A 57,671-nucleotide genomic window follows, 5' to 3' on the forward strand; every position below is an offset into this window, starting at 1 on the left:
CGGCGCTCGCGCGCAGGGCCCGGGCGGTGGCGCGGCGCTCGGGGCCGTGCGGGCGCAGCGGCGCGGGCGCCATGCACACCAGCCAGGCCAGGACCCAGGCGCCGAGCGTCAGCGCGAGGTGGCCGGGCACCTGGCCGAGGCGCTGCGGCGCGAACAGGCTCGCCGAGCTGACGAAGGTGAGGATCAGATGGCCGGGCGGGCCGACGCGGGTGGCGTCGCAGAGGGCCTTCTGGGCGGCGGCGAGCAGCGCCCCCACCGCGACGAGCACCGCGGCGCCCGGCGCGAGCCGGGTGGCGGTCAGCGCCACGGCCACGCTCGCGGCCATGCCGGCCACGACCCAGGCCAGGGCACGGGCCCGGGCGGCGTACGGGAGCTGGTGGGTGTACAGGGCGCAGAACGAGCCCGCCATCGTGTACATCACCAGGTCGAGCCGGTCGAGCGCGAGCAGCGTCAGATGCGGCACGGCGGTGGCGGCGACGACGCTCAGCGCGGGCTTGAACCAGATGTCCGAGGGCGTGTTCAGACGCAGTACACCGGCGAGCGGCAGCCGGCGCGGGCGCGTGCGGAAGGCGCGGAAGCCTGGGCGGGAGGGGCGCGAGGGGCGGGAGGAACGAGAGGGGCGCGAGGGGCGGGTCGGGGGCGGGGGGCTGCTCATGGGACAGAAGGTTAGCAAGTGTTTTACCCAAAAAATAAATGTCCGCGATCGCGCCTCCGAGAGCAGCACGGCAGCGCCCAGGGGCGTGATGACGCGCCCCGCGCCGGGCGCGAGGCCGGCGGTGAGCCCGCCCCGCTCCCCGTCCGCGCTCCCGCCGTACACCCGTGCGCTCCCGTACGCCGCCCCGGTCCCGGGCATCGACCCGTCAACGGCGACGACCGTCGATCGAGGAGGTGCCCGGTGCACGGACCCGGTTCGGCGAGCTGGCTGCTCGTGGCGCTCTGCGCGGCGAGCGGCGCCTACTGCCTGTTACGCACCCGCAGCTCCGTCGCGGAGCAGCGCCGCGCGGCGGGCAGCGAGGCCCTGATGGGCTTCGGCATGGCGGTGATGGCCGTCCCGGCCGCCGTGCTGTCCCCACCCCGGGGCGCCTGGCTCGGGTACGCGGTGGTGTTCGCCGCCGCCGGGCTGCGCACGGCGTGGACGGCCCGGCGCGACCCGCACCACCTGCACCACCTGCTCGGCGCCGGGGCGATGGTCTACATGTCGGCGGCGATGACCACCGCCCCTGGCGGGGGCCACGGGGGCGGGGGCGTCCCGGCGCTGACCGGTGTCCTGCTGCTGTACTTCACCGCGCACGTCCTGGCCTCGGGCGCCCGGCTCGCGCCGGTGGGTGCGGCGGCGGCCCCGGAGGCGGGCGTCGTGCGCTGGGCGGACCGACCGGAGCTGGCGCTGGTGTGCCGCCTGGCGATGAGCATGGGGATGCTGGCGATGCTGCTGACGCTCTGAGGCGGGGGCTGCGGTGGCGGCACCGGCCCGCCGGGCGCCGGGCAGCGGCCAGCGGACAGCGGACGTCAGACAGCGGACGCCGGACAGCGGCAGCGGGCAGCAGGCGGCAGGCGGCAGGTGGTCCGGCGTGGCATGCGTCACTTAGCGGGGAGGGCCCGTATCCCCGCGCGGGGCGCCCCTCATAGGGTTGACCCATGATGGTCCCCGTCGCGCTGTTGCTGCTGGGCGTACTGACCGCCGTCTTCGCTCCCCGGATGCTCGCGCGGGCGGAGTGGCCGGAGCGCGAACCGGTGGTCGCGCTGTGGGCCTGGCAGTGCGTCGTGGCGGGTGTCCTGCTCTGCTGCGCCCTGTCGATGACGTTCAGCGCGGCGGCCGCCTGGCAGGCCGTGCGCGGCCATCTGTTCGCGCCCGCGCCGCGCGGCGTGGTCGAGGCGTACGCGCTCGGCCCGACGCCCTGGGCGACCGTGACGGCGGTGGCGCTGGCCTGTGGCGGCGCGTGGACGGCCGTGATGCTGACCCGCGAGATCGCGCTGGCCCGGGCGCGGCGCGCCCGGCGCCGGGCCGAACTCGTCGAGCGCGCCCCGCTGTTGCCCGGCGAGGAGCCCGGCGCCGACCGGCTCGTCGTGCTGGAGGGCGAGCGGCCGGATGCCTGGTGGCTGCCCGGCGCCGCGCCCCAACTGGTCATCACCACCGCCGCGTTGCGCCGCCTGAAGGGCCGCCAGCTCGACGCGGTGCTCGCGCACGAGCAGGGCCACGCGCGGGCCCGGCACGACTGGCTGCTGCACTGCTCGGCCGCGCTCGCGGCGGGGTTCCCGCAGGTGCCGGTGTTCGCCGCGTTCCGCGACGAGATGCACCGGCTGGTGGAGCTGGCCGCGGACGACGTGGCCTCGCGCCGCTTCGGCCGGCTGACGATCGCCCTGGCCCTCGTCGAACTGAACGAGGACCGGGGCGTGTTCGGCCCCTGCCCCACCGCCCACGCCCACGTGCCGCAGCGGGTGCACCGGCTGCTGGCCGCCCGGCCCCGGCTGACCGCCGCGCGCCGGTTGCGGCTCACCGCGGCCGCCGCGCTCGTGCCGGTCGTACCGCTCTTGGTGGCGTTCGTCCCGGCGCTCCGCGCGCTCGGTTAGGCACCGCCGCCGTCCGTCGTCCAGGATCGTTCCATGGATTCCGCACCGCCCCCGCCCCCGCCCCGGCCCGCCTCCCGCGCCCCGCGCGCGGCCCTGCTGCTCGCCGTGCCGTCCCTGCTCCTGCTCGTCCTGGTCTCCGCCGAGTGGCAGCCGCTGCTCACGCTGGACGGCGACGTGGCGCGCACCACGCACCGCTGGGCGGTGGAGCACCGGGACGCCACCGACGTCGCCCGCGTCCTGACGGACTGGGTGTGGGACCCGTGGACGATGCGCGCCCTGTGCACGGTCGTCATCCTGTGGCTCGCCGGGCAGCGGGCCTGGTGGCTCGCGCTGTGGCTGGCCGGGACCTGCCTGGTGGGCTCGCTCGTGCAGCAGGGCATGAAGGCGGCGGTGGGCCGGGACCGGCCGTCGTGGCCGGACCCGGTGGACTCCGCGCACTACGCGTCCTTCCCCTCCGGGCACGCGATGACCGCGGCCGTGGTGTGCGGGCTGTTGCTCTGGCTCGCGCGCCTGTACGAGGTGGGTGCGACGGCCCGGCGGGCCGGGCTCGCCGTGGCCGTGGTGTCCGTGGTCGGCGTGGGTCTCACCCGGGTGTGGCTCGGGGTCCACTGGCTCTCGGACGTCGTCGCGGGCTGGCTGCTCGGCGCGCTGACGGTCGCCGTGGCGATCGCCCTGTACGAGCGCTACGCCCCCGCCCCGCGGCGGCCGGTCCTCGACGAGCCCGCCGGGACCCGCGCCTGACCGCGCCGGTCCGCCAGGGCACGGCCCGGGCTCCGGGGGGTGCTTGACCGGGCCCGCGGCCACCACGGAGGATCGCGGCATGGTGATCAGAGGCGTGCTGTTCGACTTCTCCGGGACGCTGTTCCGCATCGAGTCCGCCGCCTCCTCGCTGCGGGCCGCGCTCACCGCGCGGGGGCTCGCCCTGCCGCCGCGGGAGGAGGCCGCCCTCGCGGCGGCGCTGGACCGGGCGGGTGCGCTGCCGGGCGGCTCCCCGGCCCTGGACGTGCCCGCGCACCTCGCCGCCCTCGTCGCCCGGCGCGACGAGAGCGCGGAGCTGCACCGCGCCGCCTACACCGCTCTGGCCAGGACCGTGGCACTGCCGGACCCGGCCCTGTACGAGATGCTGTATGACCGGCACATGGCCCCCGAGGCCTGGCAGCCGTACGCGGACGCGCTCGACGTCGTGCGCGCGCTCGACTCGCGCGGGGTGCGGGTCGGCGTGGTCAGCAACATCGGCTGGGACCCGCGGCCCGTCTTCCGCGCGCACGGCCTGCACCCGTACGTGGACACGTACACCCTGTCCTTCGAGCACGGCGTGCAGAAGCCGGACCCGCGCCTGTTCGCGCACGCCTGCGCGGCGCTGGGCGTCGACCCCGCCGAGGCGCTCATGGTCGGCGACGACCGCCGCGCGGACGGCGGCGCGGCCGCGCTCGGCTGCGCCGTCCACTTCGTGGACCACCTACCGGCCGAGACACGCCCGGACGCCCTGCGCCACGTCCTGACCCTGGCCCTCCCGGACTGACACCGCAGGCGCCGTCGGAGCCGAACCGTCCGCCGTGCGCACACGCACCGGGCCGGTGCCCCGGGCCCGCCACGCAGAGGAGAGCGGCGTCGAGCGGCCCTCCGGCGTCGTGGGACGAGCGCGCAGCGCAGCAGCCCGGTCCGGGTAGGGGCCGCTCAAGGCGTGCGGCACTCGACCGGTTCCCGCCTGTCCCGGCGGCCACCGTGTCATCGACACTGCTACCGACACCCACAACCGCACCCACACCGCCTCGGGAGCACGCTTGGGGAAACGACCGCGCCGTACCCTGGCCGCCACGGCGACGATCATGGGCGTGGCGGGCGCCCTCACCCTCGCCTCCCCCGCTCCCGCGAGCGCCGCGACCACCGCTCACTGCACCAGCGCCTCGGGGTTCCGCGACACCCTCTCGCACCGGGGCAGCCTGCACGCGGCGCTGGCCTCCTGTCCCGACTTCACGGACTCCGGCGCCCCCTACACCTTCTTCGTCGACGCGTACTACTCCGCGGAAGTACACGGGGTGCCGCCCCGTGTCGGCTTCGTCCGCTACGACGACCAACTGGCCGACTGCACCGCCGTCACGTTGGAGGGGACCCGCCTGAAGGCCACCGGCTGCCACGTCACCCATCAACCGCGACCCGGTACCGGCCAGCCCTCACGCTGAACGCGCGGACGAGCCGGTGGTCGCGTCGGGGAAGTCGGCTGCCGGCCAGGCGGCAGCCTTGCGTGCGATGACGAGCGCGCGGCGCGACCAGTCTCGCCGGGGTCCGAGGGGGACGCCGTCGCCTCAGGCCTCGTAGCTCTCGACCCGCGGCGCGGGGCGCAGCCGTACCGGGGCCGGTTCGCCGCCGGACGCCTCCTTGGCCCGGCGCCTGCGCAGCAGTTCCCAGCACTGGTCCAGCTCGCGTTCCAGGTCGCCCAGGCGGGCCCGTTCCGTCGCCTCGTCGATCGCCCCGGTCGCGAGCGACTCCCGCAGGGTCTTCTCGGCGTCGACCATCTCGGCGATCCGCGCCAGAATCTGCTGTTGATCCATGTCCACGCACCTCCTCGGCCCCTTTGGATCACTGTAAGGAGAGGGCGCCGGATCGGCGAGGAGAGCGCGGACGGGGCGTCCTGGGAAACCCCTGTGGGCAGGCAACACTCCCCCGCGGTGTTACCTGCCCCCAGGCAGCACCGGCCCCTGTCGGCCAGGGCCGGTATGCGCTGAGTATATTGGCTGCGAGCCAGTCAACGCAGGAGTTACAGGATGTCCCCCCGTAGCCCATCGGTCAATGAAGAGTTGCGGCGGCGTTCCCGGGAGCGGCTTCTGCAGGCGACGGTGGACCTGGTCGGCGAGCGCGGCTACGAGGCGACGACGCTCGCGGACATCGCCGACCGCGCCGGTTCCGCGCGCGGCCTGGTGTCGTACTACTTCCCGGGCAAGCGGCAGCTCCTGCAGTCGGCGGTCCACCGGCTCATGCACCTCACGCTGCAGGAGGCGCTGGAGCGGGAGCCGCGCACCGAGGACGGGGACGAGCTGCTCGCCCGCGCCATCGACGCGATCCTGGGGCTCGCGCGGGACCGGCCGGTCCTGATGCGGACGCACATGGCGGGCATCCTCCAGGCCGAGGGCTTCGTGCAGTGCCCCGAGCAGCAGCGCCTCGCCTTCCTGCTGCGCGACACGGTGGACAGGCACGGCGCGGCGGACGCCGAGACGGACTACCGGATGCTGCGCGCCCTGCTGATGGGCGCGGTGTTCGCGCTGCTCATCCCGGGGGCGCCGATGCCGTTCGCGCGGCTGCGGGCGGAGCTGTTCCAGCGCTACGGCCTGGACTGGAAGCTCGGCGTCCCGCCGGGCGACGAACCGCCCGACGGGACGTCCCAGGCCGGAGCCGGGCCCGGGGTGCCATGACCCCAGGGCGGCCCGGACCACCGGCTCAGTGGTGGCCGAAGTACTCCGGCTGGGTCTGTACGTTGAGCTCGCGCAGCCGTACCCGCTCGGCCGGGGCGGTGCGCTTGTCGTGGAGCTTCAGCACGTCGAAGCCCTTGACCATGTCGTTCGAGTAGATGTGGCCGTTGTAGTAGTAGGCCGACCACGAGCCGCCGCCGACGAGCGTGTCCGCGGAGATCGGGCCGCGCTCGAAGTAGGCGATCTCCTTGGGCTTGGTGGAGTCGGTGAAGTCCCACACGGAGACGCCGCCCTGGTACCAGGCCTGGACCATGAGGTCCTTGCCCTTGACCGGGATGAGCGAGCCGTTGTGGGCCACGCAGTTCTCGGTGTCCGCCTGGTGGCGCGGGATCTTGAAGTAGCTCTTGAAGACGAGCCTGCTCTTGTCGCCGCGGCCCTTGATGTCGTAGATGCCGTCGGCACCGCGGTTCGGGCCGATCTCGGCGTTGCAGGTGGCGCCGCCGCCACCGCCGAGCTCGTCGGTGAACACGACCTTGTCGGCACGCTGGTTGAAGGTCGCCGAGTGCCAGAACGCGAAGTTCACGTTGTCCTGGACCCGGTCGATGACCTTCGGACGTTCGGGGTCCTTGATGGAGAACAGGATGCCGTCACCCATGCACGCGCCCGCCGCGAGGTCCCTGGAGGGCAGCACGGTGATGTCGTGGCAGCCGGTGGTCTTGGAGACGCCCGGGTTGGTGGGGGCGCCGGGGTTGCCGCCGCCGTCGGGGCCCTCGCCCGGGAAGAGCACGGGGAAGCCGACGAGCGCCGCCTTCTGCGGGGCCTTGCGCGGCACCTTGATGACGGAGATGCCGTCGTGCGGCGGCTGGCAGTCGGGGAACGCCGCGTTCGGCGCGTAGGAGGAGACGTAGACGTAGACGTCGGAACGCTTGGGAACCAGGGTGTGGGTGTGCGAGCCGCAGGCGGTCTCGACGGCGGCGACGTAGCGCGGGTTGCGCTTGTCGCTGATGTCGAAGACCTTCATGCCCTCCCAGGAGGACTTCTCCGTGGCCGGCTGCGTGGTGCTGGCGCACGAGCTGTCGCTGCGCGAGGAGTCGGTCGACAGGAACAGCAGGTTGCCGGAGACCGAGACGTCGTTCTGGGATCCCGGGCAGAGCACCTGGGCGACGGTCCTGGGCTTCTTGGGGTTGCTGATGTCGAAGATGCGGAAGCCGTCGTAGTTTCCGGCGAACGCGTACGTGCCTTGGAAGGCGAGGTCGGAGTTGGTGCCCGGCAGCGCGTCCTTGGGGATGTTGGCGAGGTGCTCGATGTTGTCGGAGTGGACTATCTCGTCGGGCGCGGGGATCTTCCCGTCCCTGATGGCCCGCCTGGTGTCGGCGGCGTCGGACTTCGAGACCTTCTTCGGGGCCGCGGGGGTGTCCCCCGGGTCCGGGGTCGCCGCCGCGGGCACCGCGGTGAGCAGCGCGGCGAGGAGTCCGGCCGCGGCCGTGGCGACTCCCAGACGTCTGCGTCGCGTTCGGGCTTCGTGCAACAAAGTCACTGCGTCCTCCCTTGTGGCCGTTCGAAGGTGAACGGTTCACGGACACCCGCAGTATCGTGCTCCACATGTACAGATCAACAGAGGGCGACAGGGTCGTCATGAACATTCCACACGGGTGATACTCACCCGGCGTGCCCGTACGGACCCCACTGACCCGCCCGCACCAGGAGGTTGCCGTGCACCAGGAGGTTGCCCTGCCCCGCTCCCGTACGTCCTCCGACCCTGAGCCCGTCGCGCGGGCGTCCGGCGGCCGTGGCCGGATCGCGGCCGCGCTGGTGGCAGCCGCCCTGCTCGGGGTCGGCGCCTGCGACTCGGGGTCCGGTTCGGAAGGCGGCTCCGACGCCAGGTCCGGCGCGTCGTCCGGGCCTTCGGTGATCGCCCCGGGGAAGCCCGGCGAGACGGCCGCGACGCTCTCCGCCGAGGAGGCCGCGAAGCAGAGGACCGACGACGACAGCCCGAACTCGGCGGACTTCGACTACGTCGAGAAGATGATCCCGCACCACACCCAGGCCCTGGAGATGACCCGGCTCGTCCCCGAGCGGGCGAGCTCGACGAAGGTGAAGCGGCTCGCGGACCGCATCACCGCCGCCCAGAAGCCCGAGATCGGCGCCATGGAGCGGTGGCTGGAGAGCCACGGCGAGAAGCGCGGGAAGCCGCGGCACGGCGGGCACCACGACCACGCCGGGATGCCCGGCATGGCCACCGCGGCGCAGCTCAGGCAGTTGCGGGCGGCCAAGGGCGAGGCCTTCGACGAACTCTTCCTGAAGCTGATGATCACGCACCACCAGGGCGCGCTCACCATGGCCACGGACGCCCTTTCGGAGGGCAACAACCTCCTCGTCGAGGAGATGGCCAACGACGTCGTGGCGCAGCAGACCAGCGAGATCAACCGGATGCGCGGGATGACGGGCTGAGCCTCGCCGCCCCGGGGTGGCGGCCGCCTCCCGGGGGCGCGGCCGTCCCCGGGGTGCCGCAGCCTTTGAGGGGTGCCGCAGCCCCTGGGGTTCCGTCGGCTCCTCGGGGCGGCGCCCCGCCATCCGGGCGACGCTCCCCCTCCCCGTGCGGGCGCCCCGGTGCGATGCTGGGACCAACCGGCATCCAGCCGTCCCGGGGGCACCTCGCGGAAGGAGCGCCGCCGTGCACGTAGCCGTCGTGGGATCGGGCCCGAGCGGGGTCTACACGGCCCAGAGCCTGGTGCAGCAGGACCGGGTGCCCGGGGTGCGGGTCGACGTGCTCGACCGGCTGCCGTGCCCGTACGGCCTGGTGCGCTACGGCGTGGCGCCCGACCACGAGAAGATCAAGTCCCTCCAGAACAACCTGCGGACGGTCCTCGAGCACGAGCGCGTACGGTTCTTCGGCGGGGTCGAGATCGGCCCCGCCGGAGTGCCCCCGGCCCGGCTGCGGGAGTGCTACCACGCGGTCGTGTACTGCGTGGGCGCCGCCGCGGACCGCAGGCTCGGCGTGCCCGGCGAGGACCTGCCCGGCAGTTGTTCGGCGACGGAGTTCGTGTCCTGGTACAGCGCGCACCCGGACGTGGCGGTGCACGGCTGCGGGCCCCCGGACCGCTTCGTGCGGGGCGTGGACACGGCCGTCGTCATCGGCGTCGGGAACGTCGCCGTGGACGTGGCCCGGATCCTGGCGCGCGGCGCCGCGGAGCTGGCGGCCACCGACATGCCGCACGAGGCGCTCGGCGTGCTCGCGGACAGCCGCGTGCGCGAGGTGCACATGGTGGGGCGGCGCGGGCCCTCGCAGGCGCGCTTCACCACGAAGGAGCTGCGCGAGCTGGGCTCCCTGCCGGACGCCGACGTGGTCGTGGACCCCGAGGAGCTCGCGCTCGACCCGGCGTACGCGGACCCGTCCGGGCTGCCCGCGGCGAGCCGCCGCAACGTGGAGGTGCTGCGCGACTGGGCCGGACGTCCGCCGCGCGGGCGGGCGCGCCGGATCCGGCTGCGGTTCTACCTGCGGCCGGTGGCCGTGACGGAGGCGGCGGGCCGGGTGGGCGGCGTCCGGTTCGAGCGGACGCTGCCGGACGGGCACGGCGGGGTGACGGGCACCGGCACCTACGAGGACATCGCGGCACAGCTCGTGCTGCGCTCCGTGGGCTACCGCGGGGTGCCCATCGACGGGCTGCCCTTCGACCCGGCCGGGGGTACGGTGCCGCACGCGGCGGGGCGGGTGCTGCGGGACGGCGCGGTCTCGGCCGGTGAGTACGTGGCGGGCTGGATCAAGCGCGGGCCCACGGGTGTGATCGGCACGAACCGGCCGTGCGCCAAGGAGACGGCCCTGTCCCTGCTCGACGACGCCCCCGCCCTGGCCCGGCGGGCCGTGCCGGCCGATCCGCTCGCCGCGCTGCGGGCGGCCGGGGCCGAGCCCGTCGAGTGGCCCGGCTGGCTGGCGATCGAGCGGGCCGAGGTGGAGTTGGGGCGGTCCCTGGGGCGGGGGTCGGTGAAGATCCCGGACTGGGCGGGGCTGCGGGCCGCTGCGCGGGGCGCTGCGCTTGGCTGAGCGAGGGTGCTGCGGGCCCTTGTGCAGGGCTGGGCGTGGCTTCGGCTGGGGTTGATCGGCCTTCGGCCTCGTCCTCGAACGCCGGACGGGCTGTCACCCCACTCGGCCGCCGGACGGGCTGTCACCCCTCGCCGATCTCTCCTCCTGGCGGGTCGCCGCCAGGAGGACGCTGTCCAGGAGGCCGGGGAACAGGGTGTCCAGGTCGGGGCGGCGCAGGGCGTTGAGCTTGGCCGTGCCGCGGTAGATCTGCTGGATCACGCCCGCCTCGCGCAGGACGCGGAAGTGGTGCGTCGACGTGGACTTGGTGACCGGCAGCTCGAAGTCCGAACAGGTCAACTCCGCCGCGCGGCGCGCGAGTTCCCGCACGATCAGCAGCCGCTGCGGGTCGGAGAGCGCGTGCAGCACGCCTTCCAGGCGGATGTCGTCGCGCGAAGGGTGGTCGAGCACGCGCGGGCTCGGTGCGGCGGTCGTCATGGCGGCTCCCCTGCGGACGGGCGTGCGGGACGCCCTCATCGTACGAGACCTCTCGTAGTTTGACAGTCCTTTTACTTCGTCGACCGTCGTAGTTTGACAGTCCCCGTACTACGATGCTTATCGTACGAGGGCAGAGGACGTCCGGAGAGGCCTCCCCGGGCCCGCTGCGCCGTACCGCCCACCACCTTCGAAGGAGTCCGCCGTGAGCGCGCTGTTCGAGCCCTACACCCTGCGGAACCTGACCATCCCCAACCGCGTGTGGATGGCGCCGATGTGCCAGTACTCCGCCGAGGCGACCGGGCCCGGCGCGGGGGTCGCCACGGACTGGCACCTGGCCCACTACGCCGCCCGTGCCACGGGCGGCACCGGGCTGATCCTCACCGAGGCCACCGCGGTCAGCCCCGAGGGCCGCATCAGCCCCTACGACCTGGGCATCTGGAGCGACGACCAGATCGCGCCGCTGCGCCGGATCACCGACTTCCTCAAGAGCCAGCACACCGTGCCGGGCATCCAGATCGCCCACGCGGGGCGCAAGGCAGCGACCGACGCCCCCTGGCGCGGCGGCGGCCCGCTCGGGCCGGACGCGGGCGGGTGGCAGCCGGTCGGCCCGAGCCCGGTGGCGTTCGACGAGCGCCACCCCGTACCCACCGAGCTGACGGTGGACGGCATCCGCCGGGTCGTCGGCGAGTTCGCGGACGCGGCCCGGCGCGCCCTGGCCGCGGGCTTCGAGGTCGCCGAGGTGCACGGCGCGCACGGCTATCTGATCGGCGAGTTCCTGTCCGCGCACAGCAACCGGCGGACCGACGCCTACGGCGGCGACTTCGCGGGCCGCACCCGCTTCGCCCTGGAGGTCGTCGACGCCGTGCGCGCGGTGTGGCCCGACGACAAGCCGCTGTTCTTCCGGATCTCGGCCACCGACTGGCTGGAGGACGGCGTCCCCGGCTGGACCGCCGACGACACCGTGCGGTTCGCCCCGCTGCTCAAGGAGCACGGCGTGGACCTCCTCGACGTCTCCACCGGCGGCAACGCCGCGGGCGTGCGCATCCCGACCGGGCCGCACTACCAGGTGCCCTTCGCCGCCCGGGTCAAGGCCGCGACGGACCTGCCCGTCGCCGCCGTGGGGCTGATCACCGAGGCCGCGGAGGCCGAGAAGATCCTCGCCAACGGCGAGGCCGACGCGGTCCTGCTCGGCCGGGAGCTGCTGCGCGACCCGTCCTTCGCCCGCCGGGCCGCCCGCGAGCTGGGCGCGGACGTGCACGTGCCGAACCAGTACCTGCGCTCCGTCTGAGGCGCGCGGACGCGCGAGCGCCGCCGGGAGGAAGCCCTCCCGGCGGCGCTGTGCGTTCTCCGGCGGCCGCGCCGGATTGGACGCGGGCTCGCGCCGCGGCTCAGGTGCCGGGCTTGCGGCCGTAGACGAAGACGTCGTCGCCCTTGCGGAGCATGTTCCAGTACTTCACGGCGTCCTTCTTCGTCATGTTGACGCAGCCGTGGGAGCCCGGCGGGGACCAGACGCTGATGCCGACCGAGTGGAAGGCCTGGCCGCCGTCGAAGAACTGGCTGTACGGCATCGGCACGTGGTACAGGCTGGAGATGTGGTCGATGTCCCGCCAGTAGACCTTCTTCAGGCCCGTGCGGGTCTCGTGGCCGTTGCGGCCGGTGCGCACCGGGACCGGGCCGTACTTCAGCGTCTTGCCGTCCTGGATCCAACTGAGCTGGAGCGTGAGGTCGACGCAGGCGATGCGGCCCTTGTTGGTCGGGCACTTGCCCGCCTTGTTGGGGTTGTCGCCGACCGCCTTCTGCTTGTTCATGAGGTTCATGACGCCCCAGGTGACGCTGCCCGCGTACCCGGCGTTCGGGGTGATCTGGTGCTTGGTCTGGAAGGCCTTGATGGCCTTGCAGTCGGCCGCCGACTGCTTGCCGTCCACCGGGCGGCCGAGGAACTTCTCGACCTGCTTCTGGTACGGCCCGGTCTGCGTCGAGCACGACGCGGCCTGTGCGCTGCCGGTTCCGAGGGCCACCGTGAGCGGGGCCACCAGCACGGTGATCCCCAGGGCAACGGCTCCTCGTCTGCGTATGTCCCCCACTGTTGTCTGCTCCTCATGCGTCGTTCGTCATGTTCACGGGTGATGTCCACCTGCTAGACAGCGGATGCCCGATGTTCGTTGCAGGGTGAATTGACACAGGTGTGTAACAGGGGACGTTTTGTGTGCGGATCGCCTCACACCCCTCAGACCGCCTCGCGCACCCGGTCCGCCTCACACGCCCGGGTCGCAGCAACTGTCCTTGCGCATCAGGCGGCCCGCCTCCAGCCAGTCCGTGCCGTGGGGCGCGCGCCGGGCCGCCGTCGGGAAGGCGCCGACCAGCTCGTCGGTCTCGTACGGCGTGCCCCCGCGCAGGACGCCGACCGTCCGCACCAGCGTGGCGAAGTCCGTGAACGGGTCGCCGTCGACGAGGGTCAGGTCGGCGATCCGGCCGCGCTGGACCGTGCCGAGGTCCTTGTCGACGCCGAAGAGACGGGCGGGCAGGACCGTCGCGGTGCGCAGGGCCTCGGCCGGGGAGAGCCCGCCGCGGTGCAGGGCGCGCAGCGCCATGTGCAGGGACAGCCCGACCGGCACGAGGGGCTGGTCGGTGCCGAGCGCCACGAGGCCGCCCGCGGCGAGGACGCGCCGGTAGACGTCGGTCTCCCGGCGGAGCGTGGCGAGCTGGGCCGCGGTCGGCGGCGCCGCGGCCGTCCTGCGGACGGACTCGACGTCCCAGGGCGGCATGACCGCCGTGACCCGGGGGTCGTCCGCGAGCGCGGGGTCGGCGCCGATGAGCGGCACGGACGTGAACGGCGTGGCGATGAGGGAGAAGGCGGCGCCCCGGGCGGTGTAGATCTCGGTGACGTCGTCGTAGGCGCGGCCCGACGCGGTGGTGGCGTGTCCGAACTCGGCGCGCTGCGTGGCCTGGAGGTGGGTGGTCAGGTCCTGGCCCGTCTGGATGCCGGGCGACAGGAAGTGGCTGCCCGCGCGCACGCCGAGCCGCTCGTGGGCGAAGCGCGCCGCCTCCTCCATGATCCAGGCGGGTGCCCGTACGTACGTCTTGACGACGTCCCAGTCGAGCTGCTCGGCGCGCTCCAGGGAGCGTCTGAGGCCCGCGCGGGTGCGGTGGGCGCGCCCCATGCTGTACGCGACCCGGCCGCCGTCGAGGAGTTCGCCGCAGGTCAGCAGGCGCGGCCCGGCGAGCTGGCCGGTGGCCACCGCCTCGCGCACGCGTGCCTGCTCGTAGGAGAAGCCGCCGAGGGAGACCGCGGTGGTGATGCCGTACGTGAGCTGGCCGACGGTCTGGCGGGCGCCGTAGGTGCTCTGCCAGGGGTGGGTGTGCGTGTCCCACAGGCCGGGGAGCACAGTGCGGTCGGAGGCGTCGATCCGGCGTTCGGCGCGCCGTCCCGCGCGGTGCGGCGCGACCTCGGTGACACGGCCGCGGCGTACCACGATGTCGACGTCGTCCCGGACGCGGTCCCCGGTGCCGTCCCAGAGCCGTCCGGCGTGCACCACGGTGTTGGGCGGCGCGGGTCTGCGCTGGTCCAGAGGGACGCGGACGGTGCGGGCCCGGCCGCCGTCGACGCCGATGAGGCGCAGCCGGGTGCCCGAGAGGTACAGCAGCGTCCTGGAGTCGCCCGACCAGCTCGGGTGGTCGGCGGGTTCGGTGGTGAGGGTACGCAGCTCGCCGCGCGGGGTGCCGTCGGCCGCGACGGGCAGCAGGCACAGGGCGGACTCGACGATCACGGCGAGCCGGCGCCCGTCCGGCGACCAGACGGGCCCGGAGTCGTAGCGGTCGGAGATCGAGGTGTGCGGCGCGACGGCGTGCAGGCGGTCCTCGCCGGTGGCGGCGTCCACGACGCGGACGAGGTTGTACCCCTCGCGGAAGCGGAGGCTGAGGCGGTTGCGGTCGCACAGGGCGAGGTGGCGGCCGTCGGGCGACCAACTGGGCCGTCCGGGCAGTCCGCCGCCGCCCAGGGGTTCGGCCAGGACGCGTTCGGTGCCCGCGTCCAGGTCGCGGACGACGAGCCGGCCGGTGAGGTCGAGGCAGGCGAGGCGTTTGCCGTCGGGTGAGAGCGCGGGGTGTACCCGGCCGCCGGTGGCGAGCGGGGTCTCGGTACCGGTGGCGAGGTCGTGCCGGTACACGCCGAGCAGCCCGTCGCGGTCGTCGGCGTACACCAGCGAGCGGCCGTCGCGGGCCCACGACGGGCCGAGGAGGTAGCGCGTGGGTCCCGCGCGCCGCAGCCGGCGCGGCGCCTTGCCGCCCGTGGTGTCCGCCAGCCACAGCGAGTTGAGGGCGGCGAACGCGACGTGCCGCCCGTCGGGCGAGAGCGCGGGCAGGTGGATGCCGCGCACCGGGCGCACCCGGCCCTCGCCGAGGTCGTACTCCTTGACGCGGTAGCGGGGCCGGTCCACGGACAGGACCCCTTCGAACGGGATCGGGCGCGGCGCCCCGGGCTCCTCGGGGCGTACGAGGGCGAAGCGGCCGTCGACGGTGAGCAGCAGCTCCCCGTCCCGGGTCCAGCGGGGCGGCACGGGCGCGACGTCGCCGGGCACGTCGACGGGCTTGCCGTCGACGACGAGGACGCAGGAGGCCTCGGGCGCCGCCGTGGTGCGCAGATAGGCGAGGCGGCGGCCGTCCGGGGCCGGGGCCGGGGTCATCACCTGGGCGTTCGCGGTCTCGGTGTGCACGGTGACGACCGGGCCCCGGCCGTCGGCGGGCACGGCGGCGACGGTGCGCGCCTGGAGGGACACGCCGGTGGCGGTGGTGACGCCCCGGGCCCGCACGAACACGACGCGGTCGCCGTCCGGGGACCAGGCCGGGTCGAAGTCCTCCCAGGGGCCGTCCTGGTGGGGGCCGTCCTGGCCCGGCAGGCCGGTCAGGCGGGACACCTCGCCGGTGCGCAGGTCGAGGACGTGGACGCGGTAGGCGCTGCCCGCCACCGGGTCGCCGCCGCGCTCGGAGGCGAAGGCGATCCGGGTGCCGTCCGGGGACCAGGCCGGGCCCCGGTCGTCCCAGGGGCCGTCGGTGCGCTGCCGCAGGCCGGTGCCGTCGGCGCGCACGGTCCAGATGTGGAAGCCGCCGTCGCGGTAGGCGCTGAACGCGAGGAGCTTCCCGTCGGGCGCGTGCACCGGGCGGGTGGGTTCGAGTTCGGCCGGGGTGAGCGGCACGGCCTTGCCGCCGTCGGCCGGTGCGGACCACAGCACGTGCTGGACCTCGGCGACCAGCCGGTCCCCGGCGGGCGAGAGGGTCGCGGAGCCGTTGGTGGCGCGCGTGAAGGACAGGGCGACGCGGCCGGTGGCGGCGCGGGCGGCGGCGGGCGCGGGCGCCACGGCCCCGCCGGCGGCGGCGACCCCCACCGCGCCGGTCGCGACGAGCAGTTGACGCCGCGTCAGCGCGGCGGGCCCTGACGGGGCGGTTGCCTCCGGAGCGGTGCGGGGCTCGACGGATGCCTCCGGGAGGGGCTGGGACGGGGCCGGTGCCCCGGGGGCGACGGGCTGGGGCGCGGCGGGTGCCGCCGGAACGGGCTGCGGTCCGGTGGACGCCGCCGGAGTGGGCTGGGGCGGGGTGGACGCGGCCGGGGCGGGCTGGGGTGGGGTGGACGTGGCCCGGGCGGTCTGGGGCGGGGCGGGTGCCGCCGGGGCGGACTGGGACGAGGAAGAGGAAGGAGAGGAGGGCGCTTCGGAGTTCCTGTCAGGGTCCATGGCACAGCACACTCGCGCACCCCAGGGGCCGTGAGCAACACCGCCTGCACGCGCTGTCACGGGCCCGCGCCTCGCACGCACGCGCCCGCCCGCACGCTCGCGCCCTCACCGACCATGCCTGCGCCACACGCCCTCACCCGCGCCGCGCACACCCTCGTCGCAAGCGCCCATGCCGCTCACCCTCGCCGCGCACGCCTACGCCGCACACCCCCGCGCCGCCCGCACCCGCCACCTCCTCGTACGCCCACCTCCCCGTACGCCCACCTCCCCGTACCGCACCGGCAGCCGCGCGGCGGCACGGCGTCTCCGGCCGGTGGGGCGCCGGGCGGGGTGCGCCCGCGGGGTGCGACCGGAGGGGCACCCCGCCGAGGGCCGGCCGGAGGCACCTCCGGGTGCCGGGTGCCCCGGCTGCCCCAGCCGCCCCGGCCGGAACTCCCGTACCACCCTAGGGACTTCCCTAGGTGCCGCACCGACGCGAGGGGGCTTGGGCCGACCCTATTCTGGTCGCCCTTGCCGAGCGTCACGGCTGTCACGCGCCCCGGCTGCCGCCGCCACGGCGGTTGGCATCCGCGCGCGTCGCGGCCCGCGCCCCGCAGTGGCCCAGGAGGCGTTGTGCGCTATGTCATCGAGGTGTACCGCTCGCACGACGGGGTGTGCGGCAACGTCGTGCCCGAGGACTCGGAGTGCCCGCACCCGTTCCACGGCTGGCTGGAGCTGTTGTCGCTGCTCGAACCGCCGCAGCCGGAGGCCCTCGGCCTCGGCGACCCGGCGCCGGAGGAGGCACCCTAGGGTCCCGCCCGTACCGCCGTCCCCCCTCGTCCCCCTTGTCGCGCGGCGCGCGTCCGCGCGGATACCGGCATGTGCCTTGTGCGGAGGGACCGTCGGCCGTCATCGTGGAATTCATGGCCATGTGTCCGGCACAGGTCGCCCGCCCCTCGCGGCCCCCCGCGGCCGTCGCCCCCGCGCGGGGGCGCCGATGACGCCTGAGGACGTCGGTCACGACCGCCGCACCGCCCCCGTGCCCGACGACGCCTTCTGCGGGCGCGCGCGTGAACTCGACGCCCTGTTGGCCGACTTCGCGGACGCCCGCGCGGGCACGCCGCGCGTCGTGCTCCTCGAAGGGCCCGGCGGCATCGGCAAGACGGCCCTGCTGCGCCGCTTCCTCGACACGGTGGACGGCCCGTGCGTGCTGCACGCGAGCGGTGAGGAGAACGAGAGCTCGCTGCCCTGCGGCGTCCTCGCCCAGCTCGTCGGGCAGAGCCCGCTGCCGGTCCCCGAGACCCTGGCCGGGCTCATGCGCGCGCCGCAGTCGCTGCACGCCAACCTGCCGCCGCTCGCCGCCGGTTTCGGCCTGCTCGACCTGATCGGCGAGGTCCAGGGCAAGGGCCCCGTGGTCCTCGTCGTGGACGACGCGCACTGGGCCGACCCCGAGTCCCTGAACGCGCTCACGTTCGCGCTGCGCCGCCTGCGCCACGACCGGGTCCTCGCCGTCGTCGCGCTGCGCGACCCGCACGTGCCCGAGCTGCCCGACGGCCTGCGCCGCCTGCTCACCGCCCCGCCCACGCGCCGCCTGGCCCTGGACGGCCTCAGCCCCGACGAGCTGGCCGCGCTCAGCGACCGCCTCGGCGGTGCGCGCCTGCCCCACTCGGCCTCCGTACGGCTGCGCACCCACACCCACGGCAACCCGCTGCACGCCCGCGCGCTGCTCGACCAGGTGCCGCCCGCCGTGCTGCTCGACGTCACGACGCCGCTGCCCGCGCCGCGGTCGTACGCCATGCTGGTGCTCGCCAACCTCGCCGGGTGCGGGCCGCAGACGCAGCGCCTGGTGCAGGCCGTCAGCGTGCTCGGGATCTCCTGCCGGCTGCGGACCGCGGCGCGGCTCGCCAAGGTCGCGCAGCCGCTGCCCGCCCTGGAGCGCGCCGTCAAGGCGGGGCTGCTGCGCGAGTCGCCCGCCGGGACGTCGGCGCCCGAGGTGTCCTTCCCGCACCCGCTGGTGCACGCGGCGGTCTACCAGGACATCGGGCCCGCCCAGCGCGCCGCCCTGCACGAGCGGGCCGCCGCCCTGGTCGAGGACGAGTACACGAAGCTGCGGCACCGGGTGCTCGCCGCCACCGGCCCCGACGAGCAGCTCGCCGCCGCCCTCGCCGCGTGCGCGCGCCGCGAGGCCGCCACCGGCCAGTGGGCCGTCGCGGGCACCCATCTGCGGCACGCCTCACGCGTCGCGACCAGCGCGACGGAGCGGGACCGGCTCGCCGTGGAGGCCGTCGAGGCGCTGCTCCTGGACGGCCGGGTGCAGGAGGCCGCGGAGCTCGCGGGCGGCCTGCCGGAGTGCGCGGACCCGGCGCTGCGCGGCTATGTCCGCGGCTATGTGGCGCGGGTCCAGGGCCGCACCCAGGCCGCGTGGACGCTGCTCGTGGACGCCTGGGAGAGCTGCGACCGCGGCCGCTACCCGTGCCTGGCGGCGCGCGCCGCCGAGCAGTTGAGCTACGCGGCCGTCATGTGCGGGCAGGCGGCCGTGGCCGCCCAGTGGGCCGAGCGCGCCCAGCGGCTCTCCACCGACCAGGGGCCGAGCCGGATGCTCCGCTTCAACCACCTCGTGGCGCTCGGCCTCAGCGGCCGGGCCAAGGAGGGCATCGCGCTCGCGGGCGAGCTGCCGGACCCGATGATCGTGCCGCTGAAGAGCCTCGACCTGCTGCTGGCGCGCGGCCAGTTGCGCCTGTGGTCGGACGATCTGCGCGGGGCGCGCCAGGACCTGCTGGGCGCCGTCACCAATTGCCGTACGACCACGGTGCCGCTGCGGCTGCTGTCCGCCTCGGCGCTGGCGCAGACGCTGCACCGGCTCGGGGAGTGGGACGAGGCGCTGATCCACGCCGAGTCCTCGGCCTCCATCGCCGACGACGCCGACCAGTCCTGGCTGAAGCCGGTCACGCACGGCGTCGCCGCGCAGATCCTCGCCGCGCGCGGCGCCTTCGACCGCGCGGCGGAGCACCTGCGCACCGCCGCCGAGGTGCCCGGGGGCGCGGAGACCCCCGTGGCGTACGCGTACGGGGTGTGCGCCCAGGGCCACACCGCGGACGCGCGCGGCGAGCCCCGGGCGGTCGTGGCGGCGCTGCGCCCGCTGCTCGCCTTCGCCGAGCAGGACGGCGTCAACGAGCCCGGCGTCGTGGACTGGCAGCCGCTGCTCGTCGACGCCCTCGTCCAGCTCGGCGAACTCGACGAGGCCGAGGCGGTGCTCGCCCCCTTCGAGGAGCGGGCCCGGCCGCGCGGGCGGCACCCGGCGCTCGCCGCCGCCGCGCGGGCCCGGGGCAATCTGCTGGCGGCGCGCCGCGACACCCAGCGCGCCCAGTCCGCGTACGCGCGGGCGCAGGACCACGCGGCGCAGGTCCCGCTGCCGTTCGGGCAGGCCCGGGTGGCCCTGGACCACGGCGCGTTCCTGCGCCGCCTGGGGCGCCGCTCCCTGGCCATCGCCCAGTTGCAGGCGGCGCACACCACGATGACCCGGCTCAAGGCACTGCCCTACCAGGCGCGTTGCGTACGCGAGCTGAACGCCTGCGGCCGCGCGGTGCCCGCGTCGGCGGCCGGCGGGCCCGCGCAGGACGACGCGGGCGACGCCCTCGACGGGGCGCTCACGCCGCAGGAGCTCGCGGTGGCGCGGCTCGCCGCGCAGGGGCAGACCAACCGGCAGATCGCCACCACGCTCGCGCTGAGCGTCAAGACCATCGAGTACCACCTCGGCCACACCTACGCGAAGCTCGGCATCACCTCGCGCATCGGCCTGGTGCGGCGGCTCGGGCAGCAGGAGCGGCCGTCGCCGTCGGCGGGGTGAGCGCCGGGCGCGGCCGGGGGCACCGGGGTAAACCCCGGCACGCTCCCGGAGGCGCGGAGCCGCCCCGGCCCGTACGTTCGTGCCGGACGGCAGGGCGTCGGCGGGACCCCTGGAGGTGGCCCGATGGCTTCGATCACACGCGCGGCGGCCGGAGACGAACGGCCCGCGCTGCGGCTGCGTCTGCTCGGCGGATTCCTCCTCACGCGGGAGGGTCCGGGCGGGCGCCCGGGCCAGGACGCCGACGCGGAGAACGCGGCGAAGGCAGCGAACACAGAGAACGCAGAGAACGCAGAGAACGCAGAGAGCACGGAGAACGCAGCGAACGCGGACAACACGGACTACTACTGCTGCTGCGAGCGGGGCGGGGAGCCGTTGGAGGTGCCCGCGAGCGGGCAGCAGGTGCTGGCCAGGCTCGCGCTCTGCGGGGCGGCCAGCCGCTCCGAGCTCGCGGGCACGCTGTGGCCGGACGCCACCGAGACGCGGGCCCGGGCCCGGCTGCGGACCACCATGTGGCGCCTGAACGGGGCCGGTTCGGCCCTGTCGGACGCGGGCGGGGGGACGCTGGCCCTGAGCTGCCGGGTCCGTGTCGACCTCCAGGACTTCACGGCGGCCGCGCGCCGGGTGCTCACCCGGGCGCCGGTACGGCTGCGGCCCGCCTACCACCTGCTGCTGTGCGGCGGGGAGCTGCTGCCGGGCTGGCAGCAGGAGTGGGTGGCCTTCGAGCGGGAGCGGCTGCACCAGTTGCGGCTGCACGCCCTGGAGGCGCTGTCCGCCCGCCTGGTGACGATGCGCGCGTACGGCGCCGCCCTGGAGGCGGCCCTGGAGTGCACCCGCATCGACCCGCTGCGGGAGAGCGCCCACCGCGCGGTGGTCTCCGTCCACCTCGCGGAGCACAACCTCACCGAGGCGGTACGGCAGTTCGAGCGGTTCCGGGGGCTGCTGCGCGGTGAACTGGGTGTGGAGCCGTCCGGGCAGTTCTCGGCGATGCTGCGGCACGCGACGGTGTGACGCGGCGGTGACGCCCGCCCGCCACGATGGACATGCCTCGTCCAGGTCGCGGGGAGAAGGGGGAACTCCCCTGATGGAGCGCGGCTCGGCCGACCGGCCGCCAGCTCGGCTCGCTCCACCCTGGACGAGGCTTTCCCGTGCCGCCTCCGGACGCCCCGGACGAGGCACGCCTCGGACGAGGCACGCCCCGGACGAGGCACGCCCCGGACGAGGGGCGCTCCAGGTGAGGGACGGCGTACGCGACGGGGCTGAACCACCCCCCGCGTGGCTCAGCCCCGACTCCCCCGGCGCGCGGCCGGCTAACCGGCGCGTCCTCGGGCGGGGCCCGGCCCCCGCAGCCCCTCGATGGCCCGCTCCACCGGCCGGTGGGGCAGTCCCGTCCTGCGGCACAGCTCGTCCCGGGACACGTCGTGCAGGACGTCCTCGACGGCCCGGCCCTCCAGGCCCGCGATCTCCTGGATGTAGGCCTGGACGCGGCCGACCGGGTCCGCCGTCAGCGGGCGGCTGCCGACCGGGCCCCCCGGCGGGGGCCCGCCGCGGACCGCCGCCGGGTCCGGCCGGCGCTCGCGCTCCAGCCAGGTGGTCCACACCCCGCGCCCGACCAGGCCCTCGGCGGCCGCTTCCGCGACCGAGCCGTCCTCGATCACCCCGGGGTCGGCGGCGTCCGCCTCGACGAGCAGGCGGCAGGACGCGGCCAGCATGGGCGGCGAGGAGACGGGCCCGGGCATGCCGCCGCCCCCGTCGAGGAGCGTGCACAGCGCGGCGACGTCCGGGTGCCCGGGCAGGTGCGGGGCGAGCCGCCGCACGACCTCCTCCAGGCGCCGCAGGTCGGGCCTGCGGTCGAGCAGGATGGCGTGCGCGCCCACGACGCCGAGCAGCGGGTCGGCGTGGTCCGACTCCAGCATCGGGAAGAGCTGCTGGTCGGAGATGAGGTCGATGCCCTGCCGCAGTCCGGAGAGCGCCGCCTCCCGGGCGAGGCTCAGCTCCTCGTCCAGGGGGCTCCAGCCGGCGCCGAGCGGCGCCATCTCCACCGACGCGTGCTGCGGCTGCGCGCCGCGCGGCCCGTTGCCGACGAAGACGAGGGTGGTCCAGCCCTCGCTCACCCACAGCGCCTGGGCCAGCGGCAGGCCCTCGCCGGACGGCCTGCGCAGCCGCAGCCGGTAGCCGCCGGGCGGCAGCGGTCCGCTCCACACCGACCAGCCCTCCCGCTCGTCGACGTGCCAGCCTGCCTCGCCGCCGTCCACGGCCTCGCCGCTCTCCCCGCCGATCTCCAGCGCGTACGGGTCGAGCCGCCGGCCGTGGCGCAGGTTGCGCAGCAGCACCATCACCGTGGGCGGGCCGCTCAGGTACGTGGACCGTCGGCTCCAGCGCACGGCGGCGGCCAGGTGGCCGTCGTGCGCGGTGGCGGTCCGCCGCACGGGCGCGGGCGCCGGGATGCGCGGCAGGGGCAGGCACCGCGTGAACGGCTCGGCGCCGACCTCGACGTACTGGGTGGCCACGGCGCCCGCGAAGCGCTGCTCGATGCGGTAGATGCCGGGGGCCACGGTGGTCTCCAGGGTGCCCATGCCGCAGGCCACCTCGCGCAGGGCCTCGTCGGTGACGGTGACGAGCACGGACGGGGTGTCGGGGATGACGACGAACGGCACCTCGGCGCGGGCGCGGTCAGAACTGGACACCGTGGCCTCCTCCGGCGACGACCTCGAAGTACCCGCCGGAGCCGAGGTCCGGCGCGGTCACGCTCTCCGGCACGACCCGGTACAGGCCCGGCCGGAGCGGCAGCACGTGCCCGGCGTCGGAACCGGCGCCGGGGTCGACGTACAGGCGGCGCGGCTCGGTCAGGTCGCGGCCGCGCAGCTCCACCCAGCCGCCGAAGCCCGCGGGGAAGCGCAGGGTCACCGGGTAGCAGCCCACGCCCTGGAGGCCCTCGGCGAAGACGATCGGGGTGCTGGTCTCGCGCAGGAACCGGGCCTCCTGCGGGACGAGCGCCCGGGTGGTGCCGTCCCGCACGTGGCGGCGTACGTAGTCGACGAGGCTGTCGGAGGTGACGGTGCCCTCGGAGGTGACGGTGCCGCCGCCCGCGCCGCGCAGCCCTTCGAGCAGCGCGGTGGTGAAGTGGCCGCGGGCCCGGTCCGGGTCGGGCGTCCGCTCCTCGTAGGCGGGGTCGCCGAGCGAGGTCGCGTAGCCGACGAGGCACTCGACCTTGTCGGGCGCCTCGGTGGTGTCGGTGAACGGCGGGCCGAAGGCGGTCACCCCGCCGTGGCGCGTGCGGCAGCAGTCGGCGAAGAACACCACCTCGTGGAACGGCGACGCCGACTCGTACCAGGACAGGTAGGGGCGGACGGCGATGTGGTTGCCGAGCAGGTCGATCGCGGCGTTGGCCATGAGCAGCGCGGCGTCGCCGCCGAACGGGGCGATGCCGTGGCCCGCGAGGAACACGTACAGGCGCGTGTCGGCCCAGGAGCCGCCCTCCTCGACGGCCTTGCGGACCGCGCGGTGCGTCTCGTACAGGGCGCGGTTGACGCTCTCCCGGGTCGGTACGACGGTCATCACGTCGGCCTCGCGCTCGTCGCGCTCGGTGGCGGTCACGAGCGTGACGTTGCCCTCGGGCACGTTGCCGCCGGCCGGGTCCACGAGCCAGTCGCGGAACCGGCCCGCGTCGCCGCGCGCGCCGCGCAGGTCGCTGATCGCCGGGTAGCGGTTGATCCCGACGACCACGGCGTAGTGCAGGTCGTTCATCGAGCCTTTCCCCCTGTTTCCCCCTGGCGGGGTCTCCCCCTGGTGGGGTTTCCCCTGACGGGGTCCCCTGGTGCGGCGGTCCCCGGTGGTGTCGCGGAGCCGTCCCCGGCTCAGTCGGCGAGCATCCTGGCGAGGCTCGCCAGGACCTCCGGGTCGCTGTCGAAGGCGATGTGGCTGCGGGCGCCGGAGCTGAGGCCGGGGCCGCCGTCCACGGGCGACCACACGGTGCGGCCGGCGTCCGCGCGCAGGAAGGTCCGCAGGTCCCGGGCGTCCGCACCGTCCTGGTCACCCGCCAGGAACCAGCGCTGCATGCCCGCGACGGGCGTCACCGCGGTCTCTTTGTCGGGGCCGCGCTCCAGGACGGCGGAGAGGAAGTACAGCAGTGAGCGCGGATAGAGGAACGGCACCAGATGGTCCGCGCGCTCGGCCTCGTCCGTCAGGGTGAACATCCGCAGGCGGCCGAAGAGTTCGGCCTGGCGCCGGACGACGCCCGCCAGGTGCCCGACCGTGCACGCGGGCGCCAGGAGGGCGACGTCGCGGACGCGGAAGTCCTCCGGCAGCGGGTCGTCGGCCGCGGCACGCCTGCGGGCCAGGTCGGCGAGGAGGTGGCCGATGAACACGGCGCCCGCGCTGTGCCCGACGAGCGTCACCTCGGGCCTGCTGCCGGAGGCGAGCAGGTGGCCGAAGCGGTCCAGGAAGTAGCGTCCCGCGCGGGGCGGGCCCGCGTCGCCCGGGGCCCCGGCCGCGAAGGTCTCCGCGGTCTGCCGCTTCATGGCGTCCCAGACGGCCGCACCGGCGTTCGCGACGTAGAACTCGCGGAGTATCTCCTCCACGACGGTCGGGTACAGGCCGTGGTCGGTGCGGTGCCGGAAGCGGGCGACGACGGCGGAGACCACGCGGACGGTCTTGCGCACCAGGAGCGCGGAGGTGACCACGGCCCGGCGGTTCTCCGCGTCGGCGGTCTCCGCCGCGAGCTCGGCCACGGTGTCCGGGGACATGAGGGTGGCGACCGCCGCGCGCCCCCCGTTGATGTCGCGCGCGGCGGTCGTCCCGGGCGCCGAGCGCAGGACGGTCCCCACGATCTCCCTGTTGCGCTCGGCGAGTTCGGTGTCCGCCGAGAGGTCGGCGGTGATGCGGACGCGCTCCGCCTCGCCCAGTGCGGGCACCTCGGCGGGCGGGGTGAGGCGCGCGTACGGCTCCTGGCCGGTGCGCAGCAGGGCGAGCTCGGCGGCCACGTCCCGGGTGGACGGGACGGTGAAGCCGCCGAGGGCCCGGCTGCCGGGGTCCTGGAAGACCACGCCCGAGGCGAAGCGGATGACACGGTTCAGCAGGGTCTGGAAGACGCCCTCGCTCAGGATCTGCGGCAGGTTGCCCCGCAGCACCTCCAGGAGGCCGCTGCTCCACACGAAGAACACCGGCTCGGCCCCGGCGGCCGTGTACACCGGGGCGAGCCGCTCGGCCGTCGCGAAGCCGAGGGTGTCGTCGACGAGGCCGCCGTGGAAGTGCAGCACCACGCGCGGGCGGTCCTTCAGGCGCGCGACGAGCGCGTCGACGTCGTCGGTGGTGGTCGTGGCGAGCCGTCCGCCCGTCCCGCTGTGGACGCAGTTCCTGCCGGATGGGTGCATGTCGGACCTCCGGGTCCGCCGGGAGCGCACCGCAGCGGTCTGCGGCTCCCCACCGCTCCGGGCGGATGCCCACCGTAGGCCCGCGGCGGGCGCCGCGTCCCCGGGGACGGGCTCAGGGATTACCCCTGGGTTCGCGGCGGGATCGTCCCGGCCGCCGGGGCCGACTCCCGCGCTCCCCCGCGGCCTGCGGGCCACCGGGTCACGTCATCCACCGCGCAGCCACTCCGCCTCGTACGCCGCGTACGTCCCGTCGTGCGTCGCCAGGTGCACGAACTGGTCGACGTACTCCTTGAACGGCTCGTCCCCGCGCGGCAGCGCGTAGGCCTTCTCGGCGAAGGTGAAGGGTTCGTCGGGGTGGATCGCGCACAGCTCGGGGTGCAGCGCGGCCTGGTAGCGGGTCTCGCTCGCGTCGGTCATCATCACGTCCGCGCGGCCCTCGACGATCTCCTGGAAGATCGTGGTGTTGTCCGGGTGGACGGTGATCGTGGCCCGCTTGACGTGCGCACGGGCGAACTGCTCATTGGTACCACCGGGGTTGACGACGACGCGGGTGCCCGGCCGGTCGATCTGCTCCAGCGTCCGGTACGCGTCCTTGTCCGCGCAGCGCGCGATCGGGGTCTTGCCGTCCTCGCGGGTCGGCTCGCTGAAGTACACGGTGCGGGCGCGCGCAAGGGTGACGGAGATGCCGCCGACGGCGATGTCGCAGCGCCGGTCGGCCACGTCGTCGACGATCTCCTTCCACGTCGTGGGGACGAACCGCGGCGCGGCGTCGAGGGACTCCGCCAGGTCGCGTGCCATGTCGATGTCGACGCCGCGGTGACCGCCGTCGGCCTCGCGGTGGGTGAAGGGGCGGTAGTCGCCGGTCGTGCACACACGCAGGACGCCCTTGCGCGGCACGGAGTCCAGGAGCGTGGAGCGGGCCCGGTCACCATGCCCCCGGCCGCCGCCGGGAGCGGCGGGTGCGGCGGCCGTGACGACCAGCAGACAGACCAGGGCGGACAGGGCGGCGGCACGCTTCATGGCGGACGTTCCTCTCGTACGGGGCGGCGTCGGCGGAGTCCCGGGGTGCGGAGAGACCGGGCGTGAGCAGTCGCGGTACGAAAGGTGCCGCGGAGTCCGCCGTCGCTCAAGGGCGCCTGCCGCGCGTGGCTCGCGGAGTCGGCTCGCGGTGTGGGCTCGCGGTGTCTGCCGCGGTTCGGCGACCGTGCTCGCCGACCGCGGGCGAACGGTTGCTCAGCCTATGCGCCGGTCCCGGGCATCGCTGTCGTCGCACGCGCCCCGGTCACGGTCGGCCGCGACGATGACCAGATACCTCGTGGGGCCACCGGGCACGGTCAGCGCGGTCGGCGGTGTCCGTCTGACTGTCCGCAAGGGCGAGACGTACGGTCCGGTCGGCGAGTCCGGGCGCGGCACGACGATGCCCGGCCGGGTCGTCGCGGGCCTGTCGCGCGCGGAACGGCTCGCGCAGCGGACCAAGAGGGGCTACCAAGAGGGGCTGGTCGCGGAACTTCCGGGCGCGGTCGGTCCGCCGCGCGGTGCGCTGCGGTGCGTCGCTGCCCGCTCGCCCAGGGCGTGTGCGACCGTCGAGCCGCCGGTGACCACGCCGAACGGCACGGGGCACTGGGGCACCTGTCACGTCCCGCCTACGGCGCCTCGGCTAGCGTCGGTGGTATGAACGACGCAGTGGGTACGGGGGCGGCGCCCCGGGGCGGCGCGTGGGGCCTGACGGCGGCCCTGGCGCGCGGGCCGCTGGTGCTCGACGGAGGCCTGTCCAACCAGCTCCAGGCCGCCGGTCACGACCTGTCCGACGACCTGTGGTCCGCGCGGCTGCTCGCCGAGCGCCCGGACGCGGTGCGGGACGCGCACCGCGCCTACTACGAGGCGGGCGCGGACGTCGTGATCACGGCCAGCTACCAGGCCACCTTCGAGGGCTTCGCGCGGCACGGCGTGGACGCCGTCAGCACGGCCGAGCTGCTGCGCCTGAGCGTGACCCTGGCCCGCGAGGCCGCGGTCCTCACCGGGGCCGGGCGGCCGCTGTGGGTGGCCGCGTCGGCGGGCCCGTACGGCGCGATGCTCGCCGACGGCTCCGAGTACCGCGGGAACTACGGCCTGGACGCGGCCGCCCTGGAGCGCTTCCACCGGCCGCGCCTGGAGGTCCTGTCCGCGGCGGCGCCCGACGTGCTCGCCCTGGAGACCGTCCCGGACACCGTCGAGGCCCGCGCCCTGCTGCGCGCCGTGCGCGGCCTCGGCGTGCCCGCCTGGCTGTCCTACAGCGTCGCGGGCGGCCGTACGCGCGCGGGCCAGCCCCTCGCGGAGGCCTTCGCCCTCGCGGCGGACGCCGACGAGGTGGTCGCCGTGGGCGTGAACTGCTGCGACCCGCGCGACGCGGAAGCGGCGGTGGAGCTCGCCGCCCGCGTCACCGGCAAGCCGGTGGTGGTGTACCCGAACTCGGGCGAGACCTGGGACGCCGCGGCCCGCGCCTGGCGCGGACCCTCCCGGTTCGAGCCCGGCGCGGTGCGGCGGTGGCGGCAGGCCGGGGCCCGGCTGATCGGCGGGTGCTGCCGGGTCGGCCCCGACGCGATCGCGCGCGTGGCGGCCGAGGTCCACGGCCCGGCCGCGCCCTGAGCGCGGGGCGTCATGCGCTCGGGCGGGCGGGGCGTGCGGCCACCGGACCGTGAACTCCGGGCCGTAGGGCCGCTGAACTGCGGGCCGTAGGGCCGCTGAACTGCGGGCCGTAGGGCCGCTGAGCTGCGGGCCGTAGGGCCGCTGAGCTGCGGGGACGCGGCGTACGGGGGTGAGTGTCAGTGGTCGGGTGCAGACTGATCCCTACCTGAGACAACGCCGTCCTGGAAGGTGTCCGCCATGGCCGAAACCCTGCTCACGATCGGCACCAGGAAAGGGCTCTTCGTCGCCCGCCGCCGCGGCGGCGCGTGGCGGTTCGACGAGGGCCCGTACTTCAACGCGCAGGCGATCTACTCGATCGCGATCGACACCCGCACCTCAACCCCCCGCCTTCTGGTGGGCGGCGACAGCGCCCACTGGGGCCCGTCGGTGTTCCACTCCGACGACCTGGGGCGCACCTGGACCGAGCCGTCGAAACCGGCCGTCAAGTTCCCCAAGGAGACGGGCGCCTCCCTGGAGCGCGTCTGGCAGTTGCACCCCGCCGCTGCGGAGCCGGACGTGGTGTACGCGGGCACGGAGCCCGCCGCGCTGTACCGCTCGGAGGACCGCGGCGAGACCTTCGCCCTCGTCAGGCCGCTGTGGGAGCATCCCACGCGGTCGCAGTGGCAGCCGGGCGGCGGCGGGGAGGGGCTGCACACGATCCTCACGGACGCCCGCGACAAGGACGCGGTGACGGTCGCGGTGTCCGCGGCGGGCGTCTTCCGCACCCGTGACGGCGGCGCGAGCTGGGAGCCGTCGAACGCGGGCGTCTCGGCGGTGTTCCTGCCCGAGCCGCAGCCGGAGTTCGGCCAGTGCGTGCACAAGGTCACCCGGGACGCCGCCGACCCGGACCGGCTGTACCTCCAGAACCACTGGGGGGTGTACCGCAGCGACGACGCGGGCGCCCACTGGACCGACATCGGCGAGGGCCTGCCCTCGGACTTCGGCTTCGCGGCGGTAGCCCACCCGCACCGCGGCGACACGGCGTACGTCTTCCCGATCAACGCGGACGCGGACCGGGTCCCGGCGGACCGCCGCTGTCGCGTCTACCGCACCCAGGACGCGGGCAAGAGCTGGGAGCCGCTCAGCGCGGGGCTGCCCCGGGGCGACCACTACGGCACGGTGCTGCGGGACGCGATGTGCACGGACGGCGCGGACCCGGCGGGGCTGTACTTCGGCAACCGCAACGGGGAGGTGTACGCATCGTCGGACGACGGCGACTCCTGGCGGGAGCTGGCCTCGCACCTGCCGGACGTGCTGTGCGTACGGGCGGCGGTGATCGGCTGAGGTGCGCGCGGCGGCGGTCCCGTGCGGCCCCGGACGGCGGTGGCGAAGTCACGCGACTACGGCAGTAGAGTGACGCTCCGTGGCACCACGACCCTTGCATGAAATCGTCGAAGCCGGCTGGGCCAAGGCCCTGGAGCCGGTGGCCGAACGGATCGCCTCCATGGGGGACTTCCTGCGCGCGGAGATCGCCGCGGGACGCACCTACCTGCCCGCCGGACCGAATGTGCTGCGCGCCTTCCAGCAGCCGTTCGACGAGGTACGGGTCCTGATCGTCGGACAGGACCCGTACCCCACGCCCGGCCACGCGGTGGGCCTGTCGTTCTCGGTGGCGCCCGACGTCAGACCGCTGCCCGGCAGCCTCATCAACATCTACCGGGAGCTGGGCAGCGACCTGGGTCTGCCGCAGCCGTCCAACGGCGACCTGACGCCGTGGAGCCGACAGGGCGTCCTGCTGCTCAACAGGGCCCTGACGACGGCCCCGCGCAAGCCGGCGGCGCACCGCGGCAAGGGCTGGGAGGAGGTCACCGAGCAGGCCATCCGGGCCCTGGTGGCGCGCGGGCGCCCGCTGGTGTCGATCCTGTGGGGCCGGGACGCGCGCAACCTGCGGCCGCTGCTCGGCTCGCTGCCGTCGGTGGAGTCCGCGCACCCCTCGCCGATGTCGGCGGACCGCGGCTTCTTCGGCTCGCGCCCGTTCAGCCGCGCCAACGACCTGCTGGTCCGTCAGGGCGCGCAGCCCGTGGACTGGCGGCTGCCGTGACCGCGCCGCCCGGCACGGGGGTGACGGCGGTCCTGGGCGTGGACTCGGGCGGCTCCGGCCTGCGGGTGGCGCTGCGCCTCCTGGACGGTTCGCGCGGACCCGCGCCGAGGAGCTCCCGGGAGCCGGTGCGGACGGGGGCACGCGGCATCGACGCCGGGCACCTGCTCGAACAACTGGCGCCCATGGCGCGGGAGTTGCTGGCCGAGGCGGGGGACGGGACGCGGCTCGCGGCCGTCGCGGTGGGCGCCGCCGGGATGGCGACGCTCGGCGACGACCTGCGCGGCCGGCTGCCGTCCGCGTTCGCGGCGCTCTTCGGCGTGGACCGGGTGGCGCTGGCCGCCGACGCCGTCACCGCGTACGCGGGGGCGCTCGGCCGGCGCCCCGGCGCGGTCGTCGCGGCGGGCACCGGACTGATCGCGCTCGGCACGGATCTGACGGAGTGGCGGCGCGTCGACGGCTGGGGGCACCTGCTCGGCGACTGCGGCGGCGGGGCGTGGATCGGGCGGGCCGGCCTGGAGGCGGCGATGCGGTCCCACGACGGGCGGCGCGGCGGCTCGGCCGCGCTGCGGGCCCGCGCGGAGGAGAGGTTCGGCCGCCCCCTCGCGGAGCTGCCGGGGCTGCTGTACCCCCGGCCGGGCCGGCCCGCGGCCCTCGCCTCGTTCGCGCCCGAGGTGGTCCGGTGCGCGGCGGACGGCGACCAGGTGGCGGCGGGCATCCTGGGCGAGGCGGCCGCGCACATCGCCGACGCGGCCGCCGCCGCCTGCCCGGCCCCCGGGGCCCCCTCGGGCGGCCCCGGCGCGGATTTCCTCCCAGAGGGCGTGGAAGGCCCGGAAGGCCCCCAAGTCGCCCTCACCGGTGGCCTGCTGAAACTCGGTGACGTGCTGCTGGCCCCGCTGGAAGCGGAACTGACGCGGCGGCTTCCGTACGCCCGCCGCGTCGCCGCGGCGGGCGACCCGCTCGACGGCGCCGTCCGCATCGCCGCCGACCTGGCCCGGGGCGCCCTGGAGTTGCCCCGCGAACCGCGTCTGCTGTACGTGCCGACGGCCACGTGACCCGGCACCGACGGTCTCTGGTCCGGTCCAACCGGAAGCAACCGAAAGGAACCGGAAGCCGGACGTCCGCGTGTCCGCCCGATGCGGTCCGACAAAGCGGACTTATGCCTCTGACCTGCACCCTCCCCGAACAAAGAGGGGGTCGGAGCCAGTAGCATGCGGCGCCATGAGCTCCTCCACTGGGCCCGCATCCGGCCTGCCCGTACGAATGCCGCGCCCCCGCCAGCCGGGCCGGCACCGACGCCCGGAGCCGGTCGCGGCTCCCGAGGGCGCGCCCGCGCTCGTCCTCGCCGTACCGGGCGTCCCCAGCCCCAGCACGCGCGGCCTCGCCGAGGAAGTCGTCAGCATCGCCCGCTCGGAGCTGCCCGGCCTGGACGCGCGCATCGGCTACCTCGACGGGGAGGACGGCGACGCCGCGGAGTTCCCCGCGCTGCGGACCGTGCTCGCGCGCACGGCCGCCGAGCGCCTCGCCCGCTACGAGCAGGCACTGGCCGCGGGCGTCGAGGCGAAGGAGCCCGAGGGGCCCGTCGCCGTCGTGGTGCCGCTGCTCGCGGGCCCCGAGGCCGCGCTGATACACCGCGTCCGGCAGGCCGTGGCGGACAGCGGCGCCGCCGCCGAGCTGACCGACGTGCTCGGCCCGCACCCGCTGCTCGCCGAGGCGCTGCACGTGCGCCTGTCCGAGGCGGGCCTGGCCCGCGCCGACCGCGCCCGGCTGTTCACCGTGGCCACGGCGGCGGACGGCATCGTCCTCGCCACGGTCGGCGGCGAGGAGGCCGTGCAAGCCGCCGGGATCACCGGCATGCTGCTCGCGGCGCGCCTCGCGGTGCCGGTGATGGCGGCGGCCCTGGACGTCGAGGGCTCCGTCGCGGCCACCGCCGACCAGTTGCGCGGCGCCGGTTCGGCGCAGCTCGCGCTGGCCCCGTACCTGATCGGCCCCGAGGCCGACGCGGGCCTGCTCGACATGGCGGCGAAGGAGGCCGGCTGCGCCGTCGCGGAGCCGCTCGGCGCCTACCCGGCGATCGGCAAGCTGGCCCTGGCGAAGTACGCGGCGGCGCTGGGCATCACCCCGCAGCCGACGGGCGCGCCGGTGCGCTGAGCCGCCGACGCCCCGCCACGTCGTGATGCCGATGGGCCCGCCCCGTTCCCGGGGACGGGCCCGTCGGCGTTCCGGCGGACGCCCGGGTCAGCCGAAGACCACGCAGGAGGCGGCCGGGAGGTCCACGGCGCCCGCGCGCCGCGGCAGGCCGGTCTCCGGGTCGACGGCGAACCAGGTGACGTCGCCGGAGTGCTCGTTGGCGGCGTACAGGAAGCGCCCGGAGGGGTCGAGGGCGAGGTCGCGCGGCCAGCGGCCGCCGCACGGCACGGTCGTCAGCAGCCGCGCGGTGTCCCCCGTGGGGTCGAGGGCGAAGACGGACAGGACGTCCGCGCCGCGCGTGGCGGTCCACAGGAAGCGGCCGTCGGGCGCGACGACGACCGCGGAGGGGTAGGCGTCGCCGTCCGGCGCCCCGACGAGGACGGGCGTCTCGGCCAGCGGCTTCAGGAAGCCGTCGGCGGCGTCCCAGGCGCAGACGGTGAGGGTGGGCGCGAGCTCGTTGAGGACGTAGGCGCGGTCGCCGCGCGGGTGGAACGCGAGCTGGCGGGGGCCGGAGCCGGGCCGCAGCGCGACCTCGCGGTGCAGGGTGAGCCCGGTGCCGTCGAGGGCGCACACGCGGACGGAGTCGGTGCCGAGGTCGACGCTCACCACCCAGCGGCCGCTCGGGTCGGACACCACCTGGTGGGCGTGCGGCCCCTGCTGGCGCTGCGGGTGCGGCCCCGAGCCCTCGTGGCGCAGCACGGCGGCGGGGGCGGGGGCGAGGGTGCCGTCGGCCCGGACGCGGACGGCGGTGACGCTGCCGGAGCCGTAGTTCGCGGTGACCAGGTGGCCGTCGTGCAGCGCCAGGTGCGTGGGCGCCGCGGCGTCCACGGGCACGGGCGGGCCGAGCAGCTCGGGCCGGTCGCCGGAGACCCGGAAGGCGGCGAGGGCGCCCTCGGACGTCTCGCTGACCGCGTACAGCAGGCCCGTGGCGGGCGAGAAGGCGAGGAACGACGGGTCGGCGACGGCGTCCGTCGCCGCGAGGACGGTCAGCGCCCCGCTGCCGGGATCGAACTCCGCGCTGACGACGCCGGGGCCGCCCGCCGCCGTGAAGGATCCGACGTAGGCCCGTCGTGTCTGCCTGTCACTCACCGATCGCCCCTCTCCGCGCGCCCGTGTGCGCACATGGTGCCACCGCGGCGCGTCCCCTTGCCGTCGCGCCGCACGGCGCGCGTGGGGCGACGTTAGCAGGTGGTCTGGACCATTGGGCCCGTTCATCGCCCGCGCGGCGTGAGCGCGCCGCTCGGCCCGTACGCCCGCGTCGCGCGGCGCGAGCGCGCCGCTTGGCCGCCAGGAATTCGCTACCGATCGGTAACCAAAACGTCCCCTGCTTGCCACCCCTCTTCGTGATCATGACACTCGTGGCGTACGGCCCCCGTCGGGCGGCTCACGCGCCGTTGCGACAGCAGGGTCGACAGGCCTCGCCGACGAGGCCGACAACAGGAGAGGGGACACGGGCATGGCACGACGCGGTGCACGTCAGCGGGCAGGCACGGCAGCGGTGGTTCTGGCGGTGGGCCTGGGGGTGACGGCGACGACGGCCTCGTCCGCGTCCGCGGCGCCGAGCGCCCCCGTCGGCGCGGTCCCGGCCCTGGCGGCCGACGTCGACCGCGCCACCTGGGAGCGGGACGTACGGGCCGTCGTCGACCAGGCGCTGCCGTACGTGAAGCAGCGCACCGCCGACGCGGACGGGCAGAAGCTCGCCATCGTCTTCGACGTGGACAACACCACGCTGGAGACGGACTTCCACCCGTGGTGGAAGCTCCCGACGCCCGCCGTGAAGCCCTCGCTGGAGCTCGCGTCGTACGCCAAGTCCCGCGGCGTCTCGGTGTTCTTCGTGACCGCGCGTCCGGGCATCATCACGAGCCTGACCAAGGCCAACCTGACGTCCCAGGGCTACGCGGTCGACGGTCTGTACGTACGCGACCTGCCGGACCTCTTCGACGAGGTCAGCGCCTACAAGACGCGCAGCCGCGCCGAGATCGAGGCCAAGGGCTACAAGGTCATAGCGAACGTCGGCAACCGGGGGACCGACCTGGTCGGCGGGCACGCGGAGCGGACCTTCAAGCTCCCGGACTACGACGGCAAGCTCTCCTAGGCACGGCACCGCCCCCGGCGCCGGAGCCGAGCACGGCACCGCCCCGGCGCCGGGGCCGCGAGCCATGAGCCGCGAGCCATGAGCCGCCAACCATGAGCCGCCAACCATGAGCCGCGACTGCCCGGCACCGCCCCTGAGGGCGGGCCGGGCAGTCGGCGTTCCACGGCGCGGGCGCCGTCCTCGGCGGTGCCGCGCTCAGCCGCCGGTCAGGCGGGCCCGGCCGGGGGCCTGGAGCGGTTCGGCCAGCTCCACGAGGGCCTGCTCCAGGCCGTGCACATGGGCGAGCGCGCCCTCCACGACCCCGGCGACCCCGGTGTGCGGCGCGGCGGCGGTGTCGCCGCCGCGACCCGCCTCGGCCCCCGGCGTGGTGAGCGCCTCCACGGCGGCCTCCACGCGCCAGCACGCGGCGGCGAGGCGGTCGTCGTGCGAGGCCTCCGTGTCGGCGGCGACGGCGGCGAGCCCGCGGACCTCGCGGGCGCAGTCGTCCAGCAGGGCGAGCACGCGCCGGGCCCGCTCCTTGCGCGCCATGAGCGGGTTCAGCGGGTGCAGCAGCGGGGCGAGCGAGAGCCGCACCCGGCCCAGCAGGACCTCCAGCTCGGCGACGCGCGGTGCCGGATCGGCGCCGGGCACGCCGCGCAGCCGGGCCGCGGCCTCGGCGGTGCAGGCGTGCACGCAGCGCAGGGCGCGCTGGATCCAGCCGTCGGTGACGGCGTGCGTGGTGACCGGCAGCACCAGCAGGACCGCGAGCACGGCGCCCAGCGCCCCGACGGCGGTCTCGGCGACGCGCAGCGCCAGCAGCGCCGGGTCGAGCACGCCGAGGAGGCCGTAGAGCATGCTCGCCATCACGGTCACCGCGAGCATCATCCACGTGTACGAGACGGCGGCGGTGTAGAAGATGCCGAAGACGCACACGGCGATGATCACGGCGGCGGCGACCGGCTCCGTGTGCAGCGGCACGGCCAGGACGAAGCCGAGCCCGATGCCGATGACCGTGCCGAGGAACCGGCGGAAGCCGCGCACCAGGGTCTCGCCGCGCGAGGTGGTGTTCACGAACACCCACCACGTGGCACCGACGGCCCAGTACCAGCGCTCCTGGGACAGCACCTGGCCCAGGGCCAGCGCGAAGGCCGCGCCCGCGGTGGCCTGGACCGCCTGCCGGGTGGTCGTACGGGCCAGCCCGGTCAGCTCCAGCGGGGCGGGCGGCGCCGGGAACGGCGGCAGCCGGCGCTCGTAGCACCACACCCCGAACCGGACGGCCGAGGACGCGCACAGGGACAGCAGCACGGCGGCGCCCAGCTCGGGGAGCTGGCCCGTCCGGGCGTGCAGGAACTGCGCCGCGAAGAACATCATGAACGCGAACACGCCGAGCGAGTGGCCGCGCGGCCCCCACCGGCGCGCGTACACGCCGGCGCCCGTGACCGCGAGGAACGCCAGGTCCCGTACGAGCGGCTGGTCGTGCAGCACGGCGGCGAGCGCCAGCACGGGAAGGCCGACGGCGGGCAGCAGCGCCGTGGTCACGGCCTGACCGCGCACCGTGGGGTCGAGGACGGTGAAGAGCGCGAGCAGCGCGGCGAGTCCCCCGAGGATGGCCGCGACCAGTGAGTGCCCGACGAGGCCGCACAGCGCGACGGCCGCTCCGATACCGAGCACGGCCCGACACGCGCTGCGCAGCCGCAGCAGTCCCGGATCGGGTGCGGTGAACGCTCTCTTCAGCACCAGTGTGTCCGCTCCTTCCCGTGCCCGGCCCGTCCGGGCGAGCACGCCCACACAACAAAGGCGCCGCGGAATCCGCAGCGCCATCGACACCCCCATCACATCATCAACAGGCCCGATGGCTCAACTTGGTCCTGCGCGACTGCGCCATTGGCCCACTCGGGCGGTCGCGAGGAGTACCGTGGGCGGGCCAACGGCCGGGTCCGCCCCGCCCCCGGGCCGTGGGTACAGTCGGCGGTGATCGTTCCGTGTTCCAGTCGTGCACCAGGGAGACCGTTGGGCGATGGCCGTCGACGAGTTGGACACCCGCATCCTGCGGCTTCTGCTGGAACAGCCGCGCACCAGCGTGCGCGAGTACGCGCGCCTGCTGGGCATCGCGCGCGGCACGCTCCAGGCGCGGCTCGACCGCATGGAACGGGACGGGGTGATCACGGGCGTGGGTCCCTCGCTGTCCCCCGCCGCCCTCGGCCACCCGGTGCTGGCCTTCGTGCACATCGAGGTCATGCAGGGGCACCTCGACGAGGTCGGCGACGCCCTGGCCGCGGTGCCGGAGATCATCGAGGCCTTCTCCATCACCGGCGGCGGTGACCTCCTGACCAGGGTGGCGGCGCGCGACAACGGCCACCTGGAGGACGTGATCCAGCGCCTGATCCGGCTGCCGGGCGTGGTGCGCACCCGCACGGAGATGGCGCTGCGCGAACGCGTCCCGCACCGCCTGCTGCCGCTGGTCGAGTCCGTGGGCAGGGCCGCGGCCCGGGAGAAGTGACCGCGGCCACCCCGCCGTGATCACCCCCTTGGCATGCTGGGGCGCATGAGCGCCCTGAACGACACCTCGGTCATCTTCGACCTCGACGGCACCCTCGTGGACAGCGAGCCGAACTACTACGAGGCGGGGCGCGGGCTCCTCGCCGCGCGGGGCGTCACCGACTTCACCTGGAAGGACCACCAGGCGTACGTGGGCATCTCCACGCGGGAGACCCTGGCCCGCTGGCAGGAGCGGTACGGCCTGGCCGAGCCGCTCGCCGACCTGCTCGCGGAGAAGAACCGCCGCTACCTGGAGCTGGCCCGCGCCTCCACCCGCGTCTACCCGCAGATGGCGCGGTTCGTGGAGCTGCTGCACGGCGCGGGCGTACCGATGGCCGTGGCCTCGGGCTCGTCGCGGGCCGCGATCGAGGCGATCCTCGCGGGCACGGGGCTCGACGCGTGGCTGACGACGTACGTGTCGGCCGACGAGGTCGACCGCGGCAAGCCCGCGCCGGACGTCTTCCTGGCCGCCGCGGAGCGGCTCGGCGCGGTCCCGGCGCGCTGCGTGGTCCTGGAGGACGCCGTGCCCGGCGCCCGGGCCGCCAAGGCCGCGGGCATGCGGTGCGTCGCGATCCCGTACCTGCCGGAGCAGGCCGACGACCCGGCGTTCGCGGCGGCGGACCTGCTGCTGCGCGGCGGGCAGGCGGAGTTCTCGGCGCGGACGGTCCTGGACTGGCTCCGCTCGTGAGCCGGGACGCGGTGTCGTGAGCCGGGGCGCCGCGTCGTGAGCCGGGGTACCGCGACCGCCGCCGTCCGCGGGCCCCTCAGCGGACCGGTCCGGAGCCACCGGAAGACCCGTGTGTGGATCTGTCAGTGGATCTGTCAGTGGATCTGTCAGTGGATCGTCAGGGTCGGCGTGACAGCGTGACGCCCAGGGATGGATCACCGGACCGCGCACCCGCACCCCTCCCCACGCCCCTCCCCGGTGATCCGGACCCTTCGCTCTTCGTGTCGGTTCCGGCGGCTTTGTCCACTGAGAGGTGCACATGATCGGCTCGTACCACATGGAAGACATCGCGCGGCGCGCGGTCTGCGCCTCCGGACGGCGCCAGGACGTTCTCGACACCCTCGCGGACTGCGGGTTCGCCGTCCTGAGGCCCGGCACCCTGGACGAGTCGTCCTTCGACGCCCTGATGGGCGGTCTGGGGGAGCCGGTCCCCTACCACTTCGGCACCAAGCTCACCCTGGAGCCGCACGAGGACTCCGGCAACGTGCAGTTCACGACGCGCGCGATGCCGCTGCACGCGGACGCGGTCTTCAACGGCGGGCCGCCGGTCACCTACATCGGGATGCGCTGCGTCACGGCGCCCGCGGTGGGCGGCGAGACGCTGGTCGCCAGTGCCGCCGCGTTCTTCGCGCACGCTCCGGACGACCTGCTCGACGCGATGAGCGGCATCGTCATCGAGTACCGCAACCGGATCTCCGGCTACTACAAGGACGGGCCCGAGGGCGGTCACCCCCGGGTGGCGCCCCTGCAGACCGACCCGGACACCGGCGAGAGGAGGGTCGTCGTCGGCCTCACCGACCCCGACGACCCGCTGCGCACCCACGACGCGCTGGTGGTCGGGCGCACCGAGGAGGAAAGCGCCGAGCTGCTGCGGCGCATCGGCGCGGTCCTGCACCGGCCGAGCGTGCTGTACGCGCACGCGTGGCAGGCCGGCGAGGTGCTGATCCTGGACAACCGGAAGCTCGTCCACGGCCGCGCCGCGTTCCCCGGCCAGCCGCGCAGGATCGTCCGCCTGTCGGTCTCCTGAGGCGACCACGCTCGCGCGTGCCCGAGATCCCGAGTTCCCGAGTTCCCGAGACAAGGGGAAGACGTGGACAGCTTTCCTTCGCTCCTCCTGGACGTCCGCGACCGGCGTGGCGGGCTCGTCACGCGGGTCGGCGCGGACGCCGGACCCCGTGAGCCGGGGCGGCTCGTCGTCGAGGAGTTCGACCGCGGGCAGCCGCTGCCGTCCGGCGGTCCGGCCAGTTGCAACACCGTCACGTGGGCCGACGACCACGTCGTCGCCCGCACCACCCTGCAGAACCCGACGCCCCTGTACTACTGGGTCGCTCCCGGCGCCGACCGCTTCCTCGTCGGCACCGACCTCGCGGGCCTGATCGCGCGGGTCGTCGCCGGAACCGGGGCGGAGCCCGACCTGGCCCGGCAGGTGCGTGCCGTCCGCGCGGCGGTCCGCAAGGTCGGCGGCGGACGGACCGTCACCTTCGCCCGCGCCGCGGCCGGTGGCCCGGTGGAGGTGACCGAGCGCGTGACGCGGGCCTGGCACGCCTCCCCCCTGACCGGCGAGACCCCGGTGGAGGCCGGTGCCCGGCAGATCGAGGCCCTGCGCGGGGAGGTCGTGGCCGCCGGTGCCCCGGGCCCCGTCACCGCCGTCGTGTCCGGCGGGGTGGACTCCGGGCTCGTCGCCGCGCTGGCGAGGGAGGCGGGCGTCCTCGACCACCTCGCCACGCTGGGCACCCCGTGGGGGGACGAGTACGCCACGGCCGACGAGCTGGGCGCGCACCTGGGCATGCCGGTGCGGCACCTGGCGCTGTCCGAGGACGACATCCTCCGGGCGATCCCGGAGACCGTCCGGATGCTCGGCCGTCCGAGCCGGGAAGCCGTCGCCGGGGGCGTCAACCTCGTCGCGGTCTACCAGCGGGGCGAGCTGCCCGCCGGCACGGTGCTGACCGGCGTCGGCGCCGACTTCATCAACGCGGGGCTGCGGGTCGGCGCCGGTCCCGTACCCGATCTGCGGCAGGCGGTCACGGACTGCCTGCACGGCGCGGCCCTGGGCGGGGAGCTGTCCGGGGTCTCGGCCGCGGCGCACGGTTACGTCCTGCGGCACATGTACTGGAACACGGCCGTCGTCCAGGCCGCCCTCGACACCGCACCCGACGTCATGCGCCACCGCGACCGCGAGAAGGGGCACCTGCGGGCGGCGGCGGCGCGGATGCTGCCGGACGCCATCGCGTGGCGACCCAAGCAGGCCCTCCACCACGGCAGCGGCGTCGCCCACCACCTGGACGGCGCCCTGGCGCGGCGCGTGGGCGTGGAGACCGTCGACGTCGAACGGTTCTGCGAGCTGGTCGGCGTGGAGCTGGTCGGCGCGCTCCTGGAGGCCCCGCACGAGCCGGTCGACGCGGACGAGTGCCTCAAGGCCGCGGCAGCCGCCTACACCCGTGAACACCGGTGACCACCGGTGCTGGAAGGAGTCGCACCATGGCGCTGATCGAGGTCGCCGACGTGGACCGCACGAGGGTCCTGACGCTGGCGCACGAGAAGCCGACCAATCCGTTCGGCAAGGCGATGGCGCACGCGTGCATGGCGGCGGTGCGCGCGGCGGACGCCGACGACGGCGTCGACGCCGTCGTGGTCAGCGGCGGCCCCGACCGGTGCTTCAGCGCCGGCGGGAACTTCAACGAGGCCCGCACCCTGGCGACGGACGACGCCGTCGACGAGACCATCGACTGGTGCACCGACCTCTACCTCTCGGTGCTCGACGTGGGCAAGCCGACGGTCGCGGCGATCGACCGGCACGCCATCGGCCTCGGCTTCCAACTGGCCATGATGTTCGACTGGAAGCTCATGTCGACCCGCGCGGACCTCGTCATGCCGGAGCTGGAACACGGCATCGGGGCGTCCATGGCGGCCACGATCCTCTCCACGAGCTGCGGCTACGACGTCGCCCGCCACGTCGTCATGTCCTGTCGCCCCATCCCGCCCGAGACCGCGGTGGGCCTGCGCATGGTGGACGAGACGTGCGAGCCGGAGTTCCTGCTCGACCGGGCGCTCCAGCGCGCCGGGCGCATGGGCCGCTACCCGAGGGTCGCCTTCTCGGCGACCAAACGGGTCCTCACGCAGCCGATGCGCACCGCCCTGGAGAACACCCGCGAGGCCTCCAAGGCGGTGCACCGCGCCACGTTCGGCGCGAAGGCCATGCACCGGCACTTCGACCGGGTGCTGGGACCACGCGGCCACGAGGCCGCGGGCGTGACGTCATGACGGCCGGGACCCGCCGTGCCGCCGCGACGGCCGGGGCACCCGTCGCCGGGGCCGCCGACGGCCACCCGCTGTACACGGCCCTGCGCGCCGTCGCCGAGGCCAGGCCCGCCGCGCCGGCGATCGTCTCCCACGACTCCGCCGTGACCTCGTACGGGCAACTGCTGCGGGCGGTGGACGCCGGGGCCGAGGCGCTCGCCGGAGCCAGGCACGTCGTCGGCCTGGCCGCGGACGACCCGTGCGCCTTCGTGGCGGCCTACTTCGCCGCCGCCCGGCTCCGCCGCGTGGCCGTGCTGCTCGACAGCGGGGTCCCGGCCGCGGAGACGGCCCGGTCGGCGGCGGCGTTCGACCTGGACGTGCTGGTCCGGGACGGCGCCGGGGGCCCCGGTTCCCTGACGGTGGAGCCGGTCGCGGCGAAGGGGACGGGCGGGGCGGGCGGGGCCCGCTCCCGCGCGCCGCACGCGTACGCGCCCACCGACTTCGCCGTGCACTGCACCTCCGGCTCGACCGGCACGCCCAAGGGCATCGTCATGAGCCAGGACGCGGTCATGGCGCGGGTGCGGTCCTGGTCCCGTGAGGGCCGGCTCGCGCCGTCGGACGTGGTGCTGTGTCCGCTGCCGCTCTGGCACGGCCACGGCATCGACGTGCTGACGCTGCCCAGCCTCCTGAGCGGCGCGACGGTGGTCTTCACCCGCGGCGCGCAGCTCACCGCGCGCGGCCTGGCCCGTCTCGTGCACACGCACGGCGTGACGGTCGTCAGCGGTCTTCCGGTGATGTACCAGACGCTGGTGGCGGCGGACGGCGTGGACCCCTCGCTGCTCGGCTCGCTCCGGCTCGCCCTCACCGGCAGCGCCCCCGTCGCCGCCGGGACCCAGGCGCGGTTCGGCGAGCGGTTCGGCCTGCCGCTGCGGCAGGGGTACGGGCTCGGCGAGATCGGCGTCATCACGTACGACGCCCGGAACACCGGGCCGGGCACGATCGGGCTGCCGCTGCCGGGCATCGAGTGGCGCCTCGAACCGGTCGACGGCACCCGCGAGGGGCCGCTCGCCGAGGAACCAGGGCGGTTGTGCGAACTCCTCGTCCGCGGGCCCGCGCTCGCCCGGGGGTACTACCGCGACCCGGACGCGGAGGCGGAGATGTTCGTGGACGGCTGGCTGCGCACCCACGACCTCGTCGTGGTGGAGCCCGACGGTTGGTACATCCGGGGCCGCACCTCCACCTTCATCAACGTCACCGGCAACAAGGTCGCTCCCACCGAGGTCGAGACGGCCCTGCGGACGTGCGACGGCGTCGTCGACTGCGCGGTCGCCGGGGTGCCCGACGGCGAGGGCGGCGAACGGGTCGCCGCGCTGGTCGTCGGCGGCGCCGGGTGCGAACAGGGCGGCGTACGGCGACAGTTGGGCGCGCGGCTGCTCCCGTACCAGTTGCCGCAGACGTACGTCTTCGCCGCCGCGCTCCCCCGTACGCCGGTCGGCAAGACGGACTACGCGGCCGTCGAGCGGATCCTGCGCGGCACCGAGGCGCACGCCTCATGACCGGCCGGAGGAGTCCCGGTGCCCACCTCCCGCCGGTCCCGGCCGCGTGGGCGGGGCGGACCGCCGTCACCTGGTGCGGCGAGGAACTCACGTACGCCCGGCTCGACGCCTCGGTGGCGGACCTCGCGCGGCGCCTCGCCGCGCTCCGGGCGGCGCGGACGTGCGTCCTGGTCATGGGGCCGCTGTCGCCCGCGTACGTGGTCGGGCTGCTCGCCGCCTGGCGGGCCGGGGCAGTGCCGGTGCCGGTCGACGCCGGGCTGAGCCCGCAGCAGTACGCGTGGCTGGACGGGCGGACCCGCCCCTCGGTGGTGCTCAGCAGCGACGTCACGCCGGTGGACCAGTACCGGGGGACGGCCGCCGGTACGGCCGAGGTGGTCCTGGACGCCGGGACCGGCGCGGTCGTCGTCGAGTCCGTGCCCGCCGCGGCCCGGCCCGCGCCGACGTTCCGGGACCCGGACGCGGGCTATGTGATCCCCACGTCCGGCTCGACCGGGGAGCCGAAGGCCGTGGTCGGGAGCCACCGGGGCCTGGAGGCCTTCCTCACCTGGTTCCGCGCCGAGTTCGCGCTCGGCCCGGCCGACCGGTGCGCCGCCCTCACCCGGGTCAACTTCGACCCCTCGCTGCGCGAACTGCTCGGGGTGCTCGGCGCCGGGGGCACGCTGGCGCTGCCCCCGGTGGACGCCCAGCTCGACCTGCCCGCCCTGGCCGGGCACCTGGTCGCGGGCGAGCCGACCACGGCGTTCCTCGTACCGTCGATCGCGCGGCGGCTGGCCGCCGAACCGCTCCTGGCCGGGGCCGGGCTGCCGGGTCTGCGGCTGCTGTTCTTCGCCGGTGAGGTGCTCGGCCGCAGGACCGTCGAGGAGTGGGCCGCGCTCGCGCCGAACGCCGAGATCGTGAACCTGTACGGCCAGACGGAGGCGACGCTCGCCCAGTTGTACCGGCGGGACGTCCAGTCGCTCAGGGCCGACGGCACCTGGTGCGCGCCGGTCGGCAGGCCCCGCCCCGGCGTGCGGGCGGCCGTCGCCGCACCCGACGCCGCCGGGGTCGGCGAGGTGCTCCTGGCCGTCGACGCGCCGGCGCTCGGGACGCTCCGGGCCCCCTCCGGCGAGGACGGCGGCGCGCACGGCGTGGACCCGTTCCCCGCCCCGCTGGCCACGGGCGACCTGGGCCACCGGCGCGACGACGGCGAGTGGGTGGTGGTCGGGCGCCGCGGCAACGACATCAAGGCCGGGGGCAGACGCGTGTCCTTCCACGGCTTCGTCGACGCGGTCGAGGCCCTGGACGGCGTACGGCAGTGCGTCGTGGCCGACCGCGAGGGACCGCAGGTCTTCGTCGCGGCGGCGGGGGCCGGCACCCGGGCCGAGGAGCCGTTGCGCACCGCGGTCCACGCCCTCGCGCGGAGCATGGCGCTGCCGAGGTTCGCGCTGCACGTGCGCCCGCACCTGCCGGTGTCCCGCAGCGGGAAGGCCGACCGCCGCGCGCTCCTCGCCTCCGTCGACGGCGGCGAAGGCGGCGGCGAAGGCACCGCCTGGGACGCGGCGGCGGCCCGCGACGGGCACGCGGAGACCGAGCGGGTGCTGCGCGCGGCGCTCGGGTGCGGCACCGGCGCGGACGGCTTCGCCGAGGCGGGCGTCTCGTCCCTCGACCTGGTCACGGCCGTGGCCGAGGTCAGGCGCGCGTACGGCATCCGGCTGACCGTCCAGGAGTGCTTCGGCCTGCGCGACCTGCCGGCGCTGGCCCGGGAGATCGCCGCGCGGCGGCACGCGGGGGACGGAGCCCCGGCGGCCGGGACCGGTGCCGCCGCACCGGCCGCCGTGCGCCACCTGTACCCGCTCTCCACCCGGCAGGTGGGGTACCTGCGGATCTGCATGCCCAAGGGCAACGGGAACTGGTGCAACCTCTCCCGGGAGATCCGGCTCGGCCGGCGGTCGTCCGCGGCGGCGGTCGAGGCGGCCCTGCGGACCCTGCTCACACGGCACGACGCGCTCGGCCTGGCCCTCACCCCGGACGGGCGCCACCAGATCTTCACCGCGGCGGCGGACCTGTCCTGCCCCGTGGACGTCGTGGACACCGGGCTCCCCGTGCGCGACCCGGCCTTCCGCGAGCGCGTGCAGGGCGCGCGCGCCGCACTGGTGTCGCGGCTGATCGACCCGGCGGAGCCGCCGCCGGTGCGGGCCGTGCTCGTACGGGGCGCCGACGGCAGCTCCGTCATCCTGGTCGCGCACCACCTGTTCGTGGACGGCCTGAGCCTGGACACGCTCACCGGTGAGCTCACCGCGCTCCTGGCCGGGGACCGGCTCGACCCCGACGGGCCGCGCGACACCTACCGCGACTACTGCGTCGCGACCGCGCGCTCGGACGTGCCGGACGCGGCGGCCGCCTACTGGCGCGCCCTGCTGGACGGCGCCACCCAGGCGCGGCTGCCCGAGTCCGCCGAACAGGGCGGGGCGCAGGGTGAGTTGCTTTCGCTGCCCCTGGGGGTGCTGGGCACGCGCACGGTGCACGAGCTCGCGCGGGAGCTGGGGGTCTCGGCGTTCACCGTGGTGCTGGCCGCGTTCGAACGGGCCGTCGCCGGGGCCTTCGGCTTCGACCGCCTGCCCGTCGTCGTCGTGAGCCAGCACCGGGGGGACACCGGGCCCGGCACGGTCGGCATGTTCACCACCACGCTGACCGTGCGCGGGCCGGGCGCGGTGCCCCTGCGGCAGCACGCGGCCGCGCTGGGGCGCCAGTTGGCCGAGGGCGTGGAGCACAGCGGCTGGGAGTTCGACCAGCGCGTCGACGACCTGGGGCTGGCCGGCGCGGACTGCTTCCCGCTGTCCACGGTCCTGTGCAACCAGCGTCCGTGGCCCCGGGACCTGCGCGCCCGCGACCTCGGGGCCCGGCGGCCGCGCGCGCTCGGCCGGGCCCTGCCCTACCAGTTGCAGGGAGAGCTGCAGATGTCCGGACCCGAGCTGGTCATGGCGTACTACTACCGCAAGGGCGTCCTCGACGCCGCCGGGGCGGCCCGGGTGCACCGCGATCTGCTGCGGGCCCTGCGCGCGGGGCGGGAGGCGGCCGATGCCTGAGGCGACGCTCGCGCCGTACCCGCTGGGGCCGATCCAGCAGGCCTACCTCGTCGGCGACCAGGACGGGCTCGACCTGCGCGGCCCGGCGCGCTACTACCTCGCCTGCGACCTGGACACCGACCGCGTGGACGGGGTGCGGGGGCGGCTGGACCGCCTGGTGCGCGACAACCCGGTGCTGCGCCTGCGCGTCGGGGACGACCTGGCGCCGACGCCGGTCGCCGACGACGCAGTGGTGCCGGTGCGCCTGCTGGAGGCCACCGAGGAGACGTTCGCCGCCGTCGACGGCGGCGTGCGCGACCGGTACCGCTCCGACCGGTTCGCCTTCGACGCCTGGCCGCAGGTCGAGGTCACCGTGGTGCGTACGCCCCGGCGGGCCCGGCTGCACGTGGCGTACGCCCTGTGGCTGATGGACGCGGCCTCGCTCGCCGACTTCCTCCAGGCCCTGGCCGGGGGCGGCGCGCCGGGCCCCCGCCCCGCTCCGGCAGGCGTGTCGGCCCCCGGGACGACGGGGCGGCGGGCGCGTGACGAGCGGTACTGGAGCCGGGTGGCGCCGCACCTCCCCGAGGCCGCCGAGGTGCCGCTGCGGCCGGACTGGCGGCAGTCGGGCCGTGCCGTCGGCCACCGGATGCTGCACATCGACGGGGCCTCGGCCGCCGCGCTCGCGGACCGGGCGCGGCGGCACGGCCTGACCCTGCCGATGGTCTTCCTGACGGTGTACGGGGCGCTGCTCGGCGCCGTCGGCGGGGACGCGCCGCACACGGTCACCCTCGTGCGGTCGCGGCGCGAGGACGTCGGCGCCGGGCGGGAGCTGGGCAACTACGGCACCACCGTCCCCCTGGCGGTGCCCGCGCGGGCGGGCCGCGCCTTCGTCGAGCTGGCGCGGGACGTCCAGGGCCGGTTCCTGGAGCAGTCCCTGCACGCGTCGCTCAGCGGGCTCGACATCACGCGCCTCGCCGGTCCCGGGGCCCCGCGCAGCGGCCTGCGGCACCCGTTCGCGTTCACGGCGGTGGAGCTGGACAGCCGGGGCGAGGCGGCGGCCGGGCTGCGCCGCGTGTGGGACAGCGTCCACCTGCGCGTCCCGCAGGTCCTGCTGGACCACCAGGTCGGCGTCGACACCGACGGCAGCGTCCGCCTGGGCTTCGACTGGCGCACCGACGCGTTCGACGAGGGCTTCGTCGAGGACCTGATCGACGCCTACGCCGGAACGGTCGAGCGACTGGCGGCGGACGGGGCGAGCTGGGTGCGCCCGGCCGAACCCGCCGGGCCGGTCCCCGCGGCGACGGCACCCCCCGCCCGGCCCTCGGGGCCCGGCGCCGGGACGCTGGGGCAGCGGTTCCTGGCGGCGGCCGGGCGGACGCCGGACGCGCCCGCGGTCCGGGACGACGCCGGGGTGCTCACCTACGCCGGGCTCGCCGACGCCGCCGCGGACGTCGCGGAGCGGCTGGTCGACGCGGGGGCCGGGGTGGGTGACCTCGTGGCGGTGCACCTGCCGCGCGGCCGGGGCCTCGTGGTCGCCGTGCTCGGGGCGCTGCTCGCCGGGTGCGTCTTCGTCCCGCTGGACCACGGGCTGCCGCCCGGGCGCCTCGACCGCATCGCGCGCCGGGCGGGCCTGCGCCACGTGGTGACCGGGGAGGGAGAGGACGCCGCGGCCTGGCGGGGGCGCGGGGTGTGTCCTGTCGCGCCGGGGCCGGTGGCGCGACGGCGGCGCCCGCTGCCCGACCGCGGCTTCCCCGAGACCGCGTACGTGATCCACACCTCGGGGTCGACGGGTGAGCCGAAGGGCGTGGTCGTCCGGCACAGCGCCGTGCTGGCCACCCTCGACGCCGTCAACGACCTGATCGGCCTCACCCCGGCCGACAGCGTCCTCGCGGTGTCGTCGATCGGCTTCGACCTGTCGGTGTACGACCTGTTCGGCCCGCTCCTCGTCGGCGCCGCGGTGGTCCTGCTCACCCAGGACAACGCGCGCACCCCGGCGGCGTGGTCCCGGGCCGTCAAGGACCACGGAGTGACGGTCTGGAACTCCACCCCGGCGCTGGCGTCGCTGCTCCAGGAGGAGGGCGGCCGCCTGCCGTCGCTGCGCGTCTTCCTGCTGAGCGGGGACTGGATCCCCCTGGCCCTGCCCGAGGCGCTGGGCGCGGTGTCCGCCGACGCGGACGTCATCAGCCTGGGCGGCGCGACCGAGGGCGCGATCTGGTCGATCCACCACCGGGTCACGGCGGCCGACGCCTCCGGCCGCTCCATCCCGTACGGCAAGCCCCTCGCGGGCCAGGACGTCCTGGTCCTGGACGCGCGGGGGCGGGTCTGCCCGGACTGGCACATCGGTGAGCTGCACCTCGCGGGCGCGGGCGTGGCCGACGGCTACCTGAACGACCCGGACCGCACCGCCGAGGCGTTCGCCCTCCACCCCGAGCACGGGTGGGTGTACCGGACCGGCGACCGCGGGCGCCGCGGCCCTGACGGCGTCGTCGAGTTCCTCGGCCGCGCCGACAGCCAGGTGAAGGTCAGCGGCCACCGGGTCGAGCTGGGGGAGATCGAGGCGCGGCTCGACGCGCTGGACGTAGTGCGCTCCAGCGCGGCGCGCGTCACGGCCGACGGCGGCGGCATCGTCGCGTACGCCGTCCTCTCCCCCGGTGCGCCGGACGCATGGCGGGAGCGGTGCCTGGCCGCGCTGCGCGACGAACTGCCCTCGTACATGGTGCCGTCCGCGCTCGTGGCCCTCGACGAGATCCCGCTGACCGCCAACGGCAAGGTCGACCGGCGCGTGCTGGCCGCCGTGCCCGCGGCGCGGGCGGCGCAGGCGCCGCCGGAGCCCGGCGGCGGGCTGCACCTGCGGGAGGCCGCGTCCTGCTGGGCCGAGGTCCTCGGGCGGCCGCCGGGCCCCGAGGGGTTCTTCGCGTCCGGCGGCAGCTCCGTCGACGCGATCCGCCTCCTGTCGCTGCTGCACAGCAGGTACGGGTACGAGATCCCGTTCGGGCGGTTCCTCGCGCGGCCGACCCTGGCCGGTCTCGCCGCGCTGTGCGGGACAGCCCGTGGAGGAGGGGGCGCGGCGGGCCCGGCGGTGTGGTGCTTCGCCCCGCGGGCGGTGGCGCGCCCCCGGGGCCGGGTGGTCCTCTTCCCGCCGGTCGGCGGCGGCGTCGCGTGCTACGCGGAGCTGATCCGGAGCCTGCCCGGGGACGTCGACGTGCGCGTGCTCGGCTTCGACCGGCCCCTCGACCCGGAGCCGGGCGGGGCGGCGTCCCTGGCCGGTGCCGCGGACGCCTGCCTGCGCCACCTGCCTGCGGAGGTCGCCGACGCCGCGGTGCCGTGCGTCTTCGCCGGCTGGTCGTTCGCCGGCGCGCTCGCGGCCGCGGCGGCGCGGGCCGCGCCGTACCGGGTCGCCCTGGTCGTCGCCGTGGACACGCCCGAGTCGGCGGCCGCGCGCCGCGGCGACGCGTCCGACGCGGCGCTGCTCGCCGAGTTCGAGGGCGACGTCCGGCAGGCGGGCGGCGTGGCCGTGCCGGCGGTGGAGGTGCGCCGGGACCCGGCGCTGCGCCGCAGGTTCGCGGTGTACCGGCAGAACACGCTGCTGCTGCGTGCCTGGCGGCCGCGCCCCGTACCGGTGCCGGTCGTCGCGTGCCACGCGGCGCACCGGCCGGCCGAGCCGCGGCCGGACGCCGGGCGGCGGTGGTCGCCGGAGGTGCGCGACGTGGCCTTGACCGGAGGGCACTTCGACGCCCTCGCCGCCGCGAACGTCCCGCGCGTACGGGACGCGATCGAGAGGGGGTTCCGATGAACGGGACGACGGTGTGCGCGGTGATCGTCGACGAGCTGGACCGGCAGGGGTACCGCCTGGGCCCGGAGGAGTACGGCGAGGACCTGGTCGGTGCCGGGGTCAACTCCGTGAGCCTGGTGCGCCTCCTGTCCTGCCTGGAAGACCGGTTCGACATCGAGTTCGAGGTCGCCCGACTGTTCCGCGAGCCGGTGACCGTCACCCGCCTCACGGAAGTGATCATCGCCCGCGCCCCGGGGGACGCGACGGACCGCGTCTCGTTGGGGGACGCGACGGACCGCATCCCCCCTGGAGGCGCGACGGACCGTGTTTCCGCGCGGGACGCGGCGGACCATGAAGGGACACGCCCATGACCACATCGCCCCCGTCGACGCTGGTGGACCGGGCCCGCCATGTGGCCGCGCTCGCGGCCGAGCACGCCGCGCGCGCCGAGGCCGCCCGAGCGCCGCACCCGGAGGTGCTGGCCGCGGTGACCGCCGCCGGTTTCGCGAGCCACGGCGTACCGGCGCCCTTCGGCCGCCCCGGCCGTACGCTCGCGGAGCTGAAGCGGGCCGTGGCCCTGGTCGCCGCGGAGTGTCCGGCGACCGCCTGGTGCGCGGTCCTCGCCGCGCTCATGTCCCGCACCGCGGGCTATCTGCCCCCGCGGGGGCGGGAGGCGCTCTGGGCCGACGGGCCGGAGGCGCTCGTCGCCGGAGCGGTGACACCGCGCGGCAGTGCCGCTCCGGTGGCGGGCGGCTGGTCGCTGTCGGGGACCTGGCCGTCGGTGACGACGGCCGAGGACGCCGACTGGCTGCTCCTCGCCGCCGTGGTACGGGAGGACGGGAAGGAGGGCGCCCGTGTGTTCGCCGTGGAGCGCGCGGCGGTGCGCGTCGAGAGGACCTGGGACGACGTGGGCATGCGGGCCACGGGCAGCCACACCGTGGTGGCCGACGAGGTGTTCGTCGCGGCGCCGATGACGTTTCCCTTCGCCTGCCTCACCGCCGTGGACGACCCGCCGCCCGGCCCCGACGGCCGCCCCGTCCCGCTGCTGGCCGTGAACGCCTTCGCGTTCTGCCTGCCGATGCTCGGCGCCGCCCAGGGCGCGCTGCGCCGCTGGCGGGAGCTGACCGACGCGAAGCTGCGGGCCCACCCCGCCGCGTACGACCCGGTGGTCGCGCACTACGCCGACGTGTTCGCCCGCAGCGCCAGCGAGATCGACGCGGCCGACCTCGTCCTCGACCGCGTCGCGCGGGTCGTCGACTCGGGCGCGCCCGTCGGCCGGGCGGAGGTGGCGCGCAACCAGCGGGACTGCGCCTTCGCCGCCGGGCTGCTGGTGGGCGCCGTGGACCAGCTCATGCGGGCGTCCGGCACCAGCGGCCACAGCACGAGCCTCGGCCTGCAACGCCTCTGGCGCGACGTGCACACGGCGGGCGCGCACCGGGCGCTCCAGTTCGGCACGGCGGCGGCCGGGTACGCCCGCGAGTTCCTGCGTCCCGCGGCACCCGCGGAAGCGCCCGCCGGCGCCGCCCGATGAGCCCGAAGAGCCCCAGGAGCCCGATGACTCCCATGAGCCCGACGCCCCCGATGACAGGGAGAGCCATGGACACCGGTACGGACATGCGGCGGCTGGCCGCGGACGCGCGGTGCGGCCGCGGCCCGGACTCGCCCTACCTGGAGAAGCTGGAGCGCCACGGGTTCGTCGTCCTGGAACCCGCCGGTGCCGAGGCGCCGCCGCTGGCGGACCTCATGGCTCCGCTCGGCGACCCGGTACCGTACGGCTTCGGCACGACGCTGGTCCAGGAGCAGCGGCCGGGCACCGACAACTCCCAGTTCCGGACGGGCGCCATCCCGATGCACGTCGACGGGTACCTCAACGCCCACCCCGTCCGGTACATCGGCCTGGAGTGCCTCGAAGCTCCGTACGCGGGCGGTGAGACGCTCGTCGCGAGCAGCCGGGCCTTCTTCGCGGCGGCGCCGGAGGGCCTCCTGGAGACGCTGCGCGGCATCACCGTCGAGTACCGCTCGAACGTCTCCGGCTTCTACGTGGAACGCCCCGAGGGGAACCCGGTCGTGCCGCCCGTGCAGGCGGACCCGGTGACGGGCGGCGAGGCCCTGTGCGTCGGCGTCGACTATCCGGAGGACCCGGGCCGGAACTTCAGCGCGGCGGTGGTCGGCTACACCGAGGAGCAGAACCGTGCCCTCTTCCGGGAGCTGGACCGTGTGCTGCGCCGCCCCGAGGTGACGTACGCCCACGCGTGGCGGGCCGGGCAGGTGCTGATCTTGGACAACCGCCGTGTGGTGCACGGACGCGCGGCCTACCCGGCCGACGCCCGGCGGAAGCTGCTGCGCGTCTCGGTGAGCTGATCGCCACCGCCACCGCCACCGGCCGCGCCCGCGGCCCCGTCCTGTGTTCCGGAGCGCTTCCCGAAGCGTTTTCCGGAGCGTTCCCCGGAGATCTTCCAGAAGGGTGTCCCGGAGTGCCCGTGCTGGGTGTGACCTCGTCCCCCGACGCGTCCGTCGGCCCGAAGCCGCGGCCGCGCACCGGCGTCGTGCTGGCCACGCTGCTCACCTGCCAGCTCATGATCATGGTGGACGTCACCGTGATGAACGTGGCGCTGCCCGGCATCGGGTCCGACCTGGACGTCGGCGCCACCGGTCTGACCTGGGTCACCCACGGGTACACCCTGGCGTTCGGGGGGCTGCTGTTGCTGGGCGGGCGGGCCGGTGACCTGTGGGGCCGGCGCCGGATGTTCCTCACCGGGGTCGCCCTGTTCACCGCGGCCTCGGCCGTCGGCGGGCTCGCGCCCTCGGCCGCCTGGCTGGTGGGCGCGCGGGTCGTGCAGGGCGTCGGCGCCGCCGTGGCGGGCCCGAACGCCCTGGCGCTGCTCACCACGGTCTTCACCGAACCCAGGGCGCGGATGCGGGCCTTGGCGCTGTACTCGGGCATGGCCGGAGCGGGCTTCGCCGTCGGCCTGCTCGTGGGCGGCGTGCTGACGCAGGGGCTCGGCTGGCGCGCGGTGCTGTTCATCAACGTCCCCCTGGGCGGCCTGGCGCTCCTGGCGGCCGTGCGGTGTCTGCCCGCCGTGCCGCGCAGGCCGGGCCGGCTCGACCTGCCGGGCGCGCTGACCGCGACGGCCGGGGTCACCGCCCTGGTGTACGGCTTCAACCGCGCCGCCACGCACGGCTGGGGCGACGCGGCCGCCTGTCTCGCGCTCGGCGCGGGGGCGGTGTCGGCGGTGGCCTTCGTGGCCGTGGAGCGCGGGGCGGCACAGCCGCTGCTGCCCCTGTCGCTGTTCGCCGACCGCGACCGCGCGGCCGCCTACGCCAACGTCTTCGTCGGCTACATGGCGAGCATCCCGATGTTCTTCTTCCTGTCCCTGTACGTGCAGGAGGTACGCGGGCTGGGCGCGCTGGCCACGGGGTTCGCCTTCCTGCCCACGGCGGCCCTGATGTTCGCGCTGATCCAGTGGGTGCCGCGGCTGCTGCGGCGGTTCGGGCCGGGGCCGATCACCCTGACCGGGTCGGTGTCCATGGTCGCCGCGCTGGTCCTGCTGACCCGGCTGACCACCGGGACCCCCTACGTCCCGCTGGTGCTCGCCGCGGCGCTCCTGATGGGCTGCGGCACCGGCCTGGCGCTGATGCCGCTGAGCGTCGTCATCATGTCCCGGGTGCCGCAGGACGTCGCGGGCGTGGCCGGCGGCGCGCTCCAGACGATCCAGCAGACGGGCGCCGCGCTCGGCCTGTCGGTCCTGACCACGGTGTTCGGCGCGGCCTCCCGGGGCGCCGCGGGTCCACCGCGGCAGGTTCTGGTCACGGGCGTCACCGCCGCCTTCACCGCCGCCGCCGTGATGGCGGCCCTGACGATCCCGGGAACGCTGGCCTTCCGCCGCCGACGGCGGGACGAGCCGTGACCGCACTCCCCTTGCCCACGGGCACGCGCCGCTCCCCGCACACAGGCGCGCGCCTCCCGGCACGACAGGCACACGACTCCCCGCACCACAGACACGCGACACCCGCGCGTCCCTCGCGCGACAAGCGCCCCGACCAGGCCGAGGAGGCCCAGGTGACGACCCAGTCCATCCACAAGCTGTCCGAGGACTTCTTCCAGGACCCGCACGCCGTGTACCGCGAGATGAGGGAGCGAGGACCCGTCCACCACGTGGAGTTCCCGAGCGGCATGCGCGCCTGGCTGGTCACGGAGTACGACCTCGCCAAGCGCGTGTTCACGGACCCCTCCCTGAGCAAGCGGCTCTACGGCGAACCGGGCGCCGTCGCGCAGACCAACGGGAACACCGTGCTGCGCCTCGACCCGCCGGTGAACGACCACATGCTCTACCGCGACCCGCCGCACCACACCCGGCTGCGCAGGATCGCGATGAAGGCGCTCTCCGGGGCGGTGGTCCGCGACTTCACCCCGCGCATCGAGCAGATCGCGGACGACCTGCTCGACGCCCAGCCCGGCCCGGGGACGGTCGACCTCCTGAAGACGTACGCGTATCCGTTCTCGGGCTCCACCATCTGCGAGCTCATCGGCATCGACGCCGCCGACCGGACCGAGTTCCAGGGCTGGCTGACCACCCAGATCTCCACCGCGGAGGCCCCGGAGAAGCACGCCGCCGCCGCGGCCTTCGAGGCCTACGTCCACCGGCTGTTCGAGGAGCGCGAGGAGAAGGCCGCCGACGACCTCATCTCGGAGCTGATGGCCCCCGGCGACGACGGGGAGCGGCTGGACCGGCGCGAGCTGGTGTCGATGATCAACGCGATCCTCCTGGGCAGCCTGGGCACGGTCGCGGGCCTCGTCGGCAACACCGTGCTGACGCTGGTGACCCAGCCCCGGCTCCTCGCCGAGCTGCGCCGGGACCCGGGGCTCGTCCCGGCCTTCATCGAGGAGGTGCTGCGGTACGAGAGCGCCGGGAACATCGCCTCGCCGCGCTTCACCACGGAGCCGGTCCGGCTCGGCGGGCACACCGTGGGCAGCGGCGAGATCGTGCTCGTGGCCGCGGCGGCCGTCAACCGCGACCCGCACCACTTCGAGCAGCCGCACGCCATGGACATGAGCCGCCCGGAGAACCGGCACCTGGCCTTCGGCTACGGCATCCACCGCTGCCCGGGAGCGGCGCTGGCGCGCACCGAGGCCCGTATCGCCGTCACCCGGCTGCTGGCCCGCCACCCCGACCTGTCCCTCGCGGTGGACCCCGGTGACCTGCGGTGGCAGCCGAGCCTCATCGCCCGGACCCTGGTGGCGCTCCCGATCCGGCTGGGGTGACCTCCGAAGCCCGCGTGGGCGTGCCCTTCGGCCCCCGCCTCCCCCAGCGACCTGTCAGACCTGTGCCGACCCATGGAAGGACGACCATGAGCGAACTCACCCGGGCCGTGGTGGCCGGTGCCCCGGCCGACGTTCTCGCGCGCCTGCCCCTGCCCGCGGAGTACGAGGCGGCGCATCTGCGGATCGAGGACGTCGACCTCTTCTCCGGCGCCGCGGAGCGGGACGTCCGAAGGACGATCCACGTCGGGCCCGTGCCCATGCCGGAGCTCGCGCCGGACGAGGTCCTCGTCGCCGTGATGGCCTCGGCGCTGAACTACAACACCGTCTGGTCGGCGAAGTTCGAGCCGATACCGAGCTTCACGTTCCTGCGGCACTACGCGAAGCAGGGCGGCTGGGCGGCGCGCCACGACCAGCCGTTCCACGTCCTCGGCTCGGACGCCGCGGGCGTCGTCGTACGGACCGGGTCCGGGGTCCGCGGCACCCGCGTCGGCGACCACGTGGTGGTGGCGACCGCCCACGTGGACGACCAGGACCCGGTCACCCACCACGACGGCATGCTGGGCGCGGAGCAGCGGGCCTGGGGCTTCGAGACCAACTACGGCGGGCTCGCCGAGTTCGCCGTCGTGCGGGCCAGCCAGGTGCTGCCGAAGGCTCCGCACCTGAGCTGGGAGGAGGCCGCCTGCAGCCCGCTGTGCGCGGGGACGGCCTACCGGATGCTGATCAGCGAGCGCGGCGCCAACATGCGTCAGGGCGACGTCGTCCTCATCTGGGGCGCGGCCGGCGGGCTCGGCGGCTACGCGGTGCAGCTCGTGCGCAACGGCGGCGGCATCCCCGTCGGCGTCGTCAGCTCGGACGCCAAGGCCGCCGTCGCCCGGCGCCTGGGCTGCGAGCTGGTCGTCGACCGGCGGGACATCGGTGAGATCTCCGCCGACCCGGAGACCGCGGTGAAGGCGGGCAAGCGGCTGGGGCAGATCATCCGGCAGGAGATCGGCGAGGACCCGCACATCGTGTTCGAGCACGTCGGGCGCGAGACCTTCGGCGTGTCCGTGTTCGTGGCCGGGCGCGGCGGCACGATCGTGACCTGCGGGTCGAGCACGGGGTACCAGCACACCTTCGACAACCGCTACCTGTGGATGCGGCTGAAGAAGGTCATCGGCAGCCACGGCGCGAACCTGTACGAGCAGCGGCAGATGAACCGCCTGATCCAGCGCGGGCGCATCGCCCCGATGCTGTCGGAGGTGTACCCGTTGCGGGCGGTCGGCGACGCGGCCCGGTCCCTCCAGCAGAACACCCACACCGGCAAGGTGGGTGTTTTGTGCGCGGCGCCCGCGACGGGCCTCGGCGTCACGGACCCCGACCTGCGCGCACGGCTCGGACGCGACCGGGTGGCCCCGCTGATGGCGGCGTGACCCGGCGGCCCCCGCGGCGGCGCCGCCGGGTCGGGCGCGCGGAGCCTAGGCGCCGACCCCGGCGCGGACGGCTTCCGGGAGCCCGGCCAGCGCCTCCGCGAGCTGGTCCCGCGGTACTCCGCCGCCCTGCGCCACCTCGTCGGAGCCGCCGCCGCGGCCGCCGAGGAGCCGCTTGACCAGGGCGGACGCGGAGAGTCCTGCCGCGCGGGCCGCCTCGTTCACGGCCACGGCGAGGACCGGCCCGGCGCCGGGGAGGGTCACGGCGGCCACGCCGGGCCGGTCGGTGGGGAGGTGGCCGCGCACTTCGAGGGCCAGGGCGCGGGCGGCTCCGGCGCGGCCCGCGGCGGCGGCGGTGGCCACGCGGACGCCCGCCACGTCGACAGCCTGCCCGGCGAGTTCGGCGGCGCGGGCGGCCAGCGCCGCCTGCCGCAGCCGCTGGTTCTCGCGGTCCGCGGCCTTGAGCCGGCCGAGCAGCGCGGCGATGCGGTCGGGGAGTTCGGCGCGCGGCGCCTGCACCTGCTCGGCGATGCGCGTGACGAGGTCCCGCTCGCGTGCCAGGTAGCCGAAGCCCTCGATGCCGACGGCGGCCTCCAGGCGCCGCATGCCCGCGCCCACCGACGACTCGGCGGTCAGCGCGACGACGCCGATCTGCGCCGCGTGCTCGACGTGGGTGCCGCCGCACAGCTCGCGCGACCAGGCGCCGCCGATCTCGACGACGCGGACCTGCTCGCCGTACGTCTCGTCGAACAGCGCGAGCGCGCCGAGCTCCTTGGCCTCGGGCAGCGTCATCCAGCGCACCCCGACGGGCAGGTCGCGGCGCAGCGCCCGGTTGGCGGCCTCCTCGACCTCGCTGCGGACGGTGGCGGACAGGCCGCCGCGCCAGGGGAAGTCCAGGCGCAGATAACCGGGCCGGTTGTACGAGCCGGACTGCAGGGCGGTCGGGCCGAGGATCTCGCGCAGGGCGGCGTGCAGGACGTGGGTGCCGGAGTGGGCCTGGCGGGCGCCGAGCCGCCACTCGGGGTCGACGGCGGCGTGCACGGCGTCGCCGACGGCCAGCTCACCCGCGGTCACGCGGATCTGATGGGCCACCAGGCCGGGCAGGGGGCGCTGGACGTCGAGGACCTCGGCCTCGGTGGAGGGGCCGGAGAGCCGCCCGGCGTCGCTGTCCTGGCCGCCGGACTCGGCGTAGAACGGGGTGCGGTCCAGGACGGCGGTGACGATCTCGCCCTCCCGGGCGACGGGCACCGGCCCGGCGGGACCGGCCAGGGCCAGGACCCGGGACTCGGTGGTCAGCGTGGTCCAGGCGCGCCAGTCGGTGGGGCCGTGCTCGTCGAGGACGGCGCGCAGCGCCGAGGTGTCGGTGGTGGAGCCGGACCTGCGGGCGCGGGCGTCGGCGCGGGCGCGCTCGCGCTGGGCGCGCATGAGGGCCGTGAAGCCCTCGCGGTCGACCTCGACGCCCTGCTCGGCGGCCATCTCCAGGGTGAGGTCGACGGGGAAGCCGTACGTGTCGTGCAGCAGGAAGGCCTGGGCGCCGGATAGCTGGCGGCCGCCGTCGGCCTTGACCCGGGCGACGGCGGTGTCCAGGACGGTGGTGCCCTGCTTGAGGGTGGCGCGGAAGGCGTCCTCCTCGCCGCTGGCCTGGTCGGCGATCCGCTCGTAGGCCTCGGCGACCTCCGGGTAGCTGGGCGCCATGCGGTCGCGGGCGACGGCGAGGAGGTCGGCCAGGGCCGGGTCGCCGTAGCCGAGT

At 75.6% G+C, this 57,671-nt stretch carries 44 protein-coding genes and 1 pseudogene (1 of these 45 running past the window's edge); 32 read left to right on the forward strand and 13 right to left on the reverse strand.

Annotated features, from left to right (window positions below; all coding sequences use genetic code 11):
- Window positions 1-655, reverse strand: a pseudogene (locus IE330_RS02000) (FUSC family protein); the annotation flags it as partial.
- A gap of 240 nt (window positions 656-895) precedes the next feature.
- Here IE330_RS02000 and IE330_RS02005 point away from each other — a divergent pair.
- The 5 genes from IE330_RS02005 (at window position 896) to IE330_RS02025 (ending at window position 4,751) form a co-directional block, all read left to right on the forward strand.
- Window positions 896-1,441 (forward strand): DUF5134 domain-containing protein, encoded by a 546-nt coding sequence (locus IE330_RS02005; RefSeq protein WP_190134052.1) that lies wholly within the window; start codon window positions 896-898, stop codon window positions 1,439-1,441.
- Between the two features lie 194 nt (window positions 1,442-1,635).
- On the forward strand, window positions 1,636-2,568 hold the full coding sequence (locus IE330_RS02010; RefSeq protein WP_190134053.1) for a M56 family metallopeptidase: 933 nt from the start codon (window positions 1,636-1,638) through the stop codon (window positions 2,566-2,568).
- A gap of 33 nt (window positions 2,569-2,601) precedes the next feature.
- Entirely contained in the window at window positions 2,602-3,309 is a 708-nt protein-coding gene (locus tag IE330_RS02015) for a phosphatase PAP2 family protein (RefSeq protein ID WP_190134054.1), read from the forward strand.
- 79 nt (window positions 3,310-3,388) lie between these two features.
- Window positions 3,389-4,090 carry an HAD family hydrolase gene (locus tag IE330_RS02020; RefSeq protein WP_190134055.1) on the forward strand — a complete coding sequence of 234 codons (702 nt, stop codon included), beginning with the start codon at window positions 3,389-3,391 and terminating at the stop codon, window positions 4,088-4,090.
- 262 nt (window positions 4,091-4,352) lie between these two features.
- Window positions 4,353-4,751: a hypothetical protein gene (locus tag IE330_RS02025; RefSeq protein WP_190134056.1), complete on the forward strand. Its 399-nt coding sequence runs from the start codon at window positions 4,353-4,355 to the stop codon at window positions 4,749-4,751.
- Window positions 4,752-4,874: 123 nt separating this feature from the next.
- On the opposite strand, the gene IE330_RS02030 is transcribed toward IE330_RS02025, so the two are convergent.
- Window positions 4,875-5,120, reverse strand: a complete 246-nt coding sequence (locus tag IE330_RS02030) for a DUF2630 family protein (protein ID WP_190134057.1) — start codon at window positions 5,118-5,120, stop codon at window positions 4,875-4,877.
- Window positions 5,121-5,333: 213 nt separating this feature from the next.
- Here IE330_RS02030 and IE330_RS02035 point away from each other — a divergent pair, with 213 nt between their 5' ends.
- Entirely contained in the window at window positions 5,334-5,978 is a 645-nt protein-coding gene (locus IE330_RS02035; protein WP_190134058.1) for a TetR/AcrR family transcriptional regulator, read from the forward strand.
- 25 nt (window positions 5,979-6,003) lie between these two features.
- On the opposite strand, the gene IE330_RS02040 is transcribed toward IE330_RS02035, so the two are convergent.
- On the reverse strand, window positions 6,004-7,512 hold the full coding sequence (locus IE330_RS02040) for an LVIVD repeat-containing protein (protein WP_190134059.1): 1,509 nt from the start codon (window positions 7,510-7,512) through the stop codon (window positions 6,004-6,006).
- Window positions 7,513-7,772: 260 nt separating this feature from the next.
- Here IE330_RS02040 and IE330_RS02045 point away from each other — a divergent pair, with 260 nt between their 5' ends.
- Together IE330_RS02045 and IE330_RS02050 are read left to right on the forward strand one after the other, a co-directional pair.
- A complete protein-coding gene (locus tag IE330_RS02045; RefSeq protein WP_229925292.1) occupies window positions 7,773-8,426 on the forward strand; it encodes a DUF305 domain-containing protein in 654 nt (217 codons plus the stop codon).
- 223 nt (window positions 8,427-8,649) lie between these two features.
- Window positions 8,650-10,017 (forward strand): FAD-dependent oxidoreductase, encoded by a 1,368-nt coding sequence (locus IE330_RS02050; RefSeq protein WP_190134060.1) that lies wholly within the window; start codon window positions 8,650-8,652, stop codon window positions 10,015-10,017.
- A gap of 93 nt (window positions 10,018-10,110) precedes the next feature.
- Here IE330_RS02050 and IE330_RS02055 read toward each other — a convergent pair whose 3' ends face one another.
- A complete protein-coding gene (locus tag IE330_RS02055; RefSeq protein ID WP_190134061.1) occupies window positions 10,111-10,491 on the reverse strand; it encodes an ArsR/SmtB family transcription factor in 381 nt (126 codons plus the stop codon).
- 202 nt (window positions 10,492-10,693) lie between these two features.
- Between IE330_RS02055 and IE330_RS02060 the strand changes: the two genes are divergently transcribed.
- Entirely contained in the window at window positions 10,694-11,779 is a 1,086-nt protein-coding gene (locus IE330_RS02060; RefSeq protein ID WP_190134062.1) for an NADH:flavin oxidoreductase/NADH oxidase, read from the forward strand.
- Window positions 11,780-11,879: 100 nt separating this feature from the next.
- Here IE330_RS02060 and IE330_RS02065 read toward each other — a convergent pair whose 3' ends face one another.
- The gene (locus IE330_RS02065) at window positions 11,880-12,575 is read right to left on the reverse strand and encodes a L,D-transpeptidase family protein (RefSeq protein WP_190134063.1); all 696 of its coding nucleotides are present in this window, start codon (window positions 12,573-12,575) and stop codon (window positions 11,880-11,882) included.
- Between the two features lie 171 nt (window positions 12,576-12,746).
- Complete coding sequence (locus IE330_RS02070; protein WP_229925273.1) at window positions 12,747-15,872, reverse strand: amidohydrolase family protein; 3,126 nt, start codon at window positions 15,870-15,872, stop codon at window positions 12,747-12,749.
- A 957-nt stretch (window positions 15,873-16,829) separates the two neighbouring features.
- Here IE330_RS02070 and IE330_RS02075 point away from each other — a divergent pair.
- From IE330_RS02075 to IE330_RS02085, 3 genes are all read left to right on the forward strand, one after another.
- Window positions 16,830-17,006, forward strand: a complete 177-nt coding sequence (locus IE330_RS02075) for a hypothetical protein (protein WP_190134064.1) — start codon at window positions 16,830-16,832, stop codon at window positions 17,004-17,006.
- A gap of 187 nt (window positions 17,007-17,193) precedes the next feature.
- A complete protein-coding gene (locus tag IE330_RS02080; RefSeq protein ID WP_190134065.1) occupies window positions 17,194-20,043 on the forward strand; it encodes a helix-turn-helix transcriptional regulator in 2,850 nt (949 codons plus the stop codon).
- 123 nt (window positions 20,044-20,166) lie between these two features.
- On the forward strand, window positions 20,167-21,051 hold the full coding sequence (locus IE330_RS02085; RefSeq protein WP_190134066.1) for an AfsR/SARP family transcriptional regulator: 885 nt from the start codon (window positions 20,167-20,169) through the stop codon (window positions 21,049-21,051).
- Between the two features lie 299 nt (window positions 21,052-21,350).
- On the opposite strand, the gene IE330_RS02090 is transcribed toward IE330_RS02085, so the two are convergent.
- From IE330_RS02090 to IE330_RS02105, 4 genes are all read right to left on the reverse strand, one after another.
- A complete protein-coding gene (locus tag IE330_RS02090) occupies window positions 21,351-22,727 on the reverse strand; it encodes a hypothetical protein (RefSeq protein ID WP_190134067.1) in 1,377 nt (458 codons plus the stop codon).
- Window positions 22,714-23,787 (reverse strand): caspase family protein, encoded by a 1,074-nt coding sequence (locus IE330_RS02095; RefSeq protein WP_190134068.1) that lies wholly within the window; start codon window positions 23,785-23,787, stop codon window positions 22,714-22,716. The genes IE330_RS02090 and IE330_RS02095 overlap by 14 nt, the downstream gene beginning before the upstream one ends.
- A gap of 110 nt (window positions 23,788-23,897) precedes the next feature.
- On the reverse strand, window positions 23,898-25,412 hold the full coding sequence (locus IE330_RS02100; RefSeq protein ID WP_190134069.1) for a hypothetical protein: 1,515 nt from the start codon (window positions 25,410-25,412) through the stop codon (window positions 23,898-23,900).
- A 204-nt stretch (window positions 25,413-25,616) separates the two neighbouring features.
- Window positions 25,617-26,432: a transporter substrate-binding domain-containing protein gene (locus tag IE330_RS02105; RefSeq protein WP_190134070.1), complete on the reverse strand. Its 816-nt coding sequence runs from the start codon at window positions 26,430-26,432 to the stop codon at window positions 25,617-25,619.
- Window positions 26,433-27,083: 651 nt separating this feature from the next.
- Between IE330_RS02105 and mmuM the strand changes: the two genes are divergently transcribed.
- From mmuM to IE330_RS02130, 5 genes are all read left to right on the forward strand, one after another.
- The gene (gene mmuM, locus IE330_RS02110) at window positions 27,084-28,037 is read left to right on the forward strand and encodes a homocysteine S-methyltransferase (RefSeq protein ID WP_190134071.1); all 954 of its coding nucleotides are present in this window, start codon (window positions 27,084-27,086) and stop codon (window positions 28,035-28,037) included.
- Between the two features lie 237 nt (window positions 28,038-28,274).
- The gene (locus tag IE330_RS02115; RefSeq protein ID WP_190134072.1) at window positions 28,275-29,360 is read left to right on the forward strand and encodes a WD40/YVTN/BNR-like repeat-containing protein; all 1,086 of its coding nucleotides are present in this window, start codon (window positions 28,275-28,277) and stop codon (window positions 29,358-29,360) included.
- A gap of 79 nt (window positions 29,361-29,439) precedes the next feature.
- Window positions 29,440-30,117 carry a uracil-DNA glycosylase gene (locus IE330_RS02120; RefSeq protein WP_190134073.1) on the forward strand — a complete coding sequence of 226 codons (678 nt, stop codon included), beginning with the start codon at window positions 29,440-29,442 and terminating at the stop codon, window positions 30,115-30,117.
- Complete coding sequence (locus IE330_RS02125; protein ID WP_229925275.1) at window positions 30,114-31,169, forward strand: N-acetylglucosamine kinase; 1,056 nt, start codon at window positions 30,114-30,116, stop codon at window positions 31,167-31,169. The genes IE330_RS02120 and IE330_RS02125 overlap by 4 nt, the downstream gene beginning before the upstream one ends.
- 166 nt (window positions 31,170-31,335) lie before the next feature.
- Window positions 31,336-32,265: a sirohydrochlorin chelatase gene (locus IE330_RS02130; RefSeq protein WP_190134074.1), complete on the forward strand. Its 930-nt coding sequence runs from the start codon at window positions 31,336-31,338 to the stop codon at window positions 32,263-32,265.
- 87 nt (window positions 32,266-32,352) lie between these two features.
- Here the strand turns inward: IE330_RS02130 and IE330_RS02135 are convergent, their stop codons facing one another.
- Window positions 32,353-33,393, reverse strand: coding sequence for a lactonase family protein (locus IE330_RS02135; protein ID WP_229925276.1), 1,041 nt, complete (start codon window positions 33,391-33,393; stop codon window positions 32,353-32,355).
- Window positions 33,394-33,760: 367 nt separating this feature from the next.
- Between IE330_RS02135 and IE330_RS02140 the strand changes: the two genes are divergently transcribed.
- Complete coding sequence (locus IE330_RS02140; protein WP_190134076.1) at window positions 33,761-34,399, forward strand: HAD family acid phosphatase; 639 nt, start codon at window positions 33,761-33,763, stop codon at window positions 34,397-34,399.
- 195 nt (window positions 34,400-34,594) lie between these two features.
- On the opposite strand, the gene IE330_RS02145 is transcribed toward IE330_RS02140, so the two are convergent.
- Window positions 34,595-36,115: an FUSC family protein gene (locus tag IE330_RS02145; protein WP_190134077.1), complete on the reverse strand. Its 1,521-nt coding sequence runs from the start codon at window positions 36,113-36,115 to the stop codon at window positions 34,595-34,597.
- Between the two features lie 280 nt (window positions 36,116-36,395).
- Here IE330_RS02145 and IE330_RS02150 point away from each other — a divergent pair, with 280 nt between their 5' ends.
- The 14 genes from IE330_RS02150 (at window position 36,396) to ccrA (ending at window position 55,924) form a co-directional block, all read left to right on the forward strand.
- The gene (locus IE330_RS02150; RefSeq protein ID WP_190134078.1) at window positions 36,396-36,878 is read left to right on the forward strand and encodes an Lrp/AsnC family transcriptional regulator; all 483 of its coding nucleotides are present in this window, start codon (window positions 36,396-36,398) and stop codon (window positions 36,876-36,878) included.
- Window positions 36,879-36,923: 45 nt separating this feature from the next.
- Window positions 36,924-37,604 (forward strand): HAD family hydrolase, encoded by a 681-nt coding sequence (locus tag IE330_RS02155; protein ID WP_190134079.1) that lies wholly within the window; start codon window positions 36,924-36,926, stop codon window positions 37,602-37,604.
- Window positions 37,605-37,902: 298 nt separating this feature from the next.
- Window positions 37,903-38,670, forward strand: coding sequence for a TauD/TfdA dioxygenase family protein (locus IE330_RS02160; RefSeq protein ID WP_190134080.1), 768 nt, complete (start codon window positions 37,903-37,905; stop codon window positions 38,668-38,670).
- A gap of 63 nt (window positions 38,671-38,733) precedes the next feature.
- The gene (locus tag IE330_RS02165) at window positions 38,734-40,095 is read left to right on the forward strand and encodes an asparagine synthase C-terminal domain-containing protein (protein WP_190134081.1); all 1,362 of its coding nucleotides are present in this window, start codon (window positions 38,734-38,736) and stop codon (window positions 40,093-40,095) included.
- 26 nt (window positions 40,096-40,121) lie between these two features.
- The gene (locus IE330_RS02170; RefSeq protein WP_190134082.1) at window positions 40,122-40,904 is read left to right on the forward strand and encodes an enoyl-CoA hydratase/isomerase family protein; all 783 of its coding nucleotides are present in this window, start codon (window positions 40,122-40,124) and stop codon (window positions 40,902-40,904) included.
- Window positions 40,901-42,436 carry a class I adenylate-forming enzyme family protein gene (locus IE330_RS02175; RefSeq protein WP_190134083.1) on the forward strand — a complete coding sequence of 512 codons (1,536 nt, stop codon included), beginning with the start codon at window positions 40,901-40,903 and terminating at the stop codon, window positions 42,434-42,436. The genes IE330_RS02170 and IE330_RS02175 overlap by 4 nt, the downstream gene beginning before the upstream one ends.
- Complete coding sequence (locus IE330_RS02180; protein ID WP_190134084.1) at window positions 42,433-45,501, forward strand: AMP-binding protein; 3,069 nt, start codon at window positions 42,433-42,435, stop codon at window positions 45,499-45,501. The genes IE330_RS02175 and IE330_RS02180 overlap by 4 nt, the downstream gene beginning before the upstream one ends.
- The gene (locus tag IE330_RS02185) at window positions 45,494-49,273 is read left to right on the forward strand and encodes a non-ribosomal peptide synthetase (protein ID WP_190134085.1); all 3,780 of its coding nucleotides are present in this window, start codon (window positions 45,494-45,496) and stop codon (window positions 49,271-49,273) included. Before IE330_RS02180 ends, IE330_RS02185 begins: the two co-directional genes overlap by 8 nt.
- A complete protein-coding gene (locus tag IE330_RS02190) occupies window positions 49,270-49,623 on the forward strand; it encodes an acyl carrier protein (RefSeq protein WP_190134086.1) in 354 nt (117 codons plus the stop codon). Before IE330_RS02185 ends, IE330_RS02190 begins: the two co-directional genes overlap by 4 nt.
- Window positions 49,620-50,783, forward strand: coding sequence for an acyl-CoA dehydrogenase family protein (locus tag IE330_RS02195; protein ID WP_190134087.1), 1,164 nt, complete (start codon window positions 49,620-49,622; stop codon window positions 50,781-50,783). The genes IE330_RS02190 and IE330_RS02195 overlap by 4 nt, the downstream gene beginning before the upstream one ends.
- 65 nt (window positions 50,784-50,848) lie before the next feature.
- Window positions 50,849-51,613 (forward strand): TauD/TfdA dioxygenase family protein, encoded by a 765-nt coding sequence (locus IE330_RS02200; RefSeq protein WP_190134088.1) that lies wholly within the window; start codon window positions 50,849-50,851, stop codon window positions 51,611-51,613.
- A gap of 119 nt (window positions 51,614-51,732) precedes the next feature.
- Window positions 51,733-53,160: an MFS transporter gene (locus tag IE330_RS02205; protein WP_229925278.1), complete on the forward strand. Its 1,428-nt coding sequence runs from the start codon at window positions 51,733-51,735 to the stop codon at window positions 53,158-53,160.
- Between the two features lie 464 nt (window positions 53,161-53,624).
- A complete protein-coding gene (locus IE330_RS02210; protein WP_373314543.1) occupies window positions 53,625-54,515 on the forward strand; it encodes a cytochrome P450 in 891 nt (296 codons plus the stop codon).
- An 86-nt stretch (window positions 54,516-54,601) separates the two neighbouring features.
- Window positions 54,602-55,924 carry a crotonyl-CoA carboxylase/reductase gene (gene ccrA / locus IE330_RS02215; protein WP_190134090.1) on the forward strand — a complete coding sequence of 441 codons (1,323 nt, stop codon included), beginning with the start codon at window positions 54,602-54,604 and terminating at the stop codon, window positions 55,922-55,924.
- A 45-nt stretch (window positions 55,925-55,969) separates the two neighbouring features.
- Here ccrA and alaS read toward each other — a convergent pair whose 3' ends face one another.
- On the reverse strand, window positions 55,970-57,671 hold the 3' portion of the coding sequence (gene alaS, locus IE330_RS02220) for an alanine--tRNA ligase (protein ID WP_190134091.1). Its footprint extends 959 nt past the window's final position; 1,702 of the gene's 2,661 nt are visible here — the last part of the coding sequence; the start codon falls outside the window, past its right edge — the gene reads right to left on this strand; its stop codon occupies window positions 55,970-55,972.

Origin of the sequence: Streptomyces longispororuber (genome assembly GCF_014656095.1) — a bacterium.
GTDB classification, from domain to species: Bacteria; Actinomycetota; Actinomycetes; order Streptomycetales; family Streptomycetaceae; genus Streptomyces; species Streptomyces longispororuber.

Excerpts from the sequence above, each read along its gene's own strand:
- IE330_RS02010 (WP_190134053.1), top strand. The coding sequence starts at position 1,636 with ATGATGGTCCCCGTCGCGCTGTTGCTGCTGGGCGTACTGACCGCCGTC.
- IE330_RS02015 (WP_190134054.1), top strand. The coding sequence starts at position 2,602 with ATGGATTCCGCACCGCCCCCGCCCCCGCCCCGGCCCGCCTCCCGCGCC.
- IE330_RS02020 (WP_190134055.1), top strand. The coding sequence starts at position 3,389 with ATGGTGATCAGAGGCGTGCTGTTCGACTTCTCCGGGACGCTGTTCCGC.
- IE330_RS02030 (WP_190134057.1), bottom strand. The coding sequence starts at position 5,120 with ATGGATCAACAGCAGATTCTGGCGCGGATCGCCGAGATGGTCGACGCC.
- IE330_RS02035 (WP_190134058.1), top strand. The coding sequence starts at position 5,334 with ATGTCCCCCCGTAGCCCATCGGTCAATGAAGAGTTGCGGCGGCGTTCC.
- IE330_RS02055 (WP_190134061.1), bottom strand. The coding sequence starts at position 10,491 with ATGACGACCGCCGCACCGAGCCCGCGCGTGCTCGACCACCCTTCGCGC.
- IE330_RS02080 (WP_190134065.1), top strand. The coding sequence starts at position 17,194 with ATGACGCCTGAGGACGTCGGTCACGACCGCCGCACCGCCCCCGTGCCC.
- IE330_RS02085 (WP_190134066.1), top strand. The coding sequence starts at position 20,167 with ATGGCTTCGATCACACGCGCGGCGGCCGGAGACGAACGGCCCGCGCTG.
- IE330_RS02095 (WP_190134068.1), bottom strand. The coding sequence starts at position 23,787 with ATGAACGACCTGCACTACGCCGTGGTCGTCGGGATCAACCGCTACCCG.
- IE330_RS02100 (WP_190134069.1), bottom strand. The coding sequence starts at position 25,412 with ATGCACCCATCCGGCAGGAACTGCGTCCACAGCGGGACGGGCGGACGG.
- IE330_RS02105 (WP_190134070.1), bottom strand. The coding sequence starts at position 26,432 with ATGAAGCGTGCCGCCGCCCTGTCCGCCCTGGTCTGTCTGCTGGTCGTC.
- mmuM (WP_190134071.1), top strand. The coding sequence starts at position 27,084 with ATGAACGACGCAGTGGGTACGGGGGCGGCGCCCCGGGGCGGCGCGTGG.
- IE330_RS02115 (WP_190134072.1), top strand. The coding sequence starts at position 28,275 with ATGGCCGAAACCCTGCTCACGATCGGCACCAGGAAAGGGCTCTTCGTC.
- IE330_RS02130 (WP_190134074.1), top strand. The coding sequence starts at position 31,336 with ATGAGCTCCTCCACTGGGCCCGCATCCGGCCTGCCCGTACGAATGCCG.
- IE330_RS02140 (WP_190134076.1), top strand. The coding sequence starts at position 33,761 with ATGGCACGACGCGGTGCACGTCAGCGGGCAGGCACGGCAGCGGTGGTT.
- IE330_RS02150 (WP_190134078.1), top strand. The coding sequence starts at position 36,396 with ATGGCCGTCGACGAGTTGGACACCCGCATCCTGCGGCTTCTGCTGGAA.
- IE330_RS02155 (WP_190134079.1), top strand. The coding sequence starts at position 36,924 with ATGAGCGCCCTGAACGACACCTCGGTCATCTTCGACCTCGACGGCACC.
- IE330_RS02160 (WP_190134080.1), top strand. The coding sequence starts at position 37,903 with ATGATCGGCTCGTACCACATGGAAGACATCGCGCGGCGCGCGGTCTGC.
- IE330_RS02170 (WP_190134082.1), top strand. The coding sequence starts at position 40,122 with ATGGCGCTGATCGAGGTCGCCGACGTGGACCGCACGAGGGTCCTGACG.
- IE330_RS02175 (WP_190134083.1), top strand. The coding sequence starts at position 40,901 with ATGACGGCCGGGACCCGCCGTGCCGCCGCGACGGCCGGGGCACCCGTC.
- IE330_RS02180 (WP_190134084.1), top strand. The coding sequence starts at position 42,433 with ATGACCGGCCGGAGGAGTCCCGGTGCCCACCTCCCGCCGGTCCCGGCC.
- IE330_RS02185 (WP_190134085.1), top strand. The coding sequence starts at position 45,494 with ATGCCTGAGGCGACGCTCGCGCCGTACCCGCTGGGGCCGATCCAGCAG.
- IE330_RS02190 (WP_190134086.1), top strand. The coding sequence starts at position 49,270 with ATGAACGGGACGACGGTGTGCGCGGTGATCGTCGACGAGCTGGACCGG.
- IE330_RS02195 (WP_190134087.1), top strand. The coding sequence starts at position 49,620 with ATGACCACATCGCCCCCGTCGACGCTGGTGGACCGGGCCCGCCATGTG.
- IE330_RS02200 (WP_190134088.1), top strand. The coding sequence starts at position 50,849 with ATGGACACCGGTACGGACATGCGGCGGCTGGCCGCGGACGCGCGGTGC.
- IE330_RS02210 (WP_373314543.1), top strand. The coding sequence starts at position 53,625 with ATGAAGGCGCTCTCCGGGGCGGTGGTCCGCGACTTCACCCCGCGCATC.
- ccrA (WP_190134090.1), top strand. The coding sequence starts at position 54,602 with ATGAGCGAACTCACCCGGGCCGTGGTGGCCGGTGCCCCGGCCGACGTT.